This is a genomic window from Sphingobacterium psychroaquaticum (assembly GCF_900177625.1).
Taxonomy (GTDB): domain Bacteria; phylum Bacteroidota; class Bacteroidia; order Sphingobacteriales; family Sphingobacteriaceae; genus Sphingobacterium; species Sphingobacterium psychroaquaticum.
The window spans coordinates 1,078,344-1,136,014 of the sequence record NZ_FXAU01000001.1 but is presented as its reverse complement, the minus strand read 5'-3'; the positions used below and the strand labels follow the sequence as shown (position 1 = coordinate 1,136,014).

The following is a 57,671-nucleotide window of genomic DNA, read 5'->3' as shown; positions in this document are numbered from 1 at the left end:
TAACAGGGCTGTACGCTTCGGAAAGCGAAAACACCTTTGACTATTTTAAGGACACGTTGGAAATCAAAGCCAACCAAGATGGCAAACTCGACGTGACCATTATAGCGAATTGGTCTTCGGCAAAAGAAGATGACCCCCAGAGACCTAAAAACAAAGTTGCCGGAGAGTGGAACAGTTATGGAAAAGGAGATACAAAAGTTGGAGAGTTACAGACCAGTGATACCACCATTAGGATTGCCCACCCGATGTATAATACCGTGGATATCCTGAAGATAGACCTTAACGCAGGTACGTTGGAATACCCCAAAAAAGACGGAGCGGTCGTTTACCAAAAGGTCAGATAGGTTTTCCCATGAACTAAGACCCATTGTCCCGAATTGGCTTCCCATTTTCCCAAGCCGACCTGTTTTCTTATTGCCCGACTTTCATACCAAATTGACCTAATATCCCCCTGTCTGTTTCTTACCTTTCTACTTTCCAACCTGTCCATTTCCCAACTAAGTTTCCGCCTGTTTTTCGTCTAATTTCTTTCCAATACCAACCCTACTTGATAAGTCTTTACTATCAGCGGTAGGCGAATTTCCTTTGGCCTTTTCGTTAGCAAATTTCTACACAATCCCCCAGTCGTCAAGGCTAAGCCCCAAGGGGTTTGTTCAAAAAAATCTTCCTTTCGCACCTCGGTCGCACACTCCCTCGGCACGAAAGAGTATTTTTTTTCCAAAGCCTTGCCTTACTCGGGGGATTGAATAGGTGCGGTTGCTTAACAAAAAGCCAGAGGGCTGTGCCCTTTGGTTTCGCTTAAAAAATTTGGATATGAAGAATTTTGGAAAAACACAGTTGGCAACACGTGCGCCCCCTCTGATAGCCTACTTATCGGAACTTATTTACAGTACATTTTTTACACATAAATTTTTAAAGTCATGAAAACGACAGCAATCAATAACAAGAACACAAAAGCAGTGGCAAACGGAAGTGCAAGCAATGGCAAGGAAACCAAAACGACAGGGGCAACAACTTCGCCCAAAGCGGAAAAAGAGGTAATAAAGTTTGAGGGATTGGAAAAGGAAGCTCCAACAAAGGCGACCACAGCCGAGCAGAAAGCAACGCCAACGGATCAGCAGGAACAAAAGCCAAAATTTGCCCCCAATCTCGAAGAAACGCTAAAATGGGTAACTGAATTGCACCGCAAGAAAGTACAGCGTGACCGACTGTTAGAAACCATTGCCAATTTGGACAAATTCGAGGTTGAGGTAAAGGATGATGCAGACGAGACCGACAGCAATTATTATCAAGGTTGTACAATTACCATTGAGGACGACAACCGCAATAAGTTTGTAACCAAAAATCCGGTTATCATTAAATCCGTTGCGCTTTTCGTCAAAACGATGTGTTATGATAGGCTTGGCGAAATCGAAGCGGAAATAGCAATACCAAATGTTTAGTCCTTTTGTTTCACTTAGCCCCCTTTATGGGGGCTAAATTTCTTCATTGTTATGATTTATTTTAATAACTGCAAAACGCTTGACGAGGTTAAACAACTATACAAAAAGTTGGCGATGGAGAACCACCCCGACCGAGGTGGAGACACCGAGACCATGCAGAAAATTAACCAGGAATACGCTTTTGTAAGTGCAAAGATTATCAAAGGCGAGAACCTCAACAGCGAAGAAGCCGAGCAGAAAGTAAGGTTTTCGGAAGAGTACAGGGAAGTAATCGAGAAGATTGCACACCTACCACATATTAAAATCGAATTGGTTGGTTTTTGGATTTGGGTAACAGGCAACACAAAACCCATACGCAAATTGCTAAGGGAAGCAGGCTTGTTTTTCGCCAAGAAAAAACAGGCATGGTATTACCGTAGCGATATGTTTAAAGTCAGAAAAGGTAGTAATATGTCTTTAGACGAAATCAAAATAAAATATGGATGTGAGGTCATAAAACCCAACAGACCGAAGACCATACGACAAGTACAATAAAACAATAGGCAATTTTAAAATCGCCTATTGTTTTTGTGTTACACGTGACAGAGCCATTTTTTGCGCGCGGCCCTTGCGGGCAAAAAGTGCTTTGTAACCGTTTTTTATGACCTAAGATTACACGTTGATTTAAAATACTCGGTTAGAAACGAAACAACATTTTTTGGTTCTTCGGGTGGACAATTAATTAACCAACAATTTACTTCGCCAGTTTGACAAGCCCCATCGCTCAGGCCGACCGCACCCAATAAAAAACTGCATAAAATGGGTATCCACTCGTTCCGATCGGAGCCTCCCATTTTCCGCAGTTTTTTCTTTTGCTTAGTCAAACTTGGCTCGTACCCGCATTGGCGTTAATTAATTTTTTCATTTTTTTAAATCAGATACGCCATGAAAAAGAACGATTTTATCGCAAATGAATTATGCCTTTCTTACCGTCGTAATCCAAAACTTTCCGTTTCGGCTTTTACCAAAATAAAAAACTCACGATGTTTGGAAGAAACATTTAGACAGGTTTGGAACATAGACGAAATTGAGGTTAGAGAAAGTTTTTACGCTCTTTATATGACCAATCAATTGAATGTAGTGGGATATTATAGGATAGCAGATGGCGGTATAGATGCTGTTGCTGTTGATACAAAACTGATAATCAAATGTGCTTTGTTATCGAATGCAACAAGAATAGCAATTGCTCATAACCATCCGTCGGGAACATTGAGACCAAGCGATTCGGATAAAGTGATAACCCAAAGGATAAAATCAGCTTGCCATATTATGGATTTAAAACTGTTAGACCACATTATTCTAACAGATTGTGATTACTATTCATTTAAAGATAATGGGGACTTGTAAGTTCCTGTTATCCATCAAAGAGGTTGGCTATTGTGAATTTTCACTATTCAATCTTTCTTTATTTTCTTAATAAACGTATTCTGAAAATGGAGGAATAGAACGGAAAACGGGGTATTCTATCTATACGATTTAAAAGGATAACTAAAACCCTTTTTGTTTTTCATACTCAATTCAAAAAAGTTCAAAGTCTAAGAATTTTCGCTAAATTTGACATAAAGTGACAAGTCATCAAAATGGAATTTAAAAGCTTTGGTATAAAGGTTAGAGGATTAAGAAAAAAGAAAGGTCTCCTTCTAAGACAAATCGCAGCTGCTTTAGAAATGGACACTGCCCTTATTAGTAAAATAGAAAGGGGTGAAAGGAAAGCTAATAGAGAGCAAGTTATCAAATTAGCTGAAATTCTAAATGTAGAGGTAGAAGAACTTTTGGTCATTTGGCTTTCAGATAAAATTGTAGATATGTTGGAGAAAGAACCATTGGCTTATAAAGCACTTAAGAATTCAGAAAAGAGAATAAAAAACAAGTATTGATATGCAACTAAACTACTTTCCAATAAATTTTGAATTTGATGAATATCAGATTAAGACAGAACCGTATTCGGAAGATCGACTTAGCGAGTTGAGGGAATTACATAATACCACTCATTCTTTTTTTAGGAATGGTGAAAACATCTATATATCAAATAAAGAAGGGGAAGATATAAGTCTTATAGGAAGTGTCGTATCAAGGAGTGTATTTGAAGATAGTCAGGTTACTGCTTCATTGATTAAACATCTTTTCTTTCGGACATTTAAAGATAGATTTCCTAATTATATTCCGGTGGATTTTTATCCATTTCGTTTCTTTTCCGCACAAGCTAAAGACGATATTATTTACAAAGTACTACCTGAAAATCTCAAGAAGCGCGTTGCCTATAAAAAACTGATAGAAGTCCAATTACGTCTTACTGAAATAAATGGAAAGAAACAGTTTGGCTTTCTTATCAACATAAAACGTAATTGGATATTTAACAAATCTTGCGCTGAACTACATTCGGAAGGATACAACTTGTTAGGTGTGGATGTTCTTCACACGGAGACTATTCCCGGTTTAGCTGATGTTCTGGCTCCTAATGAAGAGCTTTTGGGAGTAATAACTGAGATAGCTGATAGTAAAGCGAAAATTGAAACTAATGAGGGAATTAAGGAATACCCCCTTGAACAGTTATTTATCAAGAAATCAAAATACAATATAGGTAACTATTTGTCATTTGCTATCTCACAGCAGAAGAGCGACGAAATAATGAACCTTATTGAGAGTAAACGTGCTGATATTTACAACACAAAAGCATTGTATGATGAAATCTTAAAGATATCAAAACATTTGTTCTGTGAAAATGGTTCATCGATTTTATTTCACAATAAGGATGGTTTCTGCTTTAAGGTTGACGATACTCCATTGACAGTCTCAAATAGCATTGATTTGAAAATGCCGACTTTTATTTTTGATCCCGCTGCAACTAAGACAAATAGTTCAAGTCCAGATTTAGGGTTATCCAATTATGGTCCATACGACAGTTCAATTTTCGATATTAAAAGCCCTAATGTGTTATGTATTTGCAATAGAAATAATAGAGGGAATTTTACGAAGTTCCTATCCAATTTAAAAGATGGAATACCTCAATCACGGTATTTTCAAAAGGGACTTCAGAAAAAATATGATTTGCAGGACGTGATACTCAATGTGAGAGAGTTACAGGCATATAGCATCGATGATTACCTAAATGTTATCAGTGGTTATGATGAAAACAAACCTCATTTAGCAATTATAGAAATACCCGCAAGTTTCAAACGTCAAGCAGATATTGCAAATCCTTATTATCGAATTAAGGCTAAGTTGTTATCGTTGGAAATTCCTGTTCAATTTGTTACGTCCGAAATAATAGGTAGCCATAATGAATATATATTAAATTCTATTGCTCTTCAAATCTATGCCAAACTCGGAGGAACTCCGTGGGTTCTCCCTTCGCAACGTTCGGTAGACAAAGAGATAATTATTGGTATTGGTCATAGCTGGCTAAGGAAAAATCAATATGCAGGAGCTGAACAAAATCGAGTTGTAGGCATCACAACTTTTATGTCAAGTGACGGTCAGTATCTTCTTGGGGATAAGGTTAAAGATGTTCCTTTCGAAAACTATTTTGAAGAATTGCTGAAAAGCTTGAAACAATCAATTCAAAGACTTTCAACAGAACAAGGGTGGTCTGATGGGGATACGGTAAGGTTAATTTTCCACATTTTCAAGCCAATTAAAAATACCGAATTTGATGTTATCAGTCAATTAGTTCGAGACATTACACAATATAAGATTAAGTTTGCATTCGTTACCATAAGTACCATTCATCCAACAATGTTATTCGATGCCAATCAGCCTGGAGTTTCTAAGTACCGAAGTAACATAGTAAAAGGGCAATATATACCAAATAGAGGAAGTAATGTCTTTTTAGATGATAGGACTTCAATCGTACAAATGTTTGGTGCAAACGAATTGAAAACAGCTAAGCAAGGTATGAGTAAGCCAATTCTTATAAATATTAGAACTCCCCAAGGCAATTATAGTAGCAGTGATTTAAATGACTTATTATTTTATGATTTAGGATATATTACTCAACAAATATTTTCATTTACATATTTGTCATGGAGAAGTTTTTTGCCCGGAGAAGAACCCGCCACAATGAAATATTCTAATCTTATTTCTAAGTTGTTGGGGAAAATGAGAAATATTCCCAATTGGGATGCAGACAACCTAAACTATGGTTTAAAAAGAAAGAAATGGTTTCTTTAGAAAACAGAATGGGATATTTAGCAAGAGTAAGCGAGAATGCAAAGCTTTCGGCTTTTAATGATTTCTTACTGGGGGAAGTTAATCATATTGCTCCAAATCACAATTCAAACGGAAGCGAAGAAATCTTTTATGGAGTATTGAAAGCAATTCGAAATAATAGTAAGAATGATTTTGAAAGCTATTATAATAAGAAAAGTAAAAGTAAGCCAAGCAAAGGTTCACCAGCACCATTTGTTAACGACGATTTTCTTATATTTTCTTTTATAGTTGGTATTATGAAGTTCAATATAGATAGGAATTGGATAAATCATATCATATCTATTAGAAATAGAAACTCTATAACAATCACTTTTGAAAATATTTTAAACGAAAATTATTATAGTACGAGTAATCTCCCTGAAATTGTGTTTATGTTTTTAAACATCTACGGTAAGACCTTAATTACCAACGATTTTTCGAGTTTCACTTTCAAAAAAGTGATTGAGAATGTAAGGCTATTTGAAAACAGAAGTGACTTCCAAATTCTGTGTTCACTTAAAGCGTACGACACGATATTTATGTTAAAGGAAGTGCCTGATAAAAAAAAAATTGACCGATTAGAAAAGTTTAACTTTAATTTTATTGAACGAATTAGATATATCTCGTGGATAGTACAGGCAATTTTATTTGCACTACTGATTTATTTAATCCTTAAACTTCCGAAATATAACCCCGAAGCTATCGCCTATATAGAAAAATACAATTATGCGTTCACAATTTTTGGAGCATTAGGACTTAGTGTTATAGGAAATGTCATACCTTCTATTAGAAATAAATCCCAAGAGATAATAATGAGGATATTTGGATATCCCAAAGAATTACTGCAAGACTTCAAGGATAAAAGGGATAAATGAGTGTGTCTTTTTTTGCATGGCTTTTTAAACTATTTTTAGCTATTTAAGACCGTCCAAAAAAGTTAAAAATGACATTAAGCGCTTATAAATACGGAATTGGTCATTGAGGAAGTAGATTAAATTGTCGTATAAATTTACATAACAAAATTGCTGAGAATGATAACAGGCATACCAAACGCAAACGAGTACAAACAGATCGCAATGGAATGCTTGATTCAAGCATACAACTCGATTGTTAGTGTTGACAACGCACTTACAAACAGTACCCCGAGAGAAAAAATATGGGAATATAATCAAATTGTATTGAGGTCAGGTCTGGTTTTAATACATCAAGGGATTGAGGGTTTATTAAAATCTGAAATTTGTAAAACGAGTCCTCTACTTCTAATTGAGAAAAAAAGGGGAGATTGGAAGACCTTACCCGAAAGTGCCGATGAGAATTTTTCAGAATTATACACTATTGGTGGCGAAGACTTGTTGAGAACATATTATGCTTGTATTGGTGCCAAAAAAGTACACGAAAAATTTTTGCAACTATATGAAGAAATTCGTGTAAGGCGCAATAAAATAGTACATGGTATCGGAAATGAAAAGTTGACTCCTGAGTATATACTCACACTTATCTTAGATACTTTTACGTATCTTCTTGGTAAAGACAGTTTTTGGGAAGCTGCTTCATCAAAGTTCTATCAACACCCAGGATTTCAGTACGAAGATGAAGATGTTGAATGGGAAGATATGATACACTATAATAAAATGGAGCATTTAAGTTTCTTTTTAGGGAAAAAGACGCTAAAGAAACATTTCTCGGTTGACATTACTGCACGCCCTTATTTATGTCCACATTGTACTGAAAAATCAGAAATTGCCACTAAAAAAGGAGCAAAGAGAGCCGATTCTAAATGGGCATTTTTGCATCCAAATGACCCTCTTGGCACAAACTTAAGCTGTATCGTATGCCAGTCGGATTTTGGAGTACTAAGGGAAGATTGTGGCAAAGATGGATGCAAGGGGAATGTTAAATACTTGATAGAAGATGACGATGACTCAGAAACATATATCTGTTTGACGTGCTGGCATGATGAGACAAGAGAAGCAAGTTGAAATAATTAAATCATTATATCAGAACCTAAATGAATAAAGAAATTCGGCTTTACCTTATTGAACTTGCCAGGATCAAAAGAACAGTAAGCTATGCAAAAGCTATGTCCCAATTTGGATTAAATGCTTCAAATCCGACCGAAGTAGATTATTTTGCTAATGAAATAGGAGAAATTTCTGAACATGAACATCTATTTAAACGACCTATGTTAAGCTCATTGGTTGTCCATTCCTCTAAGAATTCGATTGGTTTTGGGTTTTATAGATTAGCTGAAAAATTGGGCTATGATAAAAAGGAAGTTTTGAGTAAACAACATTTTGAAAGGCAAATGCAGGAGCTATGTTATGAGATATGGTCAGATGATAAAGTTTATTTTCAAGAAACTGGAAAAAAAGCGTCTTCAAAAGCTATTACGAATTACTCATTGTATTTGAATGATGAACCACAAGAAGGTATTGGTGAATTGCCGGAGCGCAAGTTTGATTTTTCAGGGTACGATATTGATTGGAACCAAAAGTACTTAAGTGATTTGGAATGTGGAAATATTGGTGAAGATTTAGTGTTGGAATATGAAAAACGAGTACTTATTGATAATGGTTTTCCTGAGCTTATTGAAAGGGTAAGAAAGGTTAAAGATGGAAATGGTTTTGATATCCTTTCCGTAAATTTTGATGGAAGCCCTAAATATATTGAAGTAAAAACTACGAAAGGTGGCTCTGCAACTCCTTTCCAAATTTCTCTGAATGAGGTGAAATTCTCCGAAATGAATGCTACAAATTATTATTTGTACCGTCTATATAACCTCAACATGGAAAATAAGACAGCTGACTTTTTTGAATATCAGGGAAGCGTTACAGATAACTTTCTTTTGGAAAGCATCCATTTCGAAGCCTACAAGAAGAAATAGTAGTTTTATTATACAGAGGAATTATTGGCACATATTTTATATCTAAAGTATTTCCGAATTTTTAATAGATAACTTTTGTAAAATCGTCAAAATATCATCGAGGTGTTCTAATAGAGACCCACGTTCCCCGCAAGAAAATCCTTCATCGAAAGATGAGGGATTTTTTGCGTTCAGGGTGGATGAGAACCTAGGGTTCGATCCGTAGGAGGTTCAGGGATGTGTTTGGGGTTGTGGGACTGAACCAATCCCACGCTCTCCGCACAAAAAGAAATAAATGATAACAAAACCCTATTAACAGCACGTTAATAGGGTTTTGTGCGTTTAAAGGCATATTCAATAAACCAACGATTCCCACTAGCAGCGAGACCTCAGCGAGACCTTTTTTGATAGACAACTTTGCTACTTTCTCAAAGACTATAAAGATATGCTAGGCGCTTCTAACCTCCTTTAAATAACGACGAACATCAAGTTCCAATTGTACGGGATACGCATATCCGAGCTTCCTTGCAATCTCATTACCGATTTCGGAAACCAAATCTGTTATCATATAGAGGGAGTCCCAGTTGCGAGATAGGTCTGCATCAGCGAAAGTCTGTTCAATACGCGACCACAAGGCAGGACTTAGGTATTCTTTGAACAAACGACCATGCTTGTTCGTGGTAACTTTCCAATCGTGTTGCATCGCAATGTACCATTCCAATAAAGGAACCATATAATCTGTTCGGATTACATTTTCAGTCATAAACTTAGCGTAAAAAAGATCTTCTCTGGCTAGACATTTGGCTACATAAGTTGTGTCCCACCAAAAGTCATTCAGAAGTTGTGTGAAACGCGCTTCCATGGGTTTTTTGATGACTGAAACTTGGTAGGATGGCGGATGCATAGAAGGAGTTAAACCATCTTTATCTAACAAAACTTTATATCCAATATCCCAATCTTCACACAATATCGGCTGTTTAACTTCTGTAGAAAAGGATGATACACTATAGAGCTTAAAATCAACTTTGACGTGATCCTCGTACAAAACCATTTTCATGGCATGCTTCCCATCAAAAGCAGATTCATCCTCTTCAACCATAGCTATTGGTCTACCGAACAATTTAAGCCAGGAATTGTCCTGTACATATTTTGCGTTATGCTCAAAAATAAGTTCAATATCTAAGTCACTATACTTATCGACTGGTGCTAGCGGATTCACTAAGGAGCTCGTAAGAAGTACAGTTCGTACATCCGGATTCTCTTGTGCCCAATCTATAATTTGATTCAATTTCTTATCTCGCATTGGTTTTATATTTAAAAACCTATTTTAAATTTCCCCATCAGCAATACCATTTTTGAAGTAAATTAGTCAACGAAAACAATACTAATAAATTTTAACTGATGAAACAAAAACTACTAACTGAATTAACAGATCAGGAGCTCCTGGAGATGAAAAAGAAAGCAAAATCCAATAACATAATAAATGCAGCAATTATCGGATTTATGTTTGGTGTAACCGTCTATGCCGCAGTAAATCATGGCTTCAGCTTTTTTACACTTCTTCCGCTTGTATTAGCCGCGTACGCTGCTGTCAAATGGAATAAAGAAAAGAAAGCTTTAGAAGACGAGTTAAAGGCGCGAAACCTGTAACAGAACTAACGATAAAGGACGTCCATTATCATTAATTCTTTCTATTTAAGTACGAGCGACAAACAATCACAGCTTCTAATTGTCTTCAATTTATTGATTATTAAGATTTCTTTTTTCTTAACCGATCATTGTTCTTTGATGAAGTAAGCAAGTAGCTTTAAAGATACGTGTCTAGAGGCACAATGATACCTTTTACCGGAAATACGCCCCAGTCTTCTGTTTCTGTATAGCAGGGAAGTGTCGGTTCAATAGAATACGATATGCTAGCAAGTTAAAGGTAGAGGTTCAATTCCTGGTTTAGTAGGTTCGAATCCTACATCACGTAAGTTTAGACTTTCTATAAAAAAGTCACCATGAAGCTACCTGTCTTTCGTTCGGTTGCCTTGGTTTATTGTTTCTATTCCCGGAGTCTCTCCGGTGAGGAGAAGCATGACCAGGCAACAATTGCAACTAAACTTCGTAGCTTAAAACAAGTGTTCTCGGTGGTACTGCTTATCCTATTTGTCTACGGACACATTAGGCAAATCTTTACCTACAGTACATTCCTTTTAAGCTCCGTTCAGAAGCAATGAAGGGAAGATAGGTAGCTTTCTAATACGCAAAAAACAAATATGTAATTGTAGAATAATTATGAAAAGGGTAACGGTAGATGTAAATCAAGTCGGTTTGGTGGTTAAAAACAATGTGGTGAAACGCGCCTTGCGCGCGGGTAGCTACTGGATAGGTTTTGGCGCTAAGCTGGAAACTTACAATATGTCCCATAACTTTGTAACACCACATAACGTCGATGCGCTTCTGCAAGTAGATGGATTTAAGGAAATGGTAGAGGTGGTGGAAGTTGCGGATGATCAGATCTGCATTGTTTATCTGAACAATAATTTCTATAATGTACTTTCTGCTGGGCGACACTTCTTTTGGAAAGGATTACAAACCTATCGTTTTCAGATCGAAGACATCTCCACTATAGATATCAAACCGTCGGTCAGCCGTCAGCTGCTAGCCAGTCCAGCTTTTTCTTACTATGTATGTTACTATACCATTGAACCTTTCGAGCAAGCCTTGCTGTTTGTGGATGGCGCTTTTGTCAAGATCCTAGAGCCGGGAAACTACTACTGGTGGAAGAATGCGACGACTATCACAGTGATCAAAACCGATATGCGTGTTACAACCGTTGAGATCACTGGTCAAGAGATTCTAACGAAGGATAAGGCACAGATCCGAGTGAACTTCTCTGCTCAATATCAAGTGAAAGATATTGTCAAAGCGCTGCAGCATAATAAAGAGTACGAGAAACAACTGTATACGCTGTTGCAATTGGTGCTACGTCGTTATATCGGACAAATGACGCTAGATGAGCTAATGGATAGTAAATCAGAAATATCAAAATACGTTATCGAGACTACGTCAACCGAGCTTGCGGCATTAGGGTTAGCACTATTTAATGGTGGGGTAAAAGATATTATCTTGCCCGGAGATGTTCGTGAGATTATGAATCAAGTTCTTATTGCCGAAAAGAGAGCCCAAGCAAATATCATTACACGACGCGAGGAGACGGCATCTACCCGAAGCTTGTTGAACACCGCAAAGCTGATGGAAGAAAATGCTATGCTTTTCAAGTTGAAAGAAATGGAATATGTTGAGAAAATAGCAGAGAAGATCAACAGCATCTCCGTTTCTGGGAATGGTCAGATTGTGGATCAGCTAAAACAGCTTTTTGTCAAAAGTTAACACCAAAGTACCCACCTTATTTCTTGACTTCAAGCAGTTTGTTTCTTGTATTTGCTTCATTTTTTAAAGAAACCTATCTCCCTTAATTGCCGACATTTTTTTAAAATCGTCTCCTGTTTTGTTACATCAACTTTCATATATCTAATTTAATGGTTAGTTCAACTGCCTAATCCGTCTCTCTATCGATAAACCTCTTTTTCCGATTTAGTTATAAGGTAGCTTTAACTTTATAAAGGAGCAAATAGAGATTTATTGACTATGATATATAAGGATGGTAGATTTGATAATAAAGAAGGCCAATTGATAAGAAGAAAGATTCTATCATTTATCGTTTATGGCGCCAGTTTATTATTATCAATATTCTTTATCTATACAGGCACCTATAAAATACTTCATGCAAAGTTGTTTGAATTTAATGCTCAACGTATTAGTCTTTTTCCATCATTCATAATTCCTTACTTGGCATATTTGATTGCTCTGGTCGAATTTATCGTTGCTATACTTCTCATCATTAAACCTTTAGTGGGTCATATGCTGTTCGCTTCAATAATGTTACTGTTTTCTGTTTATATCGTATATCTAAATTATAATCAGCTGTATGAAGTATGTGGATGCGGAGGAATCTTGAATGGGTTGGAATATTCCAGCCATTTGGTTCTTAATGTAAGTTTACTAACAATATCACTTTTACTCATTCACTACTTTGTAAGTGAAGATAAAAGGGTTTTATAAAGAAATATAATGAAGACAAAACATGTATTCTTTTCCATTTCTTCGATAGCTGTTTTAATAGTATTGTACTATGGTATTGTAGGAAATAATCGAACATCTTTTGAACGTACTTTTGTGCACGTTAACTTAGATACTTCTGATGTTTTTACCTCCAAAAACGAATTGGGTTTTAAGGATTTTGTTATTAATTCAATGGATGGTCGTATCCATAGATTAATTACCCTAAAGCAAAGTAATGATAGTGTGGATTCTATTACATATCACATACAACCAATTATAAGTGATTCTATGGGACAATTTGAAGAAGGTTTTGCTTTTACATTCCCTAAGAATGCACGTGTTAGATTCCTGAAAGATAAGAGCGTCTACTCTTATCACCGTTTTGGTCTATACATTGTAGACCATCAAAGCACTTTAATTCTTAACCCTGTAAATGTCTCTATATATGATGCCTATCCTCTTGTAAATGGTAATATACTTTGCTTAGGAGAAATTAAGGATACTAACTCGGAAAAGTTTGCTTTTGGTTTTTTTGAACTTAATGAAAGTACCAACGAAACTAATATTAAACATTTAATACGAGAAGAGAGTACTTCGACTAGAAGCAGTGATCTTCTGTCCTACGCTGGTCGTTTCTGTGATCTTGGTAAAAAATTAGCTTTTGTTTATGAGAGAGTCGGACAGATACTCTTTTTTGACAATAACAACGGTACGAAAATTATGACATTGCATACTATCGATAAGACCCCTGTCCCTGAAACCGTCATGTTTGGAGATTTTAATACGTACAAAAGAGGAAAAGCAAAACTTTCGAATTCTGCCGTCCTTATTGTTGATAAGCTAATAGTCGTGATTTCAAAACAGCCTATTGTAAAAGAAAAATTGATTTTAGACGTATATAAGGATATGAAATACCAAAAAAGCTTATTGTTGAAACTAGATGGAGTAAATTCAAATGATGTTGTTTTTTTTAATCAAACTGAATCTCAGTTTTTCCTAGGAACAAAAAAAGCATTATATACCATACCTATTGAGCAGCTGTTAATCAAAATAAATTTTAGTAAAACTTAAAAAAGAAAAAGATGAAAAAGAGAGCAATTTTTTTAGCAATAGCGGCAGCAGTTGGAGCAACTACTGCGCTTTATTCATTTGGCGGAGACCTGACAACGGAAGCATGTTCAGGTGACACCTCGAGATGTATCACAAAGGCGAATGGTGACGTCATCTGGGGGAATTGGGTTAGTTCTGTTCCAACACCCTCACCTCTTTAATTGATTGGGAGCTGGTCAATAGGATTACTTTTGATTCTCATTGATCAGCTCCTTTATATTGAAATTCATGTTTCCACCACTATCCTGATTAACCTAATTTTAAATGAAGTTCGCTCTATTTTTTATCATATTCATCATTTGTAGTAGAATTGGTTATTCCCAGAAAATCAGTGGTAGCGTATTTCATCAGGATGTCCCTTTACCTTATGCCTCAGTAACTATTTTCGATGAAAAAGATTCTGTTTACATAACCTTATTAACCGACGAGCAAGGGTGGTTCCAAACGACAAATTACAAAAACGCAGGTAAGATAACTATAGCGGTTACTTATATTGGTCTTAAACAGTCTAAAAAATCATATACAACGGCGGAGCTATCTAAACCTTTGTTAATTAAGCTGGAAAGAAGTAAGCAAGATATCGAAGAAATACAGGTAATTGGAGAGCTGAACAAAGTCATGTTAGATGTAAATAAGCGTGTATATAAATTCAATCAAAGTGACTTTATAAAAAATACAACAGCTGATATAGCCATAAATAAGGTGCCAGGTGTTGTGTTTTCAGAAGAAATAGGACTCAAGCTAGATGGTTACCAAACGCCACAACTATATATAAATGGAATTGCGAGTAGTACTCATAATCTGAAAAATATAGAGGTCGATGATATAGAACAAGTTGATATAGTAAATCATCCATCAGCGAGATTTAATGTGGAGCGGAGTTCTGGTATTATCAATATAATAACAAAGCATAAGGCCACTCCTTTTTACAAGGGACGTTTACAGGTTACAAAAGGCACATTGCTGGAACGAACAGGCGTGAACCCTTCATTTTCATTCAAAAAAGGTAAGTGGTTAGTAAAAATGGTATGGGACAAAAGTCGAAACGTTCAAAAGACCAACACAGATATGTACAGAAGTGCCGAAAGTTTATCTTATTATCAATTTAATTTTCGAAAAAGTACAGTAGTACAGGATAATGGGAACATAGAAATAAGACGTGATATAGACACCACAAGCTCTATTTTCCTGCGATCAGCATTTTTTGGATACAAGTTAAACGGCAATACGACCGGAAAAATTAACAATATCGAATTTCTAAATGCATCTAGAGATAAGTATTGGATTTATACCATCGATGGTGTGTACGACAAAAAAATCAGGGAGGGGCTTTTGTCTATTAAGGGAAACTACAATCTATACAGAAAAGAGGATTCCTTTCTAATAGAAAAGGAGGAGAAGTTCGAAAATACCATCAATTCCGGATTATCAGATATTGCCCTCGAAACGAGTTTCAACCATAAGCCAGATTTACTTAACTGGGCAAGCCATGATTTTGGAGCAAAATATGTAAACCGTACCTTTTTACAAGTAGAAAATATAAAATACAAACAACACAATATTGGGATCTATTCAGATTGGCGTATAAAGGTTAACCCCAAAATAGAAATATCAAACTCTATGTACTTTGATATTTCCAAAAATAATGTGGGAGATTATACAAATACCTATTCTACTTTTTTGCCATCAATAACAATTGATTGGAAAAAGAAAAATACGGCTAAATTTTCAACCTCTTTTGCTAGAAGGGTGAACAGACCTAATCCAATGGATTTAAATGAAACGATTATAATGCTAGATCCTACAACTTTCCAAAAGGGAAATATAAATTTAAAGCAGGCATCCCTTAGCACCTTAACTTTTTCCTATGTAAATGCTTATAGAAATAATTTCTTTACGGCGAATATTTTTTACGGAGCTAACAGGAATGTTATATTTCAAGATGTGGAGACCATACAAGATACCTTGATTCTTTCAAAATCGAATTTAGGAAATGTTAATAGGTTTGGGGGAGTGATTGGTCATGATTTATCACTTGGAAAGTCTATAAATATATATACCAGTGCAGGTGTAAATTACAACCAGTTGAAGAAGAGCGACAATGAACAATTGTTTAACAGCGGGTATGGTTTTATTTGCACGGGAAATATTTCGACAAAACTATTCAATAGGATAACAACAGTTGCGCTATTTGATTACAACTCGAGGAGGTACGATCTATATGCGACTACAAAAGAACGGCCTTTCACCAGCCTTCTGCTATCGGTTAATTTTATCAAAGATAAAGTTAACCTACGTTTGGCCTATGTGGATGTATTTAAAATTAATGCACGGAGAGAAATCTATTTATCATCTCCTAGTTTCGAACAAACAACATATCAGAACCGTAATTTTTCCAATATTAATATTGCAATATCATATTCTTTTGGTAAGAAATTTTCGGACGCAGTCCGCAATAAGAAGATTAAAAGTGATGATATTCAGCTTCGGTAGCTTCTATTGGTAAGGATTAAGGAGGCTGGTGGCAAAGTGTTGGCGTTTAAGAGTTTAGGCTCGACTGTATGCCTAATCTATCAAAAAGCCTGTTTTTATAGTTTTTTCCTATAGCGAGTTGCTCTCCGTTTTTCAATTTCACGTGTTGAGCATCGATGGATCTTACTTGATCCATCTGAATAATACATGAACGGTGAATCCGTATAAATGCTTGTTGCGGGAGGAAACACTCTAATTCTTTAAGGGTTGTTTTAATCGTTAGTATATCCTGAACCGTAATAATCCGCACATAATCTCCCCACGATTGAAATAGGATAATATCACTAGGTAATAAAAAAAACGTTGTTCGCCCATCTCGAAATTGCAATATCTCCTGATTGGCCCTACATCGAAAGCAACGGTATACACCGACCACCGATAATATAGAAGGAGAAGATAGCAAAGTTGACAAGCGCTTCTTCACTAGCATTATATTCGTATCGAATACTGATTTTACATCCTCACCCAACTATAAGCCTCCTTTCAGAAATTAAGTATTGCAATCCAGTTATATGACACAATATAAGTAAAATGGATTAAAAACAGAATAAAATATCTATAATTATCCATTAATCGATATAAAGTTTTGTTAAGGCAAGGGTGGGGGCTAAGGTTTTTTAGAATTCACCTCTCGCGCCTTCTTAAATAAACCAGGCGAAATGTGACAGTAACCACCGGGATTTTTATTCAGATAATCCTGGTGATAGTCCTCTGCCGTATAGAAATTCTCTAACGCTTTTTGTTCGATAACAACCGGTTTGTCAATGGTGGCGGCCAAAGCTTTTATCTTTTCTTGTATCAACACCGCATCCGCTTTATCCGTATAGTATATACCCGTTCTGTATTGAGAACCAATATCATTTCCTTGTTTATTTAAGGACGAAGGATCTACACTTTCAAAATATAAATCAATCAGTAAAGCGAGACTTACTATAGAAGGATCATAGACCACCTTTACTGTCTCCGCAAACCCACTGTTTCCGCGCGAAACCGTTTTGTAATCCGGATTCCGGGACTTTCCGTTCGCATAGCCTACGGCCGTAGCGGTAACACCCCGAACCTGCTGAAACAGGTGCTCTGTTCCCCAAAAACAACCGCCTGCGAAGTAAATTTCTTTGACTGTACCAGTTGCATCGGTGACATTTTGCTGCCCCACGCCTTCATCATTACTTGAGCGCGATGCAACATTCGACTGTATTAATACCAAGGTACAAACGACAAGTGTTAACAAGACTACAATCTTTTTCATATTCTACAATACTATTCGTCTTATCAAAGATAAGAACTTCTACACAAAGGAAGACTCCGGTCTGTCATCCAGAAATAATATAACAAATAGCCGAAATTATATAAGTACACCTTCCATAGAAGGTTTAGTTTTGCACTTTAGTATATGAAAAAGCTATTTGTCGCCATTCTTTCACTCGTATATTTGGTACTGTCTACCGGCTTTACCCAATATATTCATTTGTGTAAGGGAACGGCGGCAAAACAGATCAGCTTCACCGATCTAACATTTAAAAATACGAATGATCCTTGTCCAATATGCACCAGCAAACACAAGGGTCTTAAAGAGAAAAAGAAGGACTGTTGTAAACACGAGACCGAAGTTGTCAAAGTCGACGACACGCTGAATGGCCAGTCACAAACCGACCAACCTGTCAAGTTTTGGGGGAATGCTATTCCCACGAATATGCTGGAAGCTTTGTTTGATGCGCAATCACTTGATGTATCGAGCAATAACGACCAATCTTATTTAACCTCAAAAGTCCCACTTCGGGGCAATCCCCTCTATATTATTCATTGCAGTTACAGAATTTAACAGTTGACTTTATGCACACCAGGTGCGCAGCATGCTATTGAGGCATGTTGAAAAAACAAGTTAAACTTTAAATTTTAGTACGATCATGAAAGCAAAAATAGTTGCTTCCATGGGTTTTGTGTGGCTATTGGGCTTTAACAGCCATGGTCAGACTTTACACCTAGAGGAAGCATTACAACGTGGTATAGTAAACTACGATAAACTGAAGGCAAAGAAATCCATTCTTTATGCCGCAGGGGAGAATACCCAATTTCAAAAACAACAATACTTACCCGATGTTACGCTGGGGGCACAGCAAAGCCTTGGGACCGTGAATATGGTTAATGGGCCGATGTATGGTCAGGGAGGACTGGCGGCGGCTTCCACTTCGATGCCGCTAGCCGAACAAAACTGGAACGCGGCATTTGGGTCTTTGTATTTCGCCAATATCAACTGGAATATATACACCTTTGGAAGATTAAAAAATCAGGTAAGGTTGGGTGCAGCGCAAGAAGAACGGGCACAAGCTGATTTGGAACAAGAGATTTTTCAGCACGAAGTCCGTATTAGCGCCGCTTACTTAAATCTATTAGCAAGTCAACGTATTGTTTATGTTCAAGAGCGCAACCACGATAGAGCCAGTGTTTTCTACGCAATGACTGATGCGCGTGCTAAAAGTGGACTAATTCCAGAAGTGGATGCCTCGCTTGCAAAAGCTGAAGTGTCGAGTGCCAAATCCTTATGGATTAAGTCGCAAGATAAAGTATTCGACTATAGCAAATCATTAGCCGTGCTCTTGAATGATGATTTTCAAGCCTATCAGCTGGATAGCTTGTATAGTACGAGCGTACCATCTGATAAGGAGGAGCGTACGACCGACCGAGTGAGCCTACATCCGTGGTTAGCCTTGCAGCAAAGCCAGATCGATGAAAGTATACAAGCCGAAGAACTTCTCAACACGCATAAGCGACCAACGGTCTCTGCTTTTGGCGTCTTGCAGGGGCGTGGTTCGGGATTCGATTGGAATTATGTACAGGATAATAGTGCCTATTCCGGAAGCTACCTGAAAGGTGTAGGGATTGATCGCAGTAATTACCTCTTAGGGGTATCATTAACCTGGAATATTACTAATCTATATCGATTCAAGTCCCGCGTGAAGGAACAGCAGCATAAAAGCCAATCGTTGCGTTACCAGTATGATCTGGGGCGTAAGGAGCTCGATAATCAGGCAAAAATGGCGGATGCACAACTTCATAATGCGTATGCAAATTTCGATGAAACGAAAATTCAGCTTACTGCAGCCAATTTAGCCTACAAGCAGCACACGGCATTGTATGAAAATGGTTTGACCACCTTGGTTGATTATACACAGGCACTTTACAGTCTCAATAGGGCGGAAATTGATTACGAAATAGCGCAGAACAATGTGTGGCAAGCTTTATTGTTGCTGGCTTCCGCAAAAGGTGATATCAGCCTATTTAGTAAAGCCGTTGGCAGCAAAGTAGTCAATAAGTACTAACAACAAACAACTCACATATGAATTTAATACGTTTTGCATTACGCAAACCCATATCTATTATGGTTATGGTGCTGGGGCTGTTGTTCTTCGGGATACGTTCAGCCAAGGATATCCAAGTCGACATCCTCCCAGAAATGAATCTTCCGGTAGTTTATATTGCGCACTCTTTCAATGGTTATACCCCCGAACAGATGGAGGGATACTTTACAAAGATGTATGTCAATATGATGCTTTTTACAAATGGCATCAAGAGCATTGAAACCAAGAATACGCAAGGCCTCACCTTGATGAAAGTTAATTTTTATGAAGGGACAGAGATGGGCCAGGCTATCGCGCAGCTATCGGCGTTATCGAACCGCTCGCAAGTGTTTTTGCCGCCCGGTGCACCGCCGCCCTTTATCATCCGCTTTGACGCGTCGTCACAACCCGTCGGACAGCTGGTTTTCAGAAGTCCTACGAAGACCAACAATCAGCTTCAGGATATAGCCAATTTCACGGCACGTCCTTTCTTGATTGCTATTCCAGGGTTAACCACCGCACCACCGTTCGGAGGAAGTCCGCGTACCATTGAAATTAATGTAGACCCTACGAAGTTACGCGCACATAATATGTCGCCCGAGCAGATCGTCGAAGCTATCAGTCGGCAGAACGTTACTTCACCTGCAGGAAATATTTATATTGATGACACCAACTACCTGACACCAACCAATAACACATTAAAAACGGTTGAAGAATTTGGTGATATCCCGCTCTTCAAGGGCCAGGTAGAGAATGTGTACGTCCGCGACGTGGCTACCGTTAAAGATGGAGCCGATATTACTACAGGCTATGCATTAATCGATGGCAAAAGATCGGTTTATATCAATGTTGCCAAGTCGGGTAAGGCTTCGACCTATGATGTGGTTCAAAATCTAAAAAAGACGATACCCAACATCCAACGCAACCTCCCGGATGATGTGACTATATCGTATGAATTTGACCAGTCCGTTTATGTGATTAATGCTGTTAAAAGTTTAATTGTCGAAGGTGTTCTGGGTGCTTTGTTGACGGGGTTAATGGTTCTTCTGTTTCTTAAAGATACCCGGGCCGCCATTATTGTAATTCTAACAATTCCGGTTTCCATTATATCTGGTGTTCTGTTTTTGAAACTTTTTGGACAAACGATCAATATTATGAGTTTATCCGGCTTGGCATTGGCGATTGGTATCTTGGTCGACGAGAGTACGGTAACCATCGAGAATATACACCAACATTTTGCGATGCGGAAAAGCAAGGCTCAAGCGATCTGGGACGCATGTAAGGAGGTTGCTTTCCCAAAATTGTTAATTCTCCTCTGTATTCTTGCTGTATTTGCTCCTGCACTGATGATGTCTGGTATTCCAGGCTCTTTATTCAAGCCGTTAGCTTTAGCTATTGGCTTCTCGATGCTGGTGTCGTTCCTGATGTCGCAGACCTTTGTGCCGGTTATGGCCAATTGGATGATGAAGAACAAGCATCAGGAAGTGGATACACATAAAGTAGGTGCATTTGATCGCTTTAAGGTGAAGTTTTTAGATTTTCTATCTACACTGATGAAGGGTAAAAAATGGATTGTTTCCATCAGTTTGGTGACAATTGTTGCTGTTGTGGCGGCCTTGTACCTCTATATAGGTAAAGATGTGTTGCCGGCAGTGAACTCCAGTCAGTTTCAGGTTCGTATTACAGCCCCTGAAGGTACGCGTATTGAAAAAACGGAGCAGAAGGTAAAAGGTGTACTCAAGGAATTGGAACATTTAATCGGTAAGGAAAAAATTGCTATATCCTCTGTTTACGTTGGTCAACATCCTTCTACTTTTGCGGTTAGTCCCATTTATTTATACAATGCCGGACCGCATGAAGCTTTGATGCAGGTGGCGCTTCGTGATTTCAAAGGTAGTACGGATGAGCTGAAAGATAAGATTCGTATGCATCTCAAGCAGAAGATGCCAGAATTGAGGCTTTCTTTTGAGCCCATTGAGTTAACAGACAAGATTCTGAGTCAAGGCGCGAATACACCGGTCGAGATCCGGATTTCGGGGATGATGAAGAAGATGAATATGATGACGGCAAAAAAGCTATTGGCTAAGCTACAGGAGCTGGATTACCTGCGTGACCAGCAAATTCCTCAGTCTATGAATTATCCTGCATTAGAAATCAATATCGATCGTACGCGTGCGGCTCAGTTGGGACTTGATGCGCAGGATATTGCAAAATCCTTAGTGGCCAGTACAGCCTCCTCCCGTTATACGAGCAAAAATATGTGGGTCGGTGGTATGATGGGAATTGCCTATGATGTGCAGGTCCAGATGCCGCAACACTTACTAAACAGCAAAGACGAGCTGGCCAATATTCCATTGTCCAAGAATGCCGAACGCCCGGTGCTAGGCGATGTTGCTACAATCACACCGAAGAAAGCACTCGGGGAGAGTTATAATCTAGGAACGATGGGGTACACTACGGTGACGGCCAATGTGCATCAGGCAGATTTGGCGCGTGCGCAAAAGGATATCGAAACCGCAATTGCTTCTTTAGGCGAATTGCCAAAAGGTGTAAATATCCAGTTGGCTGGGTTGACTCCGGTATTAGATGAAACAATGACAGGTTTAGCCAGCGGACTCCTAATCGCTATCGTTGTTATTTTCCTGATTCTATCCGCTAATTTCCAATCCTTCCGCGTTTCACTGGTCGTATTGACTACCGTACCGTTTGTGGTTATGGGGGCTTTGTTGTTGTTGTTGCTGACAGGATCTACCATAAATCTACAGTCGTACATGGGAATTATTATGTCGGTCGGCGTGTCGATTGCTAATGCTGTGCTCTTAATCAGTAATGCGGAGACACTCCGTCTTCAAAGCGGTAATGCTTTACAGGCGGCTATCACGGCGGCTGGTGTTCGTATTCGTCCGATCATTATGACCACCTTGGCAATGATGGCCGGTATGTTGCCTATGGCGATAGGTTTTGGAGAGGGAGGCGATCAGGTATCTCCTTTAGGGAGAGCCGTTATAGGCGGTCTTTTTGCATCTACTTTTTCGGTACTGATCCTCTTGCCGCTTGTCTTTGCTTGGATACAAGGTAAAGCAGCCACACAGTCGCCGTCTTTAGATCCGGAAGATGAACAAAGTATTCACTACAATCAACTATCAAAATAAAATAATGAAATCTATTATAACGATGCTTGCTGTCGGAACGATGTTATTGACAGCTTGCCAAACAGAGAAAAAAGCGCCAGTAGAAAAGAAAGAGGCTATGCCGGGTATGATGATGAACCCGATGGAAACTGTTGCGATTCAAAAGAGCAATCCAAAGGTCTTGTTAAAACTGGCCGGAGAGTTAAAGCCTGATCAGTATACAGAATTGTTCGCTAAAGTGAATAGTTATGTAAAAGGTTTGCGCGTGGATGTTGGAGATCGCGTTTCTGCGGGACAAATTCTAATTGTTTTGGAGGCTCCCGAAATACAATCGCAGGTCGCTCACGCTAAAGCTAAGATTAAAGCCCAGGAAGCAGTTTACCTATCTACGAAGTCGACCTACGATCGGATGATGAAGGCCAATGAAACGCCTGGTGCAATTGCGAAAGATGCAATGGACCAAATCATAGCTAAAAAACTAGCAGATGAAGCACAGCTGCTTGCCGCCCGTTCTACCTATGAGGAAATCCGTAATATTGATGATTACTTGGTAATCCGGGCGCCTTTTAGCGGCACTATTACGGGGCGCAATGTCGATCTAGGTGCTTATGTTGGTCCGATGGGAAAAGTGCCTCTTTTGGTGATTGAGAATAACGATAAGCTCCGCTTGAATTTATCGATTCCGGAAGCTAATACGCCATATGTACAGGTGGGCGACACGATCAGCTTCTTTGTACGTTCACAACCGCAGGAACGTTATGTGGCCCGAGTGAGCCGTAAATCGGGTAGCTTGGATGTGAATTTGCGATCTGAGAAGATCGAGGCGGACTTTAGCAATACAGGCGGTCGCTTAAAACCTTTTATGATCGCGGAGAGTAGCATTCCGTTGCAGCATAGCGAAGCAACATTTTTTGTTCCGAAACCAGCGGTCGTCGAAAGTGGTATGGGGGTATATGTTATTCGTGTGGAGAACGGAAAGACAAAAAATATCCCGGTACGGAAAGGACGTGTGATGCCCGAACAAATTGAGGTGTTTGGTGAATTAAATGAAGGAGATACGATTCTTAAAATGGGATCAGAAGAAGTGCAGGAGGGAACAGTGGTTCCACCGGCAAAGGCAGGTATGAAAATGTAATGTTATGAGATATTTAGTAAAAATATGTTGTATTGCTGTATCCGTATTAATCTTTATGGCGTGCGGTTCGGAACAGAATAATGAAACGTCATCAACGGAGCAGGCACCGAAAGGTATGTTGTTTTCCAACAATCCCAAAAGGGGAGATGTGGTTCCGAACAATCTTGTTTGTATGGTAAACGATGCCTATATGGGGAAGAAGCAAATCGAAGTCCCTTTTGAAGGGAAGATGTATTACGGTTGCTGTAATATGTGCAAGGAGCGGATCCCGAAAGATGCCAAAATTCGCTATGCGATCGATCCTTATACCTTGGAAAAGGTGGATAAAGCAACGGCTTATATTGTTTTAATCGGTGATCAGGGGGAGGTGGCTTACTTCGAAAATGAAGCCAGTTATAGAAGCTTCGAAAAGAGGCGATCATAAGGACAGAAAGGCAGGGCGTGTCCCTGCCTTTTCTATGACTTGTTTATTTTTGCCATCCAATGGTTTTGAGATATTTTATTTAGTTGCCATACGTAGGGGCTGGGCTTGTCCCCGCCCTTTTTTGGATTTGTATGTTTTCCAGTGCTTTCTAGTTAACTTGTACCACCTCCTTAATATTTGTAAGTTGTTGTAAACGAAAAAAAGATGAAAAACCAATTGAATCGACGGTCTATACGTTTACAAGGATATGATTACTCTCAACCCGGTATGTACTTCATTACACTCTGTACCGACCGGAAACGATGTCTTTTCGGTTTTATACAAAGTAATGCAGTACAGCTTAACGAATTTGGACAAAAGGTTAAATCCATTTTGTTATCGTTATCCAAACGATTTCCACACGTAACATTAGATGAATTTGTAATCATGCCGAATCACATTCATGCTATTATTGTTATCTCAAAGCCCGAATATCAATACAAAGATATCAGCACAGTTCCTCCTTCCGTTGAAAGTACTCCAGGTTTATCACAAATAATAGGTTCTTTTAAATCACTAGTATATAGGCAATACACACTGGAGAGAAACAAATTCGCAGAACAGCAGCAAATAAAACAGCATAAAATTTGGCAACGAAATTATTTTGAACATATCGTTCGTGACGGAAGTGACTATGATCGTATCGTAAATTACATTAGGGATAATCCGATGAATTGGAAGGATGATAAGCTATATACAAGTGCTACATCCTAAAAGACACTATTTTTGAGAATAAAAAAGAAACGTACGTAAACAGATGTTTGATAGTACCTACGTGGGCGACCGCAAGGGTAGCCCCTACGTAGAAAGAAAAGCATCTTCAGCATCAAAAAGCTTATTGAGCGGCAATCTCTTTGTAAAAAAATCTGTACCCCAAATAAATCATTTTTCTGTATCTGTACCTCTTTCCTGTGATGCTGTAAATTCGTCTCAAACGAAACAGTAAAATGAAAACCCAACCCGATACCTTGACAAAAATTCAGGTTCAGAACGTCTACCTTTCTGAGCTACGCGCTGTAGTAAATCTTTACAAACGTCAAATATTGCATATCTCTGAGACAGAGGTCGCCAACGCGAAGCTCACAGCTGCATTCGGACTTCCTTTAGCAGTCCTTACCAGTGATCGTAAAGTCGTTGGTTTCGCAAGGGCGCAGATTAACGATCTTGGAGCGATTGATTTGTCGTGCTACCTTGAAGAAGACTTTCTTGACGACAAACACTATATGGCATTAAAGGCCAAGGCAGAGGACAATCTGCACTATACCTTCAGCCGAGAGAACCAACAAACGGAAGACCTAGCCAGTGCGATAGAACAGCTAATCTATTGGTTGAATTTGGCATCATAAGAAATCGTAACTATATTGGATTTCGTTACGCTTAAGAAACGCGCATAAATAACATGTTACTCAAAAAAGAACCTTTATACCTCCATATTGCCAATTTGATTGAAGAGCAAATTTTGGCGGGTACGCTGCAATTAGGGGATAAGCTACCGTCCATTCGCACGGTAGAAAAGATGCATAACGTTAGTATTAATACCGTTAAACAAGCTTTTTTACTTTTAGAAAGCAAATCCCTTATTGAGTCAAGACCTCGGTCTGGTTACTTTGTGAGCAAAACGTCCATGCGTCGTTTTGCGCTCCCAACGATCGGAGACCTTGCGGCAGCTAAGAATATACGTCCTGCCGAAGACCTAATTGATAAGGTGTTTAATACCCTCAAGCAAGATGTTACGCAGTTTTCCCTCGGTGTTCCTGGCGATAATATGTTGCCTATCGCGAAGCTCAACAAAAGCTTAATAAAAGTTATATCGCGGCTACCCGACGGAGGCACAGCCTATGAGCCCGTGCAAGGGAGTCCCAATTTACGAAGAAGCGTGGCCAAGTGGAGCATGCATGCTGGAGCACATGTGACGGAAGAGGACTTGGTGACCACTTCTGGTGCAATGAATGCGCTATCCAATTGTTTAATGGCGGTTACGAAGCCTGGCGATACGATCGCGGTCGAGACACCCACATATTTTGGAACCCTTCAACTGGCTAAATCTCTAGGCTTACAGGTTATCGAGATTCCGTCCCATCCGATAACTGGACTCGAGTTGGATGCATTGAAAAAGGTACTTCATAAGATTGATATATGCTGCTTTACGGCCAATTTCAGTAACCCTTTAGGTAGCCTGATGCCTGAAGAACACAAGATAGAGTTGGTGCGCTTGCTTACAGACTATAATATCCCATTAATAGAAGATGACCTTTATGGCAATTTGTTCTTTGGCCCGAGTCGACCAGCGCCTTGTAAAGCGTATGATGAAGCGGGTATCGTTATGTGGTGTGGATCGGTCTCCAAAACATTGGCACCGGGATATCGTGTAGGCTGGGTGGCACCCGGGAAATTTAAGGATCGAGTAATCCGACAGAAGCTTTTACATACGATATCCACTCCAATTCTGTATCAAGAAGTTATTGCCGATTTTATGGAGAATGGGCGATATGAACATTATTTGAGAAATTTCCGTAATCGATTGTATGCGAACTGTATGCAGTATCAACGATCTGTCGAAGCCTATTTTCCGGAAAACACCAAGATAGCACAACCCCAAGGTGGTTTTGTCCTTTGGTTAGAACTGGATGCAAAAATTGATACTGCAGCACTATATGATAGAGCATTACAGCAGAAAATTAGTTTTGCACCTGGACGAATTTTTACGCTACAAGATCGCTACCATAACTGTATGCGACTAAATTATGCGCTGGACTGGAACGATCAACTTGAAAATGACATCAAGCGCCTAGGTAATATTGTGAAATCTGTATTGTAGCGTCGTGATATGTAGTTTGTAACCCTAAGCTCCTCGCTGGCGCGAGTCTGTGGCCTGTGTCCAAAGTTAAATAAATAGTTAAGGCACGAGCTGAAAGCTCGCGCCAGCGATTACGGTCAACAAACAGCCGCAAGATTTAGCTGCGCGATGTCTGCGGTAGGCAGGTTTTCAGCCAGTAATTGATATTTCTACAAGCCTATCTTACGATGAGCATTGCGCTAAGATCGTTTTAGAATCTATAAGAAAGACCGATCGAAGCATTACTGAAAATATCCTGGAGTGCTGTAAAGGTATGGGCTTTCCCATTAATACTCTTCACGGTAGTGTGTGTATATTGGACGAGATTATTCAAGCGTCCCTCTACACCAAGACCTTTATAGAAATTATATCTACCCCCGAGGTGTAAACCACCACCATACACATTCGCTTTTCCATTTTTTTCTGCGAAGGTCTCTGATGATTCACCATCTTTGCGCTTTAAACTTCCTTTACTAGCATCCAATTCCATAAAGAAACTAGTTTTTCCATTATCATATAAATAACGTTGAGCAAAAATACCATACCGATACATCTTCTCTTTTTCAACAGTCTCTATAGAAACGAGACCTTGGGGGAAAACTGTTACATAACTAGTTGTTGTCCGCAAGTTGCTGAAGCTATAAACTCCCCCGATTGCCCACCCCTTGTTTAAACGGTAACCAAGACGTGGGGTCACTACATGCCCTTTACTTATTTCTACAGGTCTATCATCAGCTACTACACTTCCGGCATCTGATTTATTATAGGAATAATGCGCGGATACAAAAAGGCCCTTCTCTTGCGCCTTTACACTACTGTAGATACAAAGTGCAACAAATACGATTAAAAATCTATTCCAATACATCATTAAAAAGTATAAACAGCTGAAAGAAATGCATTATTAAATGGCGACTGGAAGACGTTAAAATTCGTGTTCTTATAGTCTCCAAATGTATGGTTAACATTCACCATATTATGTAAGGAGAGCTGTACTTGGAAATGGTTAGAGAACCGATAAGCACCACCTACACGCAAGTCTACATCCAATGCCTTTATCTCTGTTTCGGATTTCGTTTCAGAAGCGCTTACATATCCACTACCAGGAGTATAGAGATCATCTAGCGGCCTCGTTAAATTGGATGACTTATATTCTTTTTTTGTTAGTTGGTAACGTGGCGTTAAATCGGCGAAAAGGTTCCAACCTAACTTTTCAAATGGTTTTACGTAAGCCCTATAGAAAATTCCAAATGATTGTGTCTTTGATTTTAATTCCGTTTGATTTAGAGACACAAGATTGTTCATATACAGGCTGTATTCTTGCGAACTTTTGCTCCTTGAGAAATCATAAGCCAAACCAATAAAGGAGTGAGCGGATAGCCCGAAGCCCAGCTGTGCGTTAATTTTTGGTGTCCCAGCAGAATATTCTTGATCCATGTTCATATCAGCCACCGAGTAAGCCGCTGTTGCTGATTTCGTTTTGCCAAAAGATCCACCAGCTTCAATAAACACTTTTGATTGTTGGCCTTTGGCCATAGTAACGACGCCTAGTATCGCTAGACCGATTAGTAATCTCTTCATTTAATATCAATAATTGGATGATTGCCAAAGGTAGAAAAAACATATAAGCCAATCAATTTATTGATAAATAATAAGACTATATCAATTGCAGCTGATTAATCAAGTGCTTTATGATCGTTGTACATGAGTCTTCCCGATAAGGCTGTAGGGATTGTCCTGCCCATAGGCTTATAAAATCAGTCCGCTCCTGCGTTCGTGCCAACTGCCGTAACGGTGCCGTCAGCTTATTTTGGTAGGGGTAGGGTAATACAAAGCCACTATCTTCCATCTGTGTCATAAAGGTTGTATTCAATCCACGGGCATAGCGCCCTGTGAAGCTCTTCGTTAAGCAGTTGTCAGATTCTATAGCGTTACGTAGACGTTCTTTTTCGAATGGCTGAAGTGCACTTTCTGCCGACCCCAGGAACATACTGCCCAATTGAAATGCTTGCGCACCGAGATCGTATGCCGCTTGGATAGTATGTACATTATATAAACCACCGGCATAGATGAGTGGCAGGTTCACCGCATCATAAACTTGCGCAAGCAAGGATAGACCACCGATCTGGGGGAGTGGTCCTTCCAGGAACGTTCCGCGGTGACCGCCCGCTTCAATACCCTGTACACAAATCGCATCTATACCAGCAGCTTCCAATACTTTTGCTTCAGCGACCGAAGTGCAGGTGCCAATTAAGAACACACCGCTCTCTTTCAACCGCGTAACAGTTGCGGGATCGAGGTTGCCAAAAGTAAAACTAACAATAGGACAGCCCTCTTCGAGGATGATATCAATCTGATCCTGGTAGTTGGTCAAAGAAATAGTATCAATATCCGGTAAAGACACTTCCAAACCATGCTTTCGTGCTAAATCTTGCACAAATAAACGGGTTTTATTGTAGCTTGTTCGTAGTTCGTTAGATAATCCGGGAATAGAATGCGCAAAGAAATTTACCGCAAAGGGTTTCTCCGTTAAGGTCTTGGTTTGACGAATCAAATCCCGACATACTACGGCAGGTAAGTCTCCTAAGGCAAGTGACCCTAGTGCTCCAGCCGCCGATGCAGCAGCAACCATAGCAGGGGTCGTAACACCTAACATAGGCGCCTGCACAATTGGTGTGTCTACACCAAGCATCTGGGTCAGGTTATTTTTTAATAACACCATACTTCAAAGTTTGTAGATTAGGGGCTAAATAAAGCTACCATAAACTTATCAAAAAAACGTTGATAGCTTCGGTATAAAGATAAGTAGCCCAACGATAAAAGCCGTTATTGCACTTAGTAATACAGCCGCCGCGGCAAGATCCTTAACCTTTTTTAATAGAGGTTGTCTTTCTTCGCTAACAAAGTCGACTAGGGCTTCCAAAGCACTATTGAATAATTCGCAAATGAAAACGAGCCCCATACAGAAAATAACAGCTATCCATTCATAGCGATTCAAACCGAAGGAGAACCCTAAAATAGTGGTCAAGACGGCAATTGAAAAGTGAATCCTACTATTATGCTCTTCCCGAAGCATTATGCGTAAACCATTCCAGGCATAACGAAAGCTTTTTAAACGCTTACTAAATGAAAACTTGTCATTATCCATACGGTGCGGTTTATTAGAAAAACAAACATCGTGTAAATTTATTGACTTTAATAAAAAAGCAGGAAATAATCTTTTTTACACCTCATTTCTAAAATGTTATCAAATACTTTTTTATGCATTTTTATGAAAGATTTTTCATAAGTTTGAGTATAAAACCACCAATAAACGTAAATATCTATGAATAAATACTTGCTAGTCCTTTTAATATGCTGTTTTATGCATGGTTTGACCCACGGTCAAATCAAGTATATGAATGATCATATTAAGACGGGTGCTGAACAGACAGAAAAGTACCTGCCCTTATTGAAAAACAAACGTGTCGCCATTGTTGCCAACCAAACAGCGATTATCGGTAAGAGCCATTTAGTGGATAGCCTCCAGAAGCGTGGCGTACAGATTGTGAAAGTCTTTGGCCCGGAGCATGGGTTTCGTGGGAACGCCAGCAACGGCACTGAAGTAGGGGATGAGGTTGATAAGGTGACAGGAATCCCTATTATTTCTTTGTATGGCAGTAAAAGGAAACCAAGTCAGAAAGACCTAGCTGATGTGGATATCCTCATCTTTGACATACAAGATGTTGGTTGTCGTTTTTATACGAATATAAATACCCTACGCGATGTTATGGAGGCTTGTGCTGAATATGGAAAAGAAATGTTGATACTGGATCGTCCTAACCCGAACGGTTACTTTATTGATGGTCCTATTTTGGACATGAAATACAGCTCCGGTATTGGTCAGTTTCCGATACCCATTACTCATGGATTGACGGTGGGGGAATTTGCACAAATGGTTAACGGAGAGCGTTGGTATAAAGGGGCAAACCGTTGTAAACTTCAAATCATAAAAAATGCAAACTATACGCATGATATGTTCTACAGACTTCCGGTTCCACCGTCGCCTAATCTGAATACGCCAGAAAGTATTCTATTATATCCTTCTACCTGTCTATTTGAAGGGGTAGCTTTAAACCATGGTCGTGGGACCGACTATCCATTTACACGGGTTGGTGGACCGATGCTCAAAGGTATTTACACCTTTTCGTACGTGCCTAGGAGTATACCAGGCAAGAGTGAAAGACCGTTGTTCAAAGGAGAGACATGTTACGGCATGGACTTGCGCTATTATCCACTAGACAAGCTGGTAAAGGAGAAAAAGATCAACTTGACTTGGATGATTGAATTATATAAAAATCATCCTGACAAAGATAAATTCTTTGATCGTACCTTAAGCGACCAGATAGGTAATATTGACTTCCTTGCAGGTGTTGCCGAATTTAAAGAACAGATCAAACAAGGTCTTACTGAAGCGCAAATACGTAAATCTTGGGAGCCCGGGCTTGAAAAATACAAAATTATGCGCAAAAAATATCTATTGTATCCGTAGCTAATATCCCCTTGAATTTGTGTTAATTAATTAGAAAAAAATTAACACAAATTCAATATCCATTCCTTACATTTGACGTTTCCATTTAACTTTTCTATGGCAGACGTGATACAGACATCAAAATTTACAGGGTACGAGAAGATTGTTATTCTCCTCTTGGCCCTTACGCAATTTACGGTGGTATTGGATTTTATGGTGATGTCACCCTTAGGTGATTTGCTTGTTTCATCCATGAACATCACAGCTTCTTCTTTTGGAAATGTCGTATCGGCATACGCATATAGTGCAGGTATTTCTGGACTATTGACAGCCGGTTTTGCCGACAAGTTTGACCGTAAGAAACTCCTTATTTTCTTTTATGTAGGATTTGTCATCGGAACTATCTGTTGCGGTATTGTGGATTCCTATACTGGAATTGTTGTTGCTCGTATAGTGACCGGTTTATTTGGAGGTGTAATGGGGTCTATATCAATGGCGATTATTACTGATATTTTTCCCTTAGAGAAGCGAGGTCGCGTGATGGGGTTTGTGCAGATGGGGTTTGGAGCAAGTCAAGTATTGGGTATACCTATTGGTTTGTATATTGCTAATCATATGGGCTGGGAAGCACCTTTTTTGTTTATCGCAGGCTTTTCGATCTTAATTCTTCTCGCTATTATTTTTGTTTTGAAGCCCGTGCAAGACCATTTGCATATCAAGCGGGAGCATAATGCGTTAATCCATTTACTGCAGACCGTTAAGAACCCGAACTATCAGCGCGCGTTCTTAACCACGTCACTATTATCTTTAGGTGGCTTTATGATGATGCCATATGCTACTATTTTTGCCGTACACAATTTAGAAGTTACGAGTGAGCAATTACCTATTTTATTCATGGTATCAGGTTTGGTCTCCTTGTTACTTATGCCGTTTGTAGGTCGTTTGAGTGACAAAATAGATAAATTTAAACTATTCTCATTAGGTAGTATTTGGTTGGTTGTTTTTTGTATCCTGTATACGAATATGGCCGGACTTCCATTTGGTATAGTACTGGTGCTAAATACCTGCATTACCATTGGAATCTTGTGTCGTATGGTTCCTTCTATGGCTTTGATGTCTGCTGTTCCAGATAATCAGGACCGTGGCGCCTTTATGAGTATCCAGTCCTCCATCCAGCAGATTGCAGGTGGGATTGCGGCAACCATTGCAGGACTTATTGTTTTTCAACAAACACCGATGTCACCACTACAGCACTATGATATTGTTGGTTATGTCGTAGGTTTGTTTGTTTTCGTTTCGTTATTCCTGATGCAAAGGGTCGATCGGTATGTTAAAAGCAAACCGTTGAAGCGGACGAACTAATGGCGTTCCTTTAATGATTATAAGGTTGTTTAGCTAAACAATCCAACGACTCGATTGTTATTCTCTTTGGCAGCATAAATCCATAAATTTAAAGTAAATGAATATGCAAAAGGAGATTAGACTTTACATGTTTCAGACAGGTGTTCTGCAATGTAAAGAGAATAACATCAAAATGAATGCATCGCAGGAGCCTTATGAAATTCCTGTTCCTTGGTACCTGATCACACATCCGAAAGGCCATATTATTATTGATGGCGGAAATGCTGTTGAATGTGCCACAGATCCGAAGGGATACTGGGAAGGTATTACGTCGGTGTATTGGCCGGTCATGACTAAAGAAGAAGGCTGTGTACACACCATTGAAGCTTTAGGGCTAGATGTGAACGATATCAAACTAGTTCTTCAATCTCATTTGCACTTAGATCATACAGGCGCCGTTGGACGTTTTCCTAATGCAACACATCTTGTGCAACGCAAAGAATATGAATATGCCTTTACCCCCGATTGGTTTGCTGCCGGTGGTTATATCCGGAAAGACTTTGATCGACCAAACCTGAAATGGCAGTTTTTAGAGCTAGACTACAACGATGTTTACGATGTGTATGGTGATGGTGTAATCCGGATGATACCCACGCCGGGACATTCTCCGGGGCATTGTAGCTTCTTGATAACCTTACCAAATTCAGGCAGTATTTTATTGGCCATTGATGCGGCATATACCACAGACCATTGGGATGAAAAGGCACTCCCAGGCTTTCTAGCTTCTACTGTAGATGCGGTACGCTCGGTCAAGAAGTTGCATCAAATTGCGGATAAGTATGATGCCATGGTAGTGACGGGCCATGACCCCGCAAAATGGTCCACTTTTAAGAAAGCACCGGAGTTCTTTTACGATTAATAAACGGACATATGAAAACGAAAGCAGCTGTTTTGCGGCAGTCGGGCGGGCATGAACGTCCGTATACTGTTTCTAAGCCATTAACGATTGAGGAGGTCACGCTTGATAAGCCAGGAAAAGACGAAGTAATTGTTCAGATTAAAGCCGCAGGGCTTTGCCATTCAGATCTTTCTGTCATCGACGGAAACAGGCCGCGTCCAATGCCTATGGTTTTGGGGCACGAAGCAGCCGGAATTGTCGTTGCCTTAGGCGAGGGCGTCACAACATTCAATAAAGGTGATCATGTCGTTTTTGCATTTTTACCGTCTTGCGGCCATTGCGAATACTGTATGTCCGGACGCGCGGCGCTATGTAATCCAGGGGCAAAAGCAAATAATGAAGGCGTACTGCTTAATGGCGGGCGTAAAATAAAAAACCATAACGGTGATGTATACCATCATCATCTTGGTGTTTCTGGTTTTGCAGAATATGCGGTAGCATCCATCTACTCACTTGTTAAGATAGATAAAGCGTATCCGTTTGAGATTGCAGCCCTTTTTGGTTGTGCCGTTATGACGGGAGTTGGAGCTGTTGTACATACGGCTCAAGTACATATGGGAGAGAGTGTGTTGGTGGTTGGCTTGGGAGGCGTCGGGCTATCGGCGATTCTGGGTGCCAAAGCGGCGGGAGCATCCCAAATTATTGCGGCTGATGTAAGTGAGGCCAAGCTACATGTCGCCAAACAATATGGTGCGACACATGTGGTTAATTCGAGTCAAGAACATGCATTGGATCAAGTAAAACAAGTGATTACGCCTTCTGGCGTTGATAAATCAGTTGAATTTGCAGGAGCGATGCCCGCCCTAGACTTTGCCTTCCATGCGACCAAGAAAGGTGGTGTTACTGTAACCGGAGCATTACCACATCCTGATGCAAGATTGAGCTTAAATCCATTAATTCTTGTCGGCCAAGAAAAGACACTAAAGGGATGTTACCTCGGAAGTTGTGTGCCCAGTATTGATATACCAAATTTCTTGGCACTATACAAAAAAGGAGACCTTCCAGTGGACCTCCTAATTACGCATCGATTGAAGTTAGATGAAATAAATGAAGGGTTCGAGCGCTTGGCAAATGGTGATGCTATCCGTCAAGTGATTATCTTTGATTAATAATAAATGTGAAAATGAATAATTATAAAGACCTCCTTTTTGAAGAGTCGTTTGTGGATGGCAAATGGCAACATGAAGGGCAAGAGCGTATAGAAGTTAAAAATCCCGTAGATCTTTCTGTTATAGGTAAGGTCTATGATGAGGGGCGTCCTTTCGTTGCAAAGGCTATTGATGCAGCTCACCGCGCTTTCCCCGCTTGGAAAGCCAAGTCCGCGAAGGAGCGTAGCGCAATATTATTGGCCTGGTACAGTCTTATTCAGGAAAATAAGGAAGCTATAGCAACTATTATGACACTCGAGAGTGGGAAACCATTGGGAGAAAGTCGAGGGGAGATTGATTATGGAGCGGGATACATCCAATGGTTTGCCGAGGAAGCAAAACGCAACTATGGAGATGTGATTCCCGGCTTTACGGCTGACAAACGTATTATGGCACTAAAAGAGCCTGTCGGTGTAGTAGGGGCTATTACGCCCTGGAATTTCCCTTTAGCCATGATTACCCGTAAGATCGCGCCCGCTTTAGCCGTAGGCTGCACCGTGGTTGTTCGACCAAGTGAGTCTACGCCCTTAACGGCTTTAGCGATAAATTATCTGGCACATCAGGCGGGCTTTCCTCCAGGTGTAATTAATACGGTAGTGGGTTCCAATGCTTCTGAGCTTGGGAAAGAATTGTGTGAAAGCAAGAAAGTTTCGAAGATATCTTTTACAGGTTCTACTCGTGTGGGACAAGTATTGATGGCACAATGTGCCCCAACCTTAAAGAAAATGAGTTTGGAGCTGGGGGGCAATGCGCCATTTATTGTATTTGATGACGCGGATATCGATTTGGCTGTAAAGGGCGCTATTGCGGGTAAGTTTCGCTTCGGGGGACAGACCTGTGTCTGTGTAAACCGAATACTGGTTCAGGCAGGTATTTATGACGCTTTCGCAGAGCGTTTTGTTAAAGCAGTACATGCGCTGAAAATGGGAAATGGTTTAGCTGAAGATGTTTCTATCGGTCCTTTAATAAACCAGAATGCAGTGAAAAGAATGGGGGATATGTTGGCAGATGCCGTTGCAAAAGGTGGTATAGTAGCAACTGGTGGACATGCTAAGGCGCCTTTATTTTTTGAACCCACAGTGCTTCTAAATGCAACCTCCGACATGGATTTTGCACAAAATGAAATCTTTGGCCCTATTGCGCCGCTGTATAAGTTTGAAACCGAAGAAGAAGCCATCCAGATGGCGAACGATACAATTTACGGATTGGCCAGCTATTTCTACACCAATGATTTAAATAGGTCTTGGCGTGTACGCGAACAATTAGAGTATGGCATCGTGGGTATTAATGAAGGCTTGGTTTCTTCAGAAGTGGTCCCGTTTGGAGGTGTTAAGTATTCTGGACAAGGAAGAGAAGGGTCTAAGTATGGGTTGGATAGCTATATCGATATCAAATACGTTTGTGTCGGTAATGTACGCTAAGTTTCACTAAAGCATTTGACAAAGTCTGAATTAGGGAGTTTGTCAAATTGCTTCTTATAATTTGCGGAAAAATGACCTGGCTTCGAGTATCCCACGACATAGCTCACCGCATTTATACTTTCATATTTCCCACTTTCCAATAGTTTCTTTGCTAGCAATAGTTTCTCTTGTATAAAGAAGTTATTGGGTGAGTTTTTTAGTATCTTTTTAAAGATCTTTTTATACTTCGAGGCTGACATTCCAGCCATATCTGCTAAATAATCGATTCCAGGAAAAGGTTCGAGTAGCCTATCAAGGAGGTACTTTTGTGACGCCATAATCATATGTACTTCCGTTGCGGAGAGCCGACCTAATTCAGGTTCTTCTTCCGACATTTTCTCTATGAGGTAACCAAATGCTTGTAATGCTGTACCCTGCGCCTTAAAAACAAAGGTAGCATCTGCAAAAGAGCAATCTCGCAAGTTCAATAGCGCAATTTTGGTACGACTATCCATATGAGTATAAAAGAAAATTGTATTTTTTCGCGTGTCAAAAGCTTTTTCAGCTTTGGAAAGGGGTAGTTTACCCGCTAAATAGTGTTTTAATAGTTCTTTAGATATCAATAACCTAAAGGAGTACATTCGCTGTCCAATTGGAGCAATATACGTACTCTCTAGGCTTCCATCAACGATGCCCATTCCCAATTGTGCTTGGTATCCGACCTGATGTTGCTCTCCATTGACGTGATGGATACTCAACTCTTCACTCAAATCATAATAAGCAATGCAATAGTCTTCCGAACTTGCATATTTAGTAAGGATATATTGTTCCCGGAAGGTAAAATCCACAATGAGTAGCATTAGGCCGGGTAATACTTCGAGATAGAAAGAACAGCCATCTCCGATCTCTTTAGGAAAAATCAAATAATGGTCGTTAAATGAAACCGCGCCTAAAGCATCCTTAAAATCTTGTTGCCAATCGATTGCTATCCCCATGCGGTGTTTGATGATCTTAGCTTTCATGTCTCTTTAGATTATAAAAGGTTACTATACTCTTTTGGCAATATCCCAAATCTATTTTTAAATAAGGATGTTAGGTGTGACGGATCAGCGAAATCTAGTCTATGGGCCACCTCTGCTATGGTGTACTGTGGATCTTCGAGCAGCTCACGAGCAAGAGTTAGCTTATTATCCATAAAAAAGGAACTCGGAGACATGCCTGTTACCTTCAGGTAAAGACGTTTAAATTTAGTCTCTGACATGTTTGCATCTTTAGCGAGAACACTGATACCCGGAAAGGGATTTTCTAATTGTTCGAGTAGGTAAGATTGAGCAGCCAATATGGCTTTGATATCTGTATTATCGACTTTCTGAATAAGGACATCTCGATTCAATCCCTGATCGATACAGCTTGCCAATAGAAAATAGACACTAGCCTGTAAAAAAACATCAAAGGAAATAGCGTTGGGATCTCGTCGCTGCAGGTCATGGATCACCTGCCAGGCGTGGTTGTCCATACGATCATACCGTACAATTGTATTATACGCATCATCAAATAGGTGATCTAATACATCTGTAAAAATATGAGAACGCGTTAGGTATTCTTTCAAAAAGCTTTTCCGAACGAACAAACTTAAGTTAAAGGTCTTGGTGCCTGCTTTGACCGAGTAGTCAACATCAAGAGCACTATCCAGGATTGCCAAATTAAACTTCCATCTCCCCATGGGACGTGCCGTTTCACCTAAAATGTGTAAAGATTCACCTTCATTTAAGTTAAAATAAATACCCACAAAATCATGGTTACGATTTCTTAGCTTGTAACAGACATCCTGTTGATAGGTCATGTCGGCCAGCATTACCGTAATATGGGGACTCACGGAGGTGACATAATGACTACCCGTATAAACCTCTCTCGGTACGATAAAACGACCGTTCACAACCTCTCCATCCAGTTGCTGAACCATATGGTCTACCCAGTCGGTCTCCACGCCAAATGAATGCGTTATTTCTTTCATCTTAGTTGACAGTTAAATCATTCTGAAAACAGGTATTACCAGACTTTTGTTCAGGCAACTTAATACTTTTTTTTGGGAAGAAATGATTTTGATCCTTAGCTTATAGTATAAAGTCTGTTGTTGGCCTTTTACTACCTGTTTGCACACTACTTTTGTAACGTAAATAATGCACAAATTGATACAAACGAATAATAACAATGAAAATTAAAAGCATCAGAAAACTCGTTACCAATATCGTAACAGCGCTTGAGCGTTAATTTGTTGCAGTAAAATCTTAACATTTTTCAGCTGTTTTAGTACGTTCATAACTAACAATCCCTTTACTAAAACAAGAAACCTCCATCTATACGCTATATGTAAAGATGGAGGTTTATATTTTACGTCAATTAAGTCAAGTTTTACCCCGCTTCGTTACGGCTGAAAAGTGTAGTCCCCATACTGGCTAATACGACACAGGCAATCGAAGTCCATTGCAAGGGTGTAAGTTGCTCTTGTAAGAAGATCAAGCCCGAGAAAGCAGCAAAAGCAGGATGTAAACTCGTTAAGACGCTAAAAGTTTTTGCCGGAATATTTTTTAATGCCACAAAATCCAGGGTAAAGGGGAGGGCACTGGAAAGGATCGCGATTCCAAGACCTTGAAGAAGTATAATGGGGGTTACATGAAAAATGGCGCCATCCCATAATGCAAAGGGGAAAATAATAGCCGCTGCAACCAACATACCTGTTGTCACAGCATCTCTGCCTTTCATTACTTTGGATATTTTACCACCTATTATAATATAGAGAGCCCAAAACGCGCCCGCTAAGAATGCTAAAAACAAGCCCAATAAGTCAAGGTGATCGTTTTGCCACGGTACAATCAGTAGGATCCCGAGGCAGGCGAGCATAGCCCATAGAACATCAAGCCACTTGCGAGATAGGGCTAGTGCGAGGAATAAAGGGCCCACAAACTCAATTGTTACGCCGAGTCCAAGGGGAATTCGTTGGATTGCCATGTAGAAAATAAGATTCATCGCTGCGATACCAAGACCATACAAAAAGCAATAAAGCCATTGCTTGCGTGTAAACTGACTTAATTTTGGACGATTGATCAATGTTAAAATAATGGCTGATATACCGATACGTAAAGCGCTGGTTGCCACAGCCCCAACTACCGGAAACATTCGCTTAGCGATAGATGCTCCACCTTGAACACAGATCATAGATAGCAGCGCCGCAGGAACTGCCATTTTAGTTTTTTTCATACTTAACTTCCCACAAAAAACGTCCTGGGTTGGGGATTCCGACAGAGGGCATTTTTGAAGGTGCAAAATTACATATTTAATACCGCTCACCGCAATATTTTTTTCTAGCCATCTACTTTTTAGATCTCTTTCAGCTCACGTTAATATAACCTTGTATAAAAATGTGTCTTATTTCACTTTCTTTCTACCTTATTGTGGTTCGAAGTAGAAATAAAATACCGCTACTTTGTCGTATAGATTATTCGTAATCCATACTAAATCTTGTCTTAATACCTGTCAAAGGTGCATCTCTGTAGGGTGCACCTTTTTCGTCTACTAAGACTAAAAATTAATATTTTCATAATAGAAATTACAGTAGCTTTGTAGCTTACTCGTTTATTGAACTATTATGAAAAGGAAAAATACCCGTTGGCTTGTGCTAACCGTGTGTGGTTTGTTTTTGGCAGTAAATGGTGCGCAGGCACAATTCGGAGATCTGCTAAACAAAGCTAGTAAAGCCGTTACCTCAAAAGCAGCGAAATCTTTTGGCGTAGACAAGTTGTTAAAAGAGCCGGAAGCAATTTCTACGAGCTTCGAAGATGTGAATAGAAAAGGGGAGGAACGTCCTTCATTTCATAATGACGCGACCTATAAACCGTTGGACCAGCTGACAAAAAATGGTGCAGATGGATTTGTCTTGGCTGCTGGACATTTTGAAATGACGGCAAAAAGCTATTGTCTTAAGGCGGGAACATACGCGCCTTCTTCCGGGGATGGGTATATGTACGCGCCAACAGAAGGAAAAAAGAAGGATATTGTAATTGCAATCTTAAAAAGTGCAGAAAAACATCCGGAAGTAGAGCAAACGGATATACAGATGCTCTTATGGACCATTATTGCGCGTACTAAATTTATTGATTATTCGGGACCTGTGAAGGAGACGGCATTAAAATTATTAACGCCACAACAAATTTTGCAACTTGAAAATGGTGCGTTGGGTATTCTTCCTTTTGATATTGTGGAAAAAGCAAAAGGTGAAATGCCGGCTTTCATGCGTACTATTTTTGAAGCAGAGAATAATATCAGACAACTCGTGTCTTCGGGCAACTACTCTTATGCTGAGTTTGAGCAGTACGCTATTTTAGCGGGGATGGCAGAAGTACGGAGTGATGTGCCTAGTGGAGTATGGACGTTACATCCCGATGGTTACTATGTGCGTTACTTTCCAAGCGGATTTTCTCGGACAAAAGTTCAGGTATATGTTCCGGAAGAATTGATCGCCACGAAGGGAAATAAACCGCTTGTTTATGATGCTACGAATGATGTAGCATGCCCTGCAAATACAGGATCACAGCGATTGGCTATTACCAATGAAAAAGCTGAATAAAAAAAAGAGGCGCTAATAGGTAGCGCCTCTTTTTTTTTATTTATTCAAGAATACAAACTGGCCGTCAAAGACATCCAGTTTAATATGGGCATCTCGTGATACTTTTCCAGAAAGGATTTCCTTGGAAAGCTCATTTAAGATACGCTTCTGAATCACACGTTTTAAAGGACGTGCTCCATACACCGGATCGTAGCCCAATTGTGCCAACCAGTCTAATGCTTCATCACTCGCTTCAATCTGGATATTCTGTTCAGCGAGCTGTTGCTGCACATGCTTAAACTGCATTTTAACAATGTCACCAATCTCATGGCGACTTAATGGGGTGAACATAATCACTTCATCAATCCTGTTCAAGAACTCCGGACGGATCGATTTCTGTAATAGATCGAATACTTCATCCTTTGTTTTGGCTACAACTTCATCGTGGTTGGCTTCCGTTAAATGCGAGAAGTTTTCCTGGATGATATGTGACCCCGTATTCGACGTCATGATAATAATGGTGTTCTTAAAGTTCACAACGCGACCTTTATTATCTGTTAAATGTCCATCGTCCAATACCTGTAACAAGATATTGAAAACATCCGGATGCGCCTTTTCAATTTCATCGAGTAAAACCACCGAATAGGGTCTCCGCCGTACCGCCTCTGTGAGTTGTCCACCTTCATCATATCCAACATATCCTGGAGGGGCACCAATCAAGCGGGAGACTGCGTGGCGCTCCTGGTATTCAGACATATCAATACGCACTAAAGCGTGCTCATCATCGAATAAGAATTCGGCTAAGGCTTTCGCAAGTTCGGTCTTACCAACTCCCGTTGTCCCCAAGAAGATAAAGGACCCTATTGGACGTTTCGCATCACTCAGTCCTGCACGAGAACGTCGGATCGCATCCGAAATCGCTTCGATCGCCTCATTTTGGCCCGCAACACGTTTATGTAGCTCATCTTCCAGATGCAGTAGCTTTTCGCGTTCCGATTGCACCATCTTGCTCACGGGGATACCTGTCCATTTGGATACCACATCAGCAATATCATCGGAGGTAACCTCTTCCTTGAGCATACGGCTGCTATCTTGTTTTTCTTCCAACTCTGCTTTTAGCTTCTCTACAGTATCTTGTGCTTCTTTTATCTTTCCATAGCGCAGCTCGGCCACTTTACCGTAATCACCCGCACGTTCCGCTTGGTCGGCTTCCAACTTATAGTTTTCAATATTTTGGATCTCTTGGTTTACACGATCTACCAAAGATTTCTCCGACTGCCAAGCTGCTTTTAAAGAGTCGCGTTCGCTCGATAAGTTTGCAATAGTCTCAGATAGCTCACTGACTTTCTTTTCGTCGTTCTCACGCTTGATCGCTTCGCGTTCAATTTCTAACTGCATAATTCGTCGGTCCAGTTCATCAACAGATTCTGGGACAGAATCCATTTCCAAACGGAGTTTAGACGCAGCCTCATCAATTAAGTCAATCGCCTTATCCGGAAGAAAACGATCGGTAATATAACGTTGTGATAACTCTACAGCTGCAATAATAGACTCATCGAGAATACGCACTTTGTGATGTGTTTCATAACGCTCTTTCAGACCCCGGAGAATGGATATCGCATCTTGCGTATCAGGCTCTTCCACCATTACCTTTTGGAAGCGGCGTTCGAGCGCCTTATCTTTTTCGAAATACTTTTGGTATTCATTCAACGTTGTGGCACCGATAGCACGCAATTCTCCACGCGCCAAAGCAGGCTTTAGTATGTTCGCTGCGTCCATAGCGCCCTCTCCGCCTCCGGCACCTACCAGGGTGTGGATCTCATCAATAAATAGAATGATCTCCCCATCACTATCCGCAACCTCCTTGACGACCGCTTTTAGACGTTCCTCAAATTCGCCTTTATATTTTGCTCCCGCAATTAGCGCCCCCATATCAAGCGAAAACACAGTTTTACTCTTTAGGTTTTCTGGCGCATCACCCTTTATTATACGGTGCGCGATGCCTTCGGCAATCGCCGTTTTACCAACACCTGGCTCCCCCACTAGGATCGGGTTATTCTTGGTGCGGCGTGATAAGATCTGCATCACGCGGCGGATTTCTTCATCTCGACCAATAACCGGATCAAGCTTGCCTGACTCCGCAAATTCATTGAGGTTACGCGCGTATTTGCCAAGGGCATTATACGTCGCTTCTGCATTCTGATCCGTTACGCGGTTGTTACCACGAAGTTCCTTGATCGCTGCTTTAAGATGCTTCTCCGTAACGCCTTGATCTTTTAGCAACTGCGCTGTTTTGTCGCCTCCCGAAAGTAAAGCCAAAAGCAAATGCTCAATGGAGATAAACTCGTCGTTGAATTCCTTGAGATAGCTTTGTGCTTTTTGCAGTACTGAACTCGTCGCATTGCTTAGATATACATTGCTGCCGCTGACTTTTGGTAAGGACTGAATTTGCACATCATTTTCTGCTTTGATAAAGTTTAAGTTTGCATTCAGTTTTTTTAGTAAGTGACTGATAATATTGTCATCTACCTCTAGTAATGCTTTTAATATATGTGCAGGTTCGATCGCTTGCTGTTGATTTCCAGCCGCAATCTCCGAGGCTTTCTGAATAGCCTCTTGTGCTTTTATGGTATAATTATTAAAATTCATATTATGTTTTTCGTTATAGTTTTGTTCTTGAATACGCTAGCTATATAACAATTAAAATACCTTTTTGATTTTTTTATTGATAATCGGAATTTTTGACAGTTAAGATGTAGGTTGTGGAGACATTTTGACATTTTTTGTGTACAATGAATAACGCAGAAGTGTTAGCCACAACCTAGCTAAATTCGACGGATCCTTTGGGTAGGTAACGTACTATATGTAGTGTAGGAGGGGTAAACTGCTCACTATGGGTATATGATTACCTTTTGAGATATCGAAAAATAAATCACACATTGATGGGTTGCTATTTTTTTTCTTTGATTGTCAAATGATTACTGTTTAGGAGTCGAAAAAACAAGAAATGGGTTTGGAATTTAACGTTCGGATACTGATATTTGCATCATCAAACGGGGAATACTCGTGAGAAAAGCCTCCTTAGCTCAGCTGGTAGAGCAACTGACTTGTAATCAGTAGGTCATTGGTTCGATTCCGATAGGAGGCTCAACAAAAAACGGTTCTTAATATAAGAACCGTTTTTTTGTTTTAGATAGATCCTGATTTCTTTGTTGGCTCGATCTTTTCAGCAAAAGATTTATATTTAGGTAAAAAAAATGCTAACGAACGTAATTCCTAAATTACCAATGCGGAACATAACCGCTACAAAAGAATTTTATATTAATAAACTGGGGTTCAGTGAAATTTCAGATTACGGAGACTATTTGTTAATAGGTAAAGATAATATTGAACTCCATTTTTTCACCTTTAAAGAACTTGATCCAAAAGCAAATTATGGACAAGTGTATATCAGAACAAGCGATATCGACACACTTTATGAAACGCTCTTGTTTAATAAAGTCTCGATTCATCCAAACGGACAATTAGCAATTAAACCTTGGGGGCAAAAAGAGTTTTCGTTACTTGATCCTGATAGCAATTTGGTAACCTTTGGTCAAGAGTGGTAATACTATCCATAAAATAGAAATTCTGTACAAAACAAACATACTTTGAACAAGATCTAGAGCGCCTTATCGGTTGACAAATTAACCTGGAATACGATACATGAACTAAATAAGCGGCTTATCTTTATAAGCCGCTTTTAGTAATATGCGCTACGAGTAGATGACCGAGTAACCAACATGGACCAAAACCACCTTGAGAATAAGGGTTTATCCTAAACGTGGAGATGTTTGGACTAGCAGAGCTAGACGTCCAATTAAATACATTATAGTCGTTTTGATAAAGGTCGTAAAACACTATACCGGCAATTGCCAAACAAGATAGATACAGAACTAGTACTAAAAGTTTTCGGGTCTGCTCATATAAAGCTCGCTGCTTGCCCTTGTCACTTTTGACTGTTCCAATAGACCGTTTCAAACATAAGCCCGATGAATTGTGACTCTTTGCGTTCGAAGGCATGATATCTTGCTATCTCGTCGTATAACCTCCATTGGCAAAAATGGTCTGTCCTGTAATCCACCAACCATCGGTTACAAGGAATTCAACAAGAGGCGCAATATCCCTGATGTCGGTCAAGCCACCAAGATCGGACGCCTGTTTGTGATAAGCCACCGCCTCATCGCTTTCCTGCCCATAGAAGAAAGGAGTGTCCATTGGTCCTGGCGCAACCGCCGTCACTGAAATACCACGTGGACCAAACTCTTTAGATGCGGCTCTGGTAAAGTGCTCTACCGGGGCTTTGGATCCGGCATAAGTGGCGTAATAGCCTGTGAACGCCGCCAGCAAGGAGGTTACAATCGTGTTAATCTTACCATTGTTGTTTAGTTTCTTTCCAGCTTCCTGAATAAAGAAGTAGGCTACTTTAGCATTAATATCAGTCATGCTATCGTATTCTTCTTCAGAGGTGTCGGCGAATGGTTTTTTTAATACTTTACCTACCGTATTGATGGCGATATCGATTCCTCCAAATCTGTCAATTGTTGCATCAAAGAATTTAGTGATGTTTTTTACATGGGTGAGATCTGCTTGGAAGAGAAAGGCTTCTCCACCTGTTTGCAGAATATCTGCCAGTGTTTTTTCAGCCTCATCTCTTGTACTCTCACTGTTGTAGTGGATCGCTACTTTTGCTCCCTTAGCGGCAAAATTGCGACTCAATAAACCTCCCAGATTTTTCGCACCGCCTGCAATTAATACTACTTTTCCATTTAAATCGTTTCTTGTCATATCCTTTTGTTTTAACTGGTTACATTAGGTAACACACAAAGATGACAAGTCGGGAATTATAAATCGTGGTGAACTTTTCGGAACTTTTACTTTTTCAGGTTTCTAAACTGTCCTGGGGTTTGCCCAGTAAATTTCTTAAAGAATTTTGAAAAATTAGAGGGATCGTAAGTGAGTATCTTTGCGATTTCAGAGATGGATTTGTCTGTTTCAGATAACATCTTTTTTGCCGCTTCAATTATTTTGGAATCATAAAAATGACAAGGATGTCGCCCCATTTCTTTTTGAATGGTATCGGTAAGATGCTTATGGGAGACAAAAAGCTCGCTCGCTATCTGATTAATTTCCTTGAATTCGTCTACACGACCTGACACAACATCGTCAATATGTTTATCAAGAAATTGGAAATAGGATTCCGTGATTTCACTTCCTCTCTTAATTTTGAATTGTTCCGTTGTACACATGAATCTGATTAAGTTTGTCTATGATAGAATTCTTTATTGTGTATGTCGTTTAGATAAATTGGACATTTTTTTAACACCTGCTTTCTAAGTATAAAGCTAATATATTTTTGTTGTAGTAATCATCTTTTCGCCTGTTTACAATTTAACTTTTAATGTATTCTAGCCAGAGGATTTTCTCTTATATCGCTTTTTTGCCGACTTTTAGTTCCCTAGTTTATCCCAAAATGCAGTATAATCTATATGCTGAAATCGCGGATCAGTGTGATGATTGGACAGCTACGCATAATGTTTAATTGGTAGTAACACAACCTCATAAAAAATCCCGATAGTGGATAACCATCGGGATTTTCATGTTTAAAAGTTCGGTTTCAGCAGATACTTATCGTAGAATCTAAAGATGTGTTCCGTAGCCTCTTCAGCGGTATCGACCAAGCGATACAATTTCAGATCTTCTTCCGAGATATAAGCATTCCCGAGCATCGTCTGTTCCACCCAATCAAAAAGCCCCTTCCAATACTCCGTACCCACAAGAACAATAGGGAAACGTGCAATTTTACCTGTTTGAATCAATGTAATAGCTTCAAAAAGCTCATCCATCGTACCAAATCCACCCGGCATCACGATATACCCCTGCGAATATTTCATGAACATCACCTTTCTGACGAAGAAGTAGTTAAATTCAAGAAGCTTATCTCTATCAATATATTTATTATGGAATTGCTCAAAAGGAAGTTCAATGTTTAGTCCAACAGACTTTCCGCCCGCTTCATATGCACCTTTATTTGCCGCTTCCATAATTCCTGGCCCACCGCCAGAAATTACACCATAGCCTTTTTCGGCTAGCAGGCGTGCAATTTCTACCGCTAGGTTATAATACTTATGATCAGTCTTCGTCCTCGCGGAGCCGAAGATCGACACACAAGGCCCAATCTTAGCCAATTTTTCGAAACCATCCACAAACTCTGACATCATCTTGAATATCTGCCAAGAGTCCTTTACTTTTATTTCTTGCCACGTTTTGTTCGCAAACGAATTTCTAATTTTATCCTCTTTCGCCATATCTTATTTTTTTAATCAATCGTAACCATTCACTGCGTCTTGTTCCTGCAAAAACTAGGAAATGTGAAACATACCAAGATATAAAAATTAATAATATTTGCGCCATACAATTCATGCATTTTATAAAAAAAATATACGTTTAGTTTGTATTTTTGTTGTCATGAATTTTTCGTCGCGACTTTTAGAACAGGCAGTAGATGAGTTTGGCCGTTTACCAGGGGTAGGGAAGAAGACTGCGCTACGATTGGTATTGCATCTACTGAAGCAACCCGATGCTGAGGTCGCTCGATTAACCGGCGCCCTAACGACATTGAAAGAACAGATCAAGTACTGCCAAGCTTGCTTTAATATGGCTGATCACGATCTGTGTGAAGTGTGTAGCAGTACCAAAAGAGACCAACAAACGATCTGTGTAGTAGAAGATACACGGGATGTTATGGCGATAGAAAACACCAACCAGTATCAAGGTGTATACCACGTTTTAGGCGGATTAATATCACCTATGGATGGCGTTGGTCCTTCCGATTTGAAAATTGAAGCATTAGTAGATCGATTGAAAAATAATGAAATCAAAGAAGTTATTCTAGCGCTCAGTGCCACCATGGAAGGTGATACCACCATATTTTACTTATACCGTAAACTAAAAGATTTCAACATACCGATTACGACTATTGCGCGCGGTATTTCCTTTGGCGGAGAGCTCGAATATGTGGATGAAGTTACACTCGGTCGGTCTATAGCTACTCGTGTTCCATACGAACGAGAGGGGATCAAGCAACCCTAGCCACTTGTGCCTGCGCCTGCGTTCCAGATATTCCGATTACATTTTCTTTAAGATCCACGAAAATCCCATACTCGTAAAAAGTAGAACAAGTGCTGTTCCGTACCACAAAGTCTGGTACCCATAATGTTCCGCAACGTACGTACCTAGATAAGGCGAAAAGATATTCGCGGCAGCGAAAGCAAGCGAATTAAATCCCATATACGCACCTTGGGTATTGAATGTAGCGCGTGAAGCACTGATTGTTGCTGTAAAAGGCAATGTCAACATTTCTCCAGTAGAAAGAATAAACATCGCTAAATAAAGCCATGCAAGACCAAATGGCGCATTCAACATGAGATAGGATAATCCGGCAATCGCGGTGCCATAGATCATTACCTGGCGTGGTGTAAAACGACGTTCTACGCCGTGCACCAAAATCATTTCAAACAGTACAATAACAAAGCCACTAAAACCTAATAACAGACCAATAGCACCTTCGCTCATTCCACGATCCTCTTTATAGAATAGTGGTAAGGTGCTAAGCAGCTGAAAAAAAGCCATAGAAAAAAGGCAACAGAAAATATTGAAAACAATAAAGGGCGGATCGAGATAAGCGTTTCGATCTTTCTTTTCATATTCTTTATCCTCCGGAATATTCAGCGTTTTGATTTTGTTTCGTGGAATCCGGTTTCTAAAAAAGTAAACAAATACAATAGCTGCTGCGAAAGCCGCTATTGCGTTTCCATAGAAAATCCAATCGTATGAAAAGCTAGCTAAAAAACCGCCGAGTGCCGGACCAATAGAAAAGCCTAAGTTGACCGCCATTCTATTTAGAGAATAGGCTTTGGTCAAGTTCTCCGGTTTTGCGTAACGAGCAACAGCGACCGAGTTAGCAGGCCTAAAGGTATCGGCGATCAGTGTTAATATAAAAATCATGAGCGCCAGCCCTTCAAAAGTTTTGAAGTTAGGCAACACCAGAAATAAAGGCACCACGAGAATTAAGCTGACAGCTTGTACCCTAAAGTTACCCAGTTTGTCGGTCAGCCAGCCACCAAGCCACGATCCACAGACCGAGCCTAAACCAAAGCAGCCCAATACAATTCCTACTTGAGATTTGCTGAAGTTCAACTCCGACGACATATACATACTCAAGAACGGAATAACCATAGAGCCTGTACGGTTAATCAACATAACAATGGCAAGCAACCAAGCTTCCTTCGATAAACCTTTGTACGAATTGATGTAGAGTTGAATGATTCTTTTCAAGAGACTGTCGTGTTTGTATTATGCCATAACTTGTTTATCGTAGCGTTGGTCAACGGTGTAGTTGCGCGCTAAAATTTGTTTCTTTCCTGTATTTTTATTGAGAATGACATCAAGGCGTCCCAATCGGATTCCTGCAAAACCAACTTGATGGATCACCACTTCATGTCCATCTAGATCTTCTACCCGTGCTGGCTCATCCAAGAAAGTATGCGTATGCCCGCCCAAAATGATATCCACATGCCGTATTTGCGCAGCTAACTTCAAATCCGATATTTTATCATCATCATATTTATAGCCTAGATGCGATAAACAGATCACTAGATCACATTTTTTGTCCTCTTTAAGCATTTTCGCGATTCGGTTTACAACGGGTATCGGATCAAGATATTTCATCCCTTCATAACTCTTGGGGTCGACCAACCCTTCAATATCAATTCCGACGCCTGTAAGACCTATACGGATACCATTTTTATTGATAATCGTATAGTCTTTCGTCTTTCCCTCCAATAGTGTGCCACGAAAATCGTAGTTCGCCGTTAAAAAAGGAAAAGTGGCTTTACCGAGGTATTTTACCAAACCCGCAATTCCATTATCAAATTCATGATTTCCAAAAGTGCCGGCTTCGTAACCTAATTTGGACATTAATTCCAACTCCAGCTTACCTCCAAACATATTGAAATACGGCGTTCCCTGGAACATATCACCGCTATCCACTAGCAATACACTTTTCTCCTCGCCTCTAATTTTCTGAATAAGAGCGCTGCGACGTGCTACACCACCCATGCCCGCATAACGCGAGCCGTCCAGTGGGAAAGGCTCAATGCGGCTATGTACGTCGTTGGTATGAAGGATTGTCAATCTAAAATCTCCTTTCGCTGTCGCAAAAGCGGGGAGTGTCCCCACCACAGAGGCTGCCCCCAATAGGAGGGATCTTTTAATAAAACCTCTTCTATTCAATAATGCGAACTCTTCCATCAATAGTAGCTTGTATGTGTTTACCTTGTTTTGTTAATTCAGAAACATATTCCATCAGTGATTCGCGAATACGTTGTGTATAATCTTTGCGATCTAGCACTTGGTCCAAGAAATCGACATAGTCACCACCATTCGCAAGGTAATCGTAGGTCACTAATTTATAGGTTTGATTTGGATCTATAGGTTTTCCTTGTACCAAAAACTCCTTTACTTTTTTGTTTTCAATCAGTAGTTTAATCCCACTTGCAGGCTGGCCACCAGTCCGTGCCATATAATCAGCCCATCGAAGCATATCCTTACCTGATAAGGTCAATACCGTCACGGAATTTTCAAAAGGCATTATTTCGAAAATATTTCCTACCGTAATATTTCCAGCTTTCAGATCTGATCGTATGCCTCCTTTTGTCGCAAAAGAAACCTGCACTGCAGGATCCAGTTGTTGGCCTTTCCAAAGGAGAGCATCGGTAAAGAAATTAGCTGCCAGACTTTCCGCCTCTCTTGTTTTTGTAAGATGCGCGTCCGAAAAACCGATTACTCGATTCATCTCGGATTCCAACTGTATTTTATACGGTGAATAATACTTAACAATGGCACTGTCGATGGAGTAGTTGGCATCAATTTGATAGTACTGAACCTTGTTTACGGTTGGTTGTAGCTGTGTTTTACAGGAAACCAGTAAAGCCGCAGAAACAAGGAATGATGCCCAGCGTATAGAACTTCCCATGTTTTTGAATTTTGAGAACAAAATTAGATAAATTTATTAGATAAGCAATGCTGCTAACAATTCCTTAAAGCAAGAAAGCGGATCCTGTAAGACCCGCTTTCTTGTTAAAATAGACCGAACATCTCGGCTTCTATCTTTTCAATTATTTTACCCAGGTCTTCGGGTTTGTTTGCAAAATCTAAATTATCCTTATCCAACACCAAAAGTTTGCCTTCGGTGTACCCACCAATCCACTTGTCATACTTATCATTCAATTTGGATAAATAATCTAGTCGAATAGCCGATTCATAATCGCGACCACGTTTCTGAATGTTATTGACGAGGGTAGGTACCGAGGCCTTTAAATAAATCAGCAAATCGGGTGGTTTAATGTAGTTTACGATCGTATGAAACATATTACTATAGTTCTCAAAATCACGCGCGCTCATCAACCCCATATCGTATAAGTTTTCTGCGAAAATATACGCATCTTCATAAATCGTACGATCCTGAATCATGTTGATTCCTTGCTGTTGCAGGTCGACAATATGTCGAAACCGACTGTTTAAAAAGAATATTTGCAAATTAAACGCCCAGCGTTTCATATCGCTATAGAAATCTTCTAGATAAGGATTATTGTCTACCGCCTCAAATTGTGGTTCAAAATTGAGGTGACGCGCAAGCATCTCCGTCAAGGTTGTTTTTCCAGCTCCAATATTACCAACAATGGCTATATGCATATACGTTTCTTCTTAAGAATCAAAAAAATACTGATAACTCCTTTAAAAACTGTGTGTTAATACAGCTTTTTTATACCGATTATTTCGCGAACTTCACGTATGGTCTTGCGTGCACTTTCGCTTGCTTTCTCTGCACCGAGACGAATAACCTTTTGGATATACTCGTCATCATTAGAAATATCCTCAATCCGAGAACGAACAGGTTCTGTAGCTAAAACCATATCCTCCGCCAATTGTTTTTTGAAATCACCGTAACGGATTTCACAATTATTGTAGAGTCCCTCAAAGTGAGCTAACGTATCTGGTGTTGACACCACCTTCATCAGATCAAACAGATTTTGAATAGCTTCCGGTTTTGGTTGGTTCATCTCTGTAGGTCCCGAATCAGAAACGGCACGCATTACTTTTTTACGTACAACATCAGCCGAGTCGCTGAGGTAAACACAGCTCGCGTCACCGTTAGATTTTCCCATTTTCCCATTGCCGTCGAGACCAGGTATTTTAACTAACTTATCACTGTACGAAAAAGCAAAGGCTTCTTTAAAGTATTCCACATCATACAATCGGTTAAAACGGTTACCGAATGTACGTGTCATCTCCAAATGTTGCTCTTGATCTTTACCAACAGGCACTTTCGTGCCATGATGAATCAAAATATCACAAGCCATTAATACGGGATAGGTCAGAAGACCTGCATTGACATTGTCTGGACTTGCACGAACCTTGTCTTTAAACGCTGTAGCGCGCTCTAATTCACCGAGATAGGCATTCATGTTCATGTACAAGTAAAGCTCGGCTACCTCGGGTACATCTGACTGTACATATATCGTTGATTTTTCCGGATCGATCCCTGCCGCCAGGTACTCCACCACAACTTGTCTTACCGTACGGCTTAAATCACCGGGCGTCGGGTGTGTCGTTAACGAGTGTAAATCCGCTATAAAAAAGAAGCAATTGTACTCATCTTGCATTTTTACAAAATTTCCCAATGCACCATAATAGTTACCTAAGTGTAATTTTCCGGTACTTCTAATACCGCTAACAACAGTTTCCTTCATGTCGCAAATTTAAGTATTAATTGCTAATTAAGCTAGGTATCGCCCTATAAGTTTGCTATTTTTACGTCATGAACATAAAGGTTATTTTAAGTACGCTATTTTTAGGTATAGCCTTATCAGGTGCGGTACACGCGCAGGTTAAAACACTGCTTTTTGAAGACGAATTATGTAGTTACAAAGGGTTTTATGATAGTAAAAAGTATACGGAAAGACAGCTGAAGGATACGTATACGCTTGTTACATCTTATGGCTATGTTGGTGACGAAGGCACCTTAGCAGAGATGACAGCCCGATATACGGCAGAAATTGACCGGCTAAAGAAGCTACAAATTGCAAATTCTTCCTATTTCAAGAATTTACAGCAGGATGTGCTTAACTATGTGCAACAAACATTCGCCTTGAAGAAGGTTCAAAAACAAGCTAAACAGAATCCGCAAGCATTAACAACCGCAGTTAAAAAGGGAGGAGCAGCCTATACTTATGGAATTGCACTCCAGAATGGTGGTACCGAATTGTTAGAATCTTATAAAACCTTAACCTTGCAACAAATGAAGAATAATGCAGCGCCGGATCATTTATGGGATCAATATACTACTACTATTGCGCGAGCCGATAAATTGGAGAAAGCTTTTGCCTATGTGCTTGTTTATGGCTGGTGGAATAGTGCGAACAGGGAAGTTCATCATATTGAATATGATGGAACACAGTCCGAACAGTATCGGAAACTGTTTACAAAAATAGAAACAATAGATTGTGATGAGCCCTGATTAAGGGCTCGTCCTGTTGTCGTTATAACTTCTTAGCTTCGTTCCAGTAGACATCCATTTCTGCCAAACTCATATCTTTCAATTGTTGCCCATTTTCGGATGCTCGTTTTTCCAAATGGTTAAAGCGAAAAATGAATTTTTTATTTGTCCGTTCTAATGCATTTTCGGGGTTCAATCCCAGGTGTCTACCATAGTTAATCAAGGAAAAAAGTAAATCACCAAATTCTGCTTCAGCACGATCTTGATCTATTTCTTCTCCTTGTGTGAGGTTGAATTCATTTTTAAACTCTTCCAGTTCCTCTTCCACTTTTGCCCAAACTTCTGTCTTGTCTTCCCAATCAAAACCTACACCACGCACTTTATCTTGGATACGATAAGCTTTCACCAAGGCTGGCAATCCTTTGGGGACACCAGATAATACGGAGCGGTTACCTTCTTTTAATTTAATCTGTTCCCAATTGCTCTTGACAACGTCCTCTGTTTCTGCTTCTACATCGCCGTAAATATGAGGGTGTCGGGTGATTAGCTTATCGCAAACAGCATTCAAACTATCGACAATATCAAATTGCTTTTGCTCCGAAGCGATCTTGGCATAAAACACCAAGTGCACCATTACATCGCCTAATTCTTTCTTTACTTCATCATAATCTTTATCCAAAATAGCATCCGTCAGCTCATAAAGTTCCTCAATACTCAATAAACGCAGCGATTCCATCGTTTGTTTACGATCCCAAGGACATTCTACGCGTAGGGTGTCAATAATTGTTACTAAACGCTCAAAGGCGCCTCCAGGTGTATGTTGTGTTTCTGGTGCTTGATGTGCCATATTACTCCGATTAATGCTACAAAACTACTATTATTATTCCGTTTAACTTACTATATTCGTTGGTATAGAAAGCTGTTCAATGGGTAAAAAATTATTTATGGTGCTCTTGGGTTGTAAGCCTCCAGGTCGCCACACCGAACAACATGACATGTATTTCGGAATCTCAGACGCGTTAAAAGATTTAGTCAATCCGATGCAAGCTTTTTGGCCCGAGGCGAAAGGAGAAATGCATGTTGATATCTGGCGACATGTGACATCCGTTATGGGGTATAATGTTAAAGTTGTACCAAAAGGCACACCCCAAAAAAACAACAAGAAGCTTTATTTTGTGAATTTGGGAGGCTATAGGGAGGATGACTTTGAAGAATATCACTACAAGCAATTGGTCGTCGCTGAGAGTACGGAAGAGGCAGCATCCCTAGCCCGAGAAACGGATTTCTATAAACAGGTGGTAACACCTCATATCGATGATCATTATGGAGTGGATGTGGATGATATATTTGAAATTATGGATATCCTTCCGCTTGACTGTAAGCAAACATATTCACTGGAAATCACAACCGATAAGTCTGCTGGTAATGACCCCTTACATATTGGCTACCTCAAGTTCATAGATCTACTATAAAATTTGTCCAACCTGCTTTGTAACTCGTCAGAAAAGGTTATTTTAGTCAGATGCAACTGATTCCTTATTTAGAAATGAATTACGGCTTGTCGGACCAGGTACTACAAGAAATCGATAAAGCAAGTGTAACTAAACAGCACGGAAAGAAATGTACGATTTTGGAGGCTGGTAACTATGCTAAAAATATCTTTTTCATTGAAAAAGGGCTCGTTCGATTGTTTTATTTTAAAGGTGGAAAAGCGATTACTCATTATTTTTTTAAGGAAGGTGACTTTGTCGCAGGAGCCGAAAGTACATTTCTACAGCGCAAATCTGTTTACGGTATCGAGGTTCTAGAAGAAGCGGTGATTACTGCGGTTCCCTTTTCCTTGATCAACACGCTTGCTGTGGATTCTATAGCGGTCAATAAGCTTATACAATCCATCTTATTACAGTCTCTCATCGGTTTCTCCTCGCGCTTACAAAGCCTGCAGTTTGAGACAGCCCATGAAAGATATCAGAAACTTATTAACCAACACCCAGAGATCTTATTACGGGCACCATTAGGCGATATTGCTTCGTTTTTAGGCATATCGCAGCAAACGTTAAGTGTCATACGAGCGCAACGATAAAATGCGTCCAAAAATTTTTTTTTAAGATATCTGAAAAATTTGAAACTATAAATAGCTGACCTTTGTTTCATAATAAATAAAGGATACTATGAGAAAGAAATGGTTTTGGTTTTTATACCTGTCCTTTGGTGTGGTAGCACACCAAAGCGTCGTAGCCCAAACCGGAATAGCGCCGCAAGTGAAGGGCGCTATCAAACAATCGTTTCAAGCCAGTAGAGAACTCAAAATAAAGTCATTAGAGGTAGACAAAACAGTATTGGAGGCTGACGGTGTGCGCGCAAAAAAGCTTCCACATGTTGATGCAACAGGGTTGTATGGTTTTGTCTATACAAACGGTAGCTTGGATATCCCTACACTCACTATTCCCATTCTCAATGTAGGATTGTTTGAAGGTGCGAGTGCATTTACAATGCGTACACAAGCTGCTTATGCCGGTGTTTCGGTTAAACAAGTCCTGTTCTCAGGGCTGCAAATTCCAAATGGTGAAAAGGCTTTACAAGAAAAGTCAAAAGCACAGGCTCTTTTAATGGAATCGGGCAAGGAGGGTATGGCAAAGGAACTCATTGCAGCCTTTGATCAGCTGATGTTGCTTGGAGAAGTCGATAAATTAATCGCTGACTCTGAAAAAAGGCTATCAAAAGAGCAGGAAAAAGTAAATAAAGCCATTATGAACGGTTTAGCTATTCCTTATGACCGCGATAAACTAAAACTAGCCTTACTCGAACTTGAGGCCAAGAAAGTGGAAGTAGAGGGAAATAGGGATCTGTTGGTAAAAAAAATCAGACAGGAGACGGCCTTATCAGAAGAGGAAGTCCGGGAGGTACAATATGAATTAGTTGCCATTCTGCTTGCTGAGGTCCCCACGGATGTCCAAGATCGCAAAGAGCTACAAGCACTACAGGCATCTTCTCGTGCGTATGACTACTTATACAAGAAAGAAAAAGGCGCTGCTTTACCTATGTTATTTGCCTTTGGTTCCGCAAATTACCTCAATGTATTCGATACGCACCTTTCACTAAAAAATAGACCACTAGTAGGGGATGTCGATTTATCAAATAATCATTTAAAAGGAAGACCGAATTTAATGGTTGGTATCGGTGCGAAGTGGGATATTTTCAATGGAGGCGAACATAAGAGCAAAGTGAAACAAGTACAGGCCGATCAAGCTATAAATACACTCAAGCTTCAAGATACAGAAGAGAAATTGAATTTACTTTTGGAGAAAAATAAAGTAGGCTATGCCGTCTCCAATCAAAAACTTCACGTAGGTGAGCAGCAAATAAAAGTTGCAGAGAATAATTTACGCTTGGCATCGAAACAATATCAGGCGGGTTTAATTGATGTAACGGAGTTGCTTGCCGCAGAAAACGATTGGTATAAAGTGAACCTCGGTTATTATGGACATGTCATGGAGCAACGTCTTACTGCAATTGAACTTCTACACGGTACAGGAAAATTATTACAAACTATATACGAGTAACAATGAAACATATATATATACTGATTTCGATAGCTTTACTTTGCTCTTGTCGATCAAAAAACGAAGATAAATCTACCGTGGAAGGGAAGGTCGAGCGAGAGCAGATAACGGTGGTAACTAAGGTTCCTGGCAAGATCGAAAAGATCTTAGTTAGTGAAGGAAGCATGGTACATGCTGGCGACACACTTGCAATTTTAAGTATACCGGAAGTGGATGCGAAAGCAGAGCAAGCACAAGGTGCTTTACAATCGGCTGATGCGCAATACAATATGTCTGTTAAAGGGGCAACGAGTGGGCAGTTGGTGCAACTAGAAGCCAAAGTGGCGGGTTTAAAAGAGCAGTATGAGTTTGCGAAAAAATCGATAG

Annotated in this window: 57 protein-coding genes and 1 tRNA gene (2 of these 58 cut by a window edge); 38 read left to right on the top strand and 20 right to left on the bottom strand. The window is 39.9% G+C overall.

Going from position 1 to position 57,671, the window contains the following annotated elements; translation table 11 throughout:
- The 9 genes from B9Y69_RS04610 to B9Y69_RS04570 all read left to right on the top strand — a co-directional run.
- Window positions 1–344, top strand: the 3' portion of a protein-coding gene (locus B9Y69_RS04610) for a hypothetical protein (protein WP_085471796.1). Its footprint begins 97 nt before the window's first position; only the last 344 of its 441 coding nucleotides appear in the window; the start codon falls outside the window, past its left edge; its stop codon occupies window positions 342–344.
- A 576-nt stretch (window positions 345–920) separates the two neighbouring features.
- Window positions 921–1,442 carry a hypothetical protein gene (locus B9Y69_RS04605; protein WP_085471795.1) on the top strand — a complete coding sequence of 174 codons (522 nt, stop codon included), beginning with the start codon at window positions 921–923 and terminating at the stop codon, window positions 1,440–1,442.
- Between the two features lie 51 nt (window positions 1,443–1,493).
- A complete protein-coding gene (locus B9Y69_RS04600) occupies window positions 1,494–1,976 on the top strand; it encodes a molecular chaperone DnaJ (RefSeq protein WP_085471794.1) in 483 nt (160 codons plus the stop codon).
- A gap of 390 nt (window positions 1,977–2,366) precedes the next feature.
- On the top strand, window positions 2,367–2,828 hold the full coding sequence (locus B9Y69_RS04595; RefSeq protein ID WP_085471793.1) for a JAB domain-containing protein: 462 nt from the start codon (window positions 2,367–2,369) through the stop codon (window positions 2,826–2,828).
- A 233-nt stretch (window positions 2,829–3,061) separates the two neighbouring features.
- Window positions 3,062–3,358, top strand: coding sequence for a helix-turn-helix domain-containing protein (locus B9Y69_RS04590; protein WP_085471792.1), 297 nt, complete (start codon window positions 3,062–3,064; stop codon window positions 3,356–3,358).
- Between the two features lies 1 nt (window position 3,359).
- Complete coding sequence (locus B9Y69_RS04585) at window positions 3,360–5,651, top strand: Piwi domain-containing protein (protein WP_085471791.1); 2,292 nt, start codon at window positions 3,360–3,362, stop codon at window positions 5,649–5,651.
- The gene (locus tag B9Y69_RS04580; RefSeq protein ID WP_085471790.1) at window positions 5,639–6,544 is read left to right on the top strand and encodes a hypothetical protein; all 906 of its coding nucleotides are present in this window, start codon (window positions 5,639–5,641) and stop codon (window positions 6,542–6,544) included. Before B9Y69_RS04585 ends, B9Y69_RS04580 begins: the two co-directional genes overlap by 13 nt.
- Before the next feature lie 156 nt (window positions 6,545–6,700).
- Window positions 6,701–7,648: a hypothetical protein gene (locus tag B9Y69_RS04575; protein ID WP_085471789.1), complete on the top strand. Its 948-nt coding sequence runs from the start codon at window positions 6,701–6,703 to the stop codon at window positions 7,646–7,648.
- A 29-nt stretch (window positions 7,649–7,677) separates the two neighbouring features.
- Entirely contained in the window at window positions 7,678–8,553 is an 876-nt protein-coding gene (locus B9Y69_RS04570; protein WP_085471788.1) for a protein NO VEIN domain-containing protein, read from the top strand.
- Between the two features lie 427 nt (window positions 8,554–8,980).
- Here B9Y69_RS04570 and B9Y69_RS04565 read toward each other — a convergent pair whose 3' ends face one another.
- The gene (locus tag B9Y69_RS04565) at window positions 8,981–9,835 is read right to left on the bottom strand and encodes an AadS family aminoglycoside 6-adenylyltransferase (protein WP_085471787.1); all 855 of its coding nucleotides are present in this window, start codon (window positions 9,833–9,835) and stop codon (window positions 8,981–8,983) included.
- 98 nt (window positions 9,836–9,933) lie between these two features.
- Between B9Y69_RS04565 and B9Y69_RS04560 the strand changes: the two genes are divergently transcribed.
- The 7 genes from B9Y69_RS04560 (at window position 9,934) to B9Y69_RS04540 (ending at window position 16,245) form a co-directional block, all read left to right on the top strand.
- The gene (locus B9Y69_RS04560) at window positions 9,934–10,182 is read left to right on the top strand and encodes a hypothetical protein (protein WP_085471786.1); all 249 of its coding nucleotides are present in this window, start codon (window positions 9,934–9,936) and stop codon (window positions 10,180–10,182) included.
- 353 nt (window positions 10,183–10,535) lie between these two features.
- Window positions 10,536–10,754 (top strand): hypothetical protein, encoded by a 219-nt coding sequence (locus tag B9Y69_RS19080; RefSeq protein ID WP_144036496.1) that lies wholly within the window; start codon window positions 10,536–10,538, stop codon window positions 10,752–10,754.
- A gap of 58 nt (window positions 10,755–10,812) precedes the next feature.
- Window positions 10,813–11,910 (top strand): slipin family protein, encoded by a 1,098-nt coding sequence (locus B9Y69_RS04555; protein WP_085471785.1) that lies wholly within the window; start codon window positions 10,813–10,815, stop codon window positions 11,908–11,910.
- 258 nt (window positions 11,911–12,168) lie between these two features.
- On the top strand, window positions 12,169–12,642 hold the full coding sequence (locus B9Y69_RS19410) for a MauE/DoxX family redox-associated membrane protein (RefSeq protein WP_085471784.1): 474 nt from the start codon (window positions 12,169–12,171) through the stop codon (window positions 12,640–12,642).
- Between the two features lie 9 nt (window positions 12,643–12,651).
- On the top strand, window positions 12,652–13,713 hold the full coding sequence (locus B9Y69_RS04545; protein ID WP_085471783.1) for a hypothetical protein: 1,062 nt from the start codon (window positions 12,652–12,654) through the stop codon (window positions 13,711–13,713).
- Between the two features lie 11 nt (window positions 13,714–13,724).
- Window positions 13,725–13,913 carry a hypothetical protein gene (locus tag B9Y69_RS19075; protein ID WP_134432688.1) on the top strand — a complete coding sequence of 63 codons (189 nt, stop codon included), beginning with the start codon at window positions 13,725–13,727 and terminating at the stop codon, window positions 13,911–13,913.
- Between the two features lie 103 nt (window positions 13,914–14,016).
- Window positions 14,017–16,245 carry an outer membrane beta-barrel protein gene (locus tag B9Y69_RS04540; RefSeq protein WP_085471782.1) on the top strand — a complete coding sequence of 743 codons (2,229 nt, stop codon included), beginning with the start codon at window positions 14,017–14,019 and terminating at the stop codon, window positions 16,243–16,245.
- A 46-nt stretch (window positions 16,246–16,291) separates the two neighbouring features.
- Here the strand turns inward: B9Y69_RS04540 and B9Y69_RS19405 are convergent, their stop codons facing one another.
- Together B9Y69_RS19405 and msrA are read right to left on the bottom strand one after the other, a co-directional pair.
- The gene (locus B9Y69_RS19405) at window positions 16,292–16,714 is read right to left on the bottom strand and encodes a LytR/AlgR family response regulator transcription factor (protein WP_134432690.1); all 423 of its coding nucleotides are present in this window, start codon (window positions 16,712–16,714) and stop codon (window positions 16,292–16,294) included.
- Window positions 16,715–16,891: 177 nt separating this feature from the next.
- On the bottom strand, window positions 16,892–17,533 hold the full coding sequence (gene msrA / locus B9Y69_RS04530) for a peptide-methionine (S)-S-oxide reductase MsrA (protein WP_085471780.1): 642 nt from the start codon (window positions 17,531–17,533) through the stop codon (window positions 16,892–16,894).
- A 144-nt stretch (window positions 17,534–17,677) separates the two neighbouring features.
- On the opposite strand from msrA, the gene B9Y69_RS04525 reads away from it, so the two are divergent.
- The 8 genes from B9Y69_RS04525 to B9Y69_RS04490 all read left to right on the top strand — a co-directional run bounded on the left by B9Y69_RS04525 (window position 17,678) and on the right by B9Y69_RS04490 (window position 27,169).
- Window positions 17,678–18,106 carry an HYC_CC_PP family protein gene (locus tag B9Y69_RS04525; RefSeq protein WP_085471779.1) on the top strand — a complete coding sequence of 143 codons (429 nt, stop codon included), beginning with the start codon at window positions 17,678–17,680 and terminating at the stop codon, window positions 18,104–18,106.
- An 85-nt stretch (window positions 18,107–18,191) separates the two neighbouring features.
- A complete protein-coding gene (locus B9Y69_RS04520; protein ID WP_085471778.1) occupies window positions 18,192–19,604 on the top strand; it encodes a TolC family protein in 1,413 nt (470 codons plus the stop codon).
- Between the two features lie 17 nt (window positions 19,605–19,621).
- Window positions 19,622–22,774 carry an efflux RND transporter permease subunit gene (locus tag B9Y69_RS04515; RefSeq protein ID WP_085471777.1) on the top strand — a complete coding sequence of 1,051 codons (3,153 nt, stop codon included), beginning with the start codon at window positions 19,622–19,624 and terminating at the stop codon, window positions 22,772–22,774.
- Window positions 22,775–22,778: 4 nt separating this feature from the next.
- The gene (locus B9Y69_RS04510; RefSeq protein ID WP_085472004.1) at window positions 22,779–23,888 is read left to right on the top strand and encodes an efflux RND transporter periplasmic adaptor subunit; all 1,110 of its coding nucleotides are present in this window, start codon (window positions 22,779–22,781) and stop codon (window positions 23,886–23,888) included.
- A gap of 4 nt (window positions 23,889–23,892) precedes the next feature.
- Window positions 23,893–24,312 carry a hypothetical protein gene (locus B9Y69_RS04505; protein ID WP_085471776.1) on the top strand — a complete coding sequence of 140 codons (420 nt, stop codon included), beginning with the start codon at window positions 23,893–23,895 and terminating at the stop codon, window positions 24,310–24,312.
- A gap of 204 nt (window positions 24,313–24,516) precedes the next feature.
- Complete coding sequence (locus tag B9Y69_RS04500; RefSeq protein ID WP_085471775.1) at window positions 24,517–25,065, top strand: transposase; 549 nt, start codon at window positions 24,517–24,519, stop codon at window positions 25,063–25,065.
- Window positions 25,066–25,298: 233 nt separating this feature from the next.
- On the top strand, window positions 25,299–25,697 hold the full coding sequence (locus B9Y69_RS04495; RefSeq protein WP_085471774.1) for a hypothetical protein: 399 nt from the start codon (window positions 25,299–25,301) through the stop codon (window positions 25,695–25,697).
- A gap of 53 nt (window positions 25,698–25,750) precedes the next feature.
- Window positions 25,751–27,169 (top strand): aminotransferase-like domain-containing protein, encoded by a 1,419-nt coding sequence (locus tag B9Y69_RS04490; RefSeq protein WP_085471773.1) that lies wholly within the window; start codon window positions 25,751–25,753, stop codon window positions 27,167–27,169.
- A gap of 229 nt (window positions 27,170–27,398) precedes the next feature.
- On the opposite strand, the gene B9Y69_RS04485 is transcribed toward B9Y69_RS04490, so the two are convergent.
- The 4 genes from B9Y69_RS04485 to B9Y69_RS04470 form a co-directional block, all read right to left on the bottom strand.
- On the bottom strand, window positions 27,399–28,055 hold the full coding sequence (locus B9Y69_RS04485) for an outer membrane beta-barrel protein (RefSeq protein ID WP_134432694.1): 657 nt from the start codon (window positions 28,053–28,055) through the stop codon (window positions 27,399–27,401).
- Window positions 28,055–28,765, bottom strand: coding sequence for an outer membrane beta-barrel protein (locus B9Y69_RS04480; protein ID WP_085471771.1), 711 nt, complete (start codon window positions 28,763–28,765; stop codon window positions 28,055–28,057). Before B9Y69_RS04480 ends, B9Y69_RS04485 begins: the two co-directional genes overlap by 1 nt.
- 76 nt (window positions 28,766–28,841) lie before the next feature.
- Window positions 28,842–29,906: an NAD(P)H-dependent flavin oxidoreductase gene (locus B9Y69_RS04475; RefSeq protein WP_085471770.1), complete on the bottom strand. Its 1,065-nt coding sequence runs from the start codon at window positions 29,904–29,906 to the stop codon at window positions 28,842–28,844.
- A gap of 48 nt (window positions 29,907–29,954) precedes the next feature.
- A complete protein-coding gene (locus B9Y69_RS04470; RefSeq protein WP_085471769.1) occupies window positions 29,955–30,332 on the bottom strand; it encodes a diacylglycerol kinase family protein in 378 nt (125 codons plus the stop codon).
- A 216-nt stretch (window positions 30,333–30,548) separates the two neighbouring features.
- Here B9Y69_RS04470 and B9Y69_RS04465 point away from each other — a divergent pair, with 216 nt between their 5' ends.
- The 5 genes from B9Y69_RS04465 (at window position 30,549) to B9Y69_RS04445 (ending at window position 36,562) form a co-directional block, all read left to right on the top strand.
- Window positions 30,549–31,715 (top strand): exo-beta-N-acetylmuramidase NamZ family protein, encoded by a 1,167-nt coding sequence (locus B9Y69_RS04465; protein WP_394346512.1) that lies wholly within the window; start codon window positions 30,549–30,551, stop codon window positions 31,713–31,715.
- 96 nt (window positions 31,716–31,811) lie between these two features.
- On the top strand, window positions 31,812–33,056 hold the full coding sequence (locus B9Y69_RS04460) for an MFS transporter (RefSeq protein ID WP_085471767.1): 1,245 nt from the start codon (window positions 31,812–31,814) through the stop codon (window positions 33,054–33,056).
- A 103-nt stretch (window positions 33,057–33,159) separates the two neighbouring features.
- The gene (attM, locus tag B9Y69_RS04455; protein WP_200811746.1) at window positions 33,160–33,954 is read left to right on the top strand and encodes an AttM family quorum-quenching N-acyl homoserine lactonase; all 795 of its coding nucleotides are present in this window, start codon (window positions 33,160–33,162) and stop codon (window positions 33,952–33,954) included.
- An 11-nt stretch (window positions 33,955–33,965) separates the two neighbouring features.
- Window positions 33,966–35,102 carry a zinc-dependent alcohol dehydrogenase family protein gene (locus tag B9Y69_RS04450; protein WP_085471766.1) on the top strand — a complete coding sequence of 379 codons (1,137 nt, stop codon included), beginning with the start codon at window positions 33,966–33,968 and terminating at the stop codon, window positions 35,100–35,102.
- Window positions 35,103–35,116: 14 nt separating this feature from the next.
- Complete coding sequence (locus B9Y69_RS04445; protein WP_085471765.1) at window positions 35,117–36,562, top strand: NAD-dependent succinate-semialdehyde dehydrogenase; 1,446 nt, start codon at window positions 35,117–35,119, stop codon at window positions 36,560–36,562.
- Here the strand turns inward: B9Y69_RS04445 and B9Y69_RS04440 are convergent.
- The 3 genes from B9Y69_RS04440 to B9Y69_RS04430 all read right to left on the bottom strand — a co-directional run bounded on the left by B9Y69_RS04440 (window position 36,559) and on the right by B9Y69_RS04430 (window position 39,799).
- Window positions 36,559–37,563 (bottom strand): helix-turn-helix domain-containing protein, encoded by a 1,005-nt coding sequence (locus B9Y69_RS04440; protein WP_085471764.1) that lies wholly within the window; start codon window positions 37,561–37,563, stop codon window positions 36,559–36,561. The two genes, B9Y69_RS04445 and B9Y69_RS04440, sit on opposite strands and share 4 nt — an antisense overlap.
- Window positions 37,564–37,574: 11 nt before the next feature.
- On the bottom strand, window positions 37,575–38,555 hold the full coding sequence (locus tag B9Y69_RS04435; RefSeq protein ID WP_085471763.1) for a helix-turn-helix transcriptional regulator: 981 nt from the start codon (window positions 38,553–38,555) through the stop codon (window positions 37,575–37,577).
- A gap of 398 nt (window positions 38,556–38,953) precedes the next feature.
- Window positions 38,954–39,799 (bottom strand): EamA family transporter, encoded by an 846-nt coding sequence (locus B9Y69_RS04430; RefSeq protein WP_085471762.1) that lies wholly within the window; start codon window positions 39,797–39,799, stop codon window positions 38,954–38,956.
- Between the two features lie 388 nt (window positions 39,800–40,187).
- Between B9Y69_RS04430 and B9Y69_RS04425 the strand changes: the two genes are divergently transcribed.
- Window positions 40,188–41,165 carry a hypothetical protein gene (locus tag B9Y69_RS04425; RefSeq protein WP_085471761.1) on the top strand — a complete coding sequence of 326 codons (978 nt, stop codon included), beginning with the start codon at window positions 40,188–40,190 and terminating at the stop codon, window positions 41,163–41,165.
- A gap of 36 nt (window positions 41,166–41,201) precedes the next feature.
- Here B9Y69_RS04425 and clpB read toward each other — a convergent pair whose 3' ends face one another.
- A complete protein-coding gene (gene clpB / locus B9Y69_RS04420; protein ID WP_085471760.1) occupies window positions 41,202–43,793 on the bottom strand; it encodes an ATP-dependent chaperone ClpB in 2,592 nt (863 codons plus the stop codon).
- A gap of 426 nt (window positions 43,794–44,219) precedes the next feature.
- Between clpB and B9Y69_RS04415 the strand changes: the two genes are divergently transcribed.
- Both B9Y69_RS04415 and B9Y69_RS04410 read left to right on the top strand, forming a co-directional pair.
- Window positions 44,220–44,292 (top strand) — tRNA-Thr (locus B9Y69_RS04415).
- A gap of 109 nt (window positions 44,293–44,401) precedes the next feature.
- Window positions 44,402–44,752: a bleomycin resistance protein gene (locus B9Y69_RS04410; RefSeq protein ID WP_085471759.1), complete on the top strand. Its 351-nt coding sequence runs from the start codon at window positions 44,402–44,404 to the stop codon at window positions 44,750–44,752.
- A 463-nt stretch (window positions 44,753–45,215) separates the two neighbouring features.
- Here B9Y69_RS04410 and B9Y69_RS04405 read toward each other — a convergent pair whose 3' ends face one another.
- From B9Y69_RS04405 to B9Y69_RS04395, 3 genes are all read right to left on the bottom strand, one after another.
- Complete coding sequence (locus B9Y69_RS04405) at window positions 45,216–45,971, bottom strand: SDR family oxidoreductase (protein WP_085471758.1); 756 nt, start codon at window positions 45,969–45,971, stop codon at window positions 45,216–45,218.
- Window positions 45,972–46,057: 86 nt separating this feature from the next.
- Window positions 46,058–46,432 (bottom strand): helix-turn-helix domain-containing protein, encoded by a 375-nt coding sequence (locus tag B9Y69_RS04400; RefSeq protein WP_085471757.1) that lies wholly within the window; start codon window positions 46,430–46,432, stop codon window positions 46,058–46,060.
- A 354-nt stretch (window positions 46,433–46,786) separates the two neighbouring features.
- Entirely contained in the window at window positions 46,787–47,491 is a 705-nt protein-coding gene (locus tag B9Y69_RS04395) for an LOG family protein (protein ID WP_085471756.1), read from the bottom strand.
- Between the two features lie 160 nt (window positions 47,492–47,651).
- On the opposite strand from B9Y69_RS04395, the gene recR reads away from it, so the two are divergent.
- On the top strand, window positions 47,652–48,275 hold the full coding sequence (recR, locus tag B9Y69_RS04390) for a recombination mediator RecR (protein WP_085471755.1): 624 nt from the start codon (window positions 47,652–47,654) through the stop codon (window positions 48,273–48,275).
- 36 nt (window positions 48,276–48,311) lie between these two features.
- On the opposite strand, the gene B9Y69_RS04385 is transcribed toward recR, so the two are convergent.
- From B9Y69_RS04385 to trpS, 5 genes are all read right to left on the bottom strand, one after another.
- Window positions 48,312–49,520 (bottom strand): MDR family MFS transporter, encoded by a 1,209-nt coding sequence (locus B9Y69_RS04385; protein WP_085471754.1) that lies wholly within the window; start codon window positions 49,518–49,520, stop codon window positions 48,312–48,314.
- An 18-nt stretch (window positions 49,521–49,538) separates the two neighbouring features.
- Window positions 49,539–50,495: a bifunctional metallophosphatase/5'-nucleotidase gene (locus B9Y69_RS04380; RefSeq protein ID WP_085471753.1), complete on the bottom strand. Its 957-nt coding sequence runs from the start codon at window positions 50,493–50,495 to the stop codon at window positions 49,539–49,541.
- The gene (locus B9Y69_RS04375) at window positions 50,470–51,219 is read right to left on the bottom strand and encodes a 5'-nucleotidase C-terminal domain-containing protein (protein WP_234991093.1); all 750 of its coding nucleotides are present in this window, start codon (window positions 51,217–51,219) and stop codon (window positions 50,470–50,472) included. The genes B9Y69_RS04380 and B9Y69_RS04375 overlap by 26 nt, the downstream gene beginning before the upstream one ends.
- Before the next feature lie 104 nt (window positions 51,220–51,323).
- Entirely contained in the window at window positions 51,324–51,938 is a 615-nt protein-coding gene (locus tag B9Y69_RS04370) for a deoxynucleoside kinase (RefSeq protein ID WP_085471752.1), read from the bottom strand.
- A gap of 56 nt (window positions 51,939–51,994) precedes the next feature.
- On the bottom strand, window positions 51,995–52,996 hold the full coding sequence (gene trpS, locus B9Y69_RS04365; RefSeq protein WP_085471751.1) for a tryptophan--tRNA ligase: 1,002 nt from the start codon (window positions 52,994–52,996) through the stop codon (window positions 51,995–51,997).
- Between the two features lie 68 nt (window positions 52,997–53,064).
- Here trpS and B9Y69_RS04360 point away from each other — a divergent pair, with 68 nt between their 5' ends.
- Window positions 53,065–53,763, top strand: coding sequence for a hypothetical protein (locus B9Y69_RS04360; protein ID WP_085471750.1), 699 nt, complete (start codon window positions 53,065–53,067; stop codon window positions 53,761–53,763).
- 22 nt (window positions 53,764–53,785) lie between these two features.
- On the opposite strand, the gene mazG is transcribed toward B9Y69_RS04360, so the two are convergent.
- Window positions 53,786–54,589 carry a nucleoside triphosphate pyrophosphohydrolase gene (gene mazG, locus B9Y69_RS04355; protein WP_085471749.1) on the bottom strand — a complete coding sequence of 268 codons (804 nt, stop codon included), beginning with the start codon at window positions 54,587–54,589 and terminating at the stop codon, window positions 53,786–53,788.
- Window positions 54,590–54,668: 79 nt separating this feature from the next.
- Here mazG and B9Y69_RS04350 point away from each other — a divergent pair, with 79 nt between their 5' ends.
- The 4 genes from B9Y69_RS04350 to B9Y69_RS04335 form a co-directional block, all read left to right on the top strand.
- Entirely contained in the window at window positions 54,669–55,214 is a 546-nt protein-coding gene (locus B9Y69_RS04350; protein WP_085471748.1) for a DUF1543 domain-containing protein, read from the top strand.
- A 50-nt stretch (window positions 55,215–55,264) separates the two neighbouring features.
- Window positions 55,265–55,825: a Crp/Fnr family transcriptional regulator gene (locus B9Y69_RS04345; protein WP_085471747.1), complete on the top strand. Its 561-nt coding sequence runs from the start codon at window positions 55,265–55,267 to the stop codon at window positions 55,823–55,825.
- 88 nt (window positions 55,826–55,913) lie between these two features.
- The gene (locus B9Y69_RS04340; protein ID WP_085471746.1) at window positions 55,914–57,305 is read left to right on the top strand and encodes a TolC family protein; all 1,392 of its coding nucleotides are present in this window, start codon (window positions 55,914–55,916) and stop codon (window positions 57,303–57,305) included.
- 2 nt (window positions 57,306–57,307) lie between these two features.
- Window positions 57,308–57,671, top strand: the 5' portion of a protein-coding gene (locus B9Y69_RS04335) for an HlyD family secretion protein (RefSeq protein WP_085471745.1). Its footprint extends 596 nt past the window's final position; only the first 364 of its 960 coding nucleotides appear in the window; its start codon is at window positions 57,308–57,310; its stop codon lies off the right edge, out of view.

Bases quoted from the DNA above. Each gene is read 5' to 3' on its own strand.
- B9Y69_RS04605 (WP_085471795.1), top strand. From the start codon at position 921: ATGAAAACGACAGCAATCAATAACAAGAACACAAAAGCAGTGGCAAAC.
- B9Y69_RS04600 (WP_085471794.1), top strand. From the start codon at position 1,494: ATGATTTATTTTAATAACTGCAAAACGCTTGACGAGGTTAAACAACTA.
- B9Y69_RS04595 (WP_085471793.1), top strand. From the start codon at position 2,367: ATGAAAAAGAACGATTTTATCGCAAATGAATTATGCCTTTCTTACCGT.
- B9Y69_RS04590 (WP_085471792.1), top strand. From the start codon at position 3,062: ATGGAATTTAAAAGCTTTGGTATAAAGGTTAGAGGATTAAGAAAAAAG.
- B9Y69_RS04585 (WP_085471791.1), top strand. From the start codon at position 3,360: ATGCAACTAAACTACTTTCCAATAAATTTTGAATTTGATGAATATCAG.
- B9Y69_RS04580 (WP_085471790.1), top strand. From the start codon at position 5,639: ATGGTTTCTTTAGAAAACAGAATGGGATATTTAGCAAGAGTAAGCGAG.
- B9Y69_RS04575 (WP_085471789.1), top strand. From the start codon at position 6,701: ATGATAACAGGCATACCAAACGCAAACGAGTACAAACAGATCGCAATG.
- B9Y69_RS04570 (WP_085471788.1), top strand. From the start codon at position 7,678: ATGAATAAAGAAATTCGGCTTTACCTTATTGAACTTGCCAGGATCAAA.
- B9Y69_RS04565 (WP_085471787.1), bottom strand. From the start codon at position 9,835: ATGCGAGATAAGAAATTGAATCAAATTATAGATTGGGCACAAGAGAAT.
- B9Y69_RS04560 (WP_085471786.1), top strand. From the start codon at position 9,934: ATGAAACAAAAACTACTAACTGAATTAACAGATCAGGAGCTCCTGGAG.
- B9Y69_RS19080 (WP_144036496.1), top strand. From the start codon at position 10,536: ATGAAGCTACCTGTCTTTCGTTCGGTTGCCTTGGTTTATTGTTTCTAT.
- B9Y69_RS04555 (WP_085471785.1), top strand. From the start codon at position 10,813: ATGAAAAGGGTAACGGTAGATGTAAATCAAGTCGGTTTGGTGGTTAAA.
- B9Y69_RS19410 (WP_085471784.1), top strand. From the start codon at position 12,169: ATGATATATAAGGATGGTAGATTTGATAATAAAGAAGGCCAATTGATA.
- B9Y69_RS04545 (WP_085471783.1), top strand. From the start codon at position 12,652: ATGAAGACAAAACATGTATTCTTTTCCATTTCTTCGATAGCTGTTTTA.
- B9Y69_RS19075 (WP_134432688.1), top strand. From the start codon at position 13,725: ATGAAAAAGAGAGCAATTTTTTTAGCAATAGCGGCAGCAGTTGGAGCA.
- B9Y69_RS04540 (WP_085471782.1), top strand. From the start codon at position 14,017: ATGAAGTTCGCTCTATTTTTTATCATATTCATCATTTGTAGTAGAATT.
- B9Y69_RS19405 (WP_134432690.1), bottom strand. From the start codon at position 16,714: ATGCTAGTGAAGAAGCGCTTGTCAACTTTGCTATCTTCTCCTTCTATA.
- msrA (WP_085471780.1), bottom strand. From the start codon at position 17,533: ATGAAAAAGATTGTAGTCTTGTTAACACTTGTCGTTTGTACCTTGGTA.
- B9Y69_RS04525 (WP_085471779.1), top strand. From the start codon at position 17,678: ATGAAAAAGCTATTTGTCGCCATTCTTTCACTCGTATATTTGGTACTG.
- B9Y69_RS04520 (WP_085471778.1), top strand. From the start codon at position 18,192: ATGAAAGCAAAAATAGTTGCTTCCATGGGTTTTGTGTGGCTATTGGGC.
- B9Y69_RS04515 (WP_085471777.1), top strand. From the start codon at position 19,622: ATGAATTTAATACGTTTTGCATTACGCAAACCCATATCTATTATGGTT.
- B9Y69_RS04510 (WP_085472004.1), top strand. From the start codon at position 22,779: ATGAAATCTATTATAACGATGCTTGCTGTCGGAACGATGTTATTGACA.
- B9Y69_RS04505 (WP_085471776.1), top strand. From the start codon at position 23,893: ATGAGATATTTAGTAAAAATATGTTGTATTGCTGTATCCGTATTAATC.
- B9Y69_RS04500 (WP_085471775.1), top strand. From the start codon at position 24,517: ATGAAAAACCAATTGAATCGACGGTCTATACGTTTACAAGGATATGAT.
- B9Y69_RS04495 (WP_085471774.1), top strand. From the start codon at position 25,299: ATGAAAACCCAACCCGATACCTTGACAAAAATTCAGGTTCAGAACGTC.
- B9Y69_RS04490 (WP_085471773.1), top strand. From the start codon at position 25,751: ATGTTACTCAAAAAAGAACCTTTATACCTCCATATTGCCAATTTGATT.
- B9Y69_RS04485 (WP_134432694.1), bottom strand. From the start codon at position 28,055: ATGATGTATTGGAATAGATTTTTAATCGTATTTGTTGCACTTTGTATC.
- B9Y69_RS04480 (WP_085471771.1), bottom strand. From the start codon at position 28,765: ATGAAGAGATTACTAATCGGTCTAGCGATACTAGGCGTCGTTACTATG.
- B9Y69_RS04475 (WP_085471770.1), bottom strand. From the start codon at position 29,906: ATGGTGTTATTAAAAAATAACCTGACCCAGATGCTTGGTGTAGACACA.
- B9Y69_RS04470 (WP_085471769.1), bottom strand. From the start codon at position 30,332: ATGGATAATGACAAGTTTTCATTTAGTAAGCGTTTAAAAAGCTTTCGT.
- B9Y69_RS04465 (WP_394346512.1), top strand. From the start codon at position 30,549: ATGCATGGTTTGACCCACGGTCAAATCAAGTATATGAATGATCATATT.
- B9Y69_RS04460 (WP_085471767.1), top strand. From the start codon at position 31,812: ATGGCAGACGTGATACAGACATCAAAATTTACAGGGTACGAGAAGATT.
- attM (WP_200811746.1), top strand. From the start codon at position 33,160: ATGCAAAAGGAGATTAGACTTTACATGTTTCAGACAGGTGTTCTGCAA.
- B9Y69_RS04450 (WP_085471766.1), top strand. From the start codon at position 33,966: ATGAAAACGAAAGCAGCTGTTTTGCGGCAGTCGGGCGGGCATGAACGT.
- B9Y69_RS04445 (WP_085471765.1), top strand. From the start codon at position 35,117: ATGAATAATTATAAAGACCTCCTTTTTGAAGAGTCGTTTGTGGATGGC.
- B9Y69_RS04440 (WP_085471764.1), bottom strand. From the start codon at position 37,563: ATGAAAGCTAAGATCATCAAACACCGCATGGGGATAGCAATCGATTGG.
- B9Y69_RS04435 (WP_085471763.1), bottom strand. From the start codon at position 38,555: ATGAAAGAAATAACGCATTCATTTGGCGTGGAGACCGACTGGGTAGAC.
- B9Y69_RS04430 (WP_085471762.1), bottom strand. From the start codon at position 39,799: ATGAAAAAAACTAAAATGGCAGTTCCTGCGGCGCTGCTATCTATGATC.
- B9Y69_RS04425 (WP_085471761.1), top strand. From the start codon at position 40,188: ATGAAAAGGAAAAATACCCGTTGGCTTGTGCTAACCGTGTGTGGTTTG.
- clpB (WP_085471760.1), bottom strand. From the start codon at position 43,793: ATGAATTTTAATAATTATACCATAAAAGCACAAGAGGCTATTCAGAAA.
- B9Y69_RS04410 (WP_085471759.1), top strand. From the start codon at position 44,402: ATGCTAACGAACGTAATTCCTAAATTACCAATGCGGAACATAACCGCT.
- B9Y69_RS04405 (WP_085471758.1), bottom strand. From the start codon at position 45,971: ATGACAAGAAACGATTTAAATGGAAAAGTAGTATTAATTGCAGGCGGT.
- B9Y69_RS04400 (WP_085471757.1), bottom strand. From the start codon at position 46,432: ATGTGTACAACGGAACAATTCAAAATTAAGAGAGGAAGTGAAATCACG.
- B9Y69_RS04395 (WP_085471756.1), bottom strand. From the start codon at position 47,491: ATGGCGAAAGAGGATAAAATTAGAAATTCGTTTGCGAACAAAACGTGG.
- recR (WP_085471755.1), top strand. From the start codon at position 47,652: ATGAATTTTTCGTCGCGACTTTTAGAACAGGCAGTAGATGAGTTTGGC.
- B9Y69_RS04380 (WP_085471753.1), bottom strand. From the start codon at position 50,495: ATGGAAGAGTTCGCATTATTGAATAGAAGAGGTTTTATTAAAAGATCC.
- B9Y69_RS04375 (WP_234991093.1), bottom strand. From the start codon at position 51,219: ATGGGAAGTTCTATACGCTGGGCATCATTCCTTGTTTCTGCGGCTTTA.
- B9Y69_RS04370 (WP_085471752.1), bottom strand. From the start codon at position 51,938: ATGCATATAGCCATTGTTGGTAATATTGGAGCTGGAAAAACAACCTTG.
- trpS (WP_085471751.1), bottom strand. From the start codon at position 52,996: ATGAAGGAAACTGTTGTTAGCGGTATTAGAAGTACCGGAAAATTACAC.
- B9Y69_RS04360 (WP_085471750.1), top strand. From the start codon at position 53,065: ATGAACATAAAGGTTATTTTAAGTACGCTATTTTTAGGTATAGCCTTA.
- mazG (WP_085471749.1), bottom strand. From the start codon at position 54,589: ATGGCACATCAAGCACCAGAAACACAACATACACCTGGAGGCGCCTTT.
- B9Y69_RS04350 (WP_085471748.1), top strand. From the start codon at position 54,669: ATGGGTAAAAAATTATTTATGGTGCTCTTGGGTTGTAAGCCTCCAGGT.
- B9Y69_RS04345 (WP_085471747.1), top strand. From the start codon at position 55,265: ATGCAACTGATTCCTTATTTAGAAATGAATTACGGCTTGTCGGACCAG.
- B9Y69_RS04340 (WP_085471746.1), top strand. From the start codon at position 55,914: ATGAGAAAGAAATGGTTTTGGTTTTTATACCTGTCCTTTGGTGTGGTA.